Genomic DNA, 50,925 nt, shown 5'->3' on the forward strand with positions numbered 1-50,925 from the left:
TGCACCCGGCTGGTCGACGACGCGGCCCTGCTCGGGGCGATGATGCGCCGGCTGCTCAAGGTCGCCTACGAGTTCATCACCCGCGTGGTGCGCCAGCTCGTGAGCATCTACCAGGACGAACGCGACAAGTGGCTGCTCAACCGGAGTGCCGCGCGGGCGGCGAAGGTGCTGGACCTGCTGAGCGAGAACGGCGGCCCGGCCGACGTCGACGCGGCCGAGGCGGTCATCGGCTACCGGCTGCGCGGCACGCACGTCGGGATGGTCGTCTGGCACGCGTCCGAGGCGCACGACGTGCTGTCGCTGCTGGAGTCGGTCGCGGGCGCGGTGCTGGAACGCGCCGGCGGGGCGGGGCGGCCGCTGTTCGTGCCCCGCGACGAGGCCGGTGCCTGGGCGTGGCTCCCGGTCGCGGGGGTCCGCCGCGAGCACCTCGACGCGGTGCTCGCGGAGGCCGACCCCGGCGTGCGCGTGACGGTCGGCGACCCCGGCACCGGCGTCGCCGGCTTCCGCGACACCCACCAGCAGGCCCGGCGGGTGCACGCGCTGGCGCTGGCCGCCGGCGAGCACTGCGACCGCGTGCTGACCTTCCGGGAGGTCGGCACGGTGGCGCTGATGACCACCGACCTCAACGCGGCCCGGCTGTGGGTCGCGAGCACGCTCGGGCCGCTCAGCGCCGACGACGAGAACTGCGGGCGGTTGCGCGACACCCTGCGCGTGTTCCTCGCCTCCGGCGGCAGCTACACCGCGGCCGCGGGTGAGCTGACGATGCACAAGAACTCGGTGCAGTACCGCGTCCGCAAGGCGCAGGAGCTGCTGCCGCGCGAGCTCGCGGAGAGCCGCCTGGACGTCGAGCTGGCCTTGAACCTGAGCCACCGCCTGGGCGCGGCGGTGCTGTCGCCGGCCTGACTTTGGTATCCCGGACCACCGGCGGCGAAGATCGTTGGTGCGCGGGCACGAAGCCGGGATGAGCCGTTCGGCCTACCTTTCGGCTATGGGTGAGAACGGTGGGATGCTCGCAGTGGTGCGGCTACGCCGAGGCGTCGTCGGCGAGAGCAGACGCGTCTGCCACCTGATCCCCGTTCCGGCCGCCGGCCAGGTGCCCGACCGGCTGACCGCATTGTGCGGCGAAGCGATCTTCCCCGGCGACGCCGAAGTGCTCGACGGGCTGCGCGGGATGCCGTGCCACCGCTGCTTGATGGAGAGCGCGCCCGCGAGGCCGGGCCTGCTGGCGAACGCGGGCTGAGCCGCCGGGCCGCCGTGGCAAGCTGACGCGGTGATCGACGACGAGTCCCGGCCGGTGGTGGTCCTGCTGGCCCACCCCCGGCCGGGGAGCTTCAACCACGCGCTCGCCGAGCGGGTCCGCGACGCGCTGACCAGCGCCGGGCGGCCGGTGCGCTTCCACGACCTGTACGCCGAGGGCTTCGACCCGGTGCTGACCGCCGAAGAGGCCTACACCAGCGGGACCCGGGCGGAGGAGTTCCTCGCCGCCGAACCGGACCCGCTGGTGCGCCGCCACCGCGAGGAGCTGCGGGACGCGGGCGGTCTGGTCGCGATCCACCCGAACTGGTGGGGCAAGCCGCCCGCCATCCTCAGCGGCTGGCTCGACCGGATCCTCGTCCCCGGCGTGGCGTACCGCCTCGACGACGCCGGCGGCGCGCCGGAGTCGCTGCTCTCGCTGCGCCGGCTGCTCGTGGTGAACACCTCCGACACGACCGCGGAGCGCGAGCGGACGCTCTTCGGCGACCCGCTCGACGCGATCTGGAAGCGCTGTCTCGCCCCCTACCTCGGCGAGCCCGAGGTGCGCCGGCTCGTCCTGCGCGTCGTCGCGGACGCCGGCGAGCGGCAGCGGGCCGGGTGGCTCGACGACGTCGAAACCGAGGTCCGGCAGCTGTTCGGTGGTCACTGACCGGTTCCGGCCACTTCCGGTGAAGACCTTGAGCGGGCTTCGCGGCGCGTGCGTCGCTCGGCTCGACCCGGACTTCACCGAGGGGGAGCCATGAGCATGCTCGGACGGCTGGCCGAAGAACGCCGCCACCGCAAGGAAACCGCACCGGAAGCACCGGCCGGCCGGCAGTGGGGCACGTGCGTCGGGGTCCACGAAGCCGGCGACCGGCGCCGCAAGGTGGCCCGGGTGCTGCTCGCCAGCGGCATGGTGATCGCCGCCTACCTGCCGTTGAACGCCGTCGCGCCCGCGGTCGACGCGCCCGTGCTGGTGCAGACCCGCGCGATCGGCGACGAAGGCAGCGGCCGGGGCGACGTCGTCGCCTACTGACGTGCGCACCGTCTCGCTGGTCACCCTGGGCTGCGCACGCAACGAGGTCGACTCCGACGAGCTCGCCGCCCGCCTCGGCGGCTCGGGCTGGCAGCTCGCCGAACCCGGCGCCGAAGCCGACGTCGTCGTGGTGAACACCTGCGGGTTCATCGAAGCGGCGAAGAAGGAGTCGATCGACACCGTCCTCGCCGCGTCCGGCAAGGGCGCGAAAGTCGTCGCTGTCGGCTGCCTGGCCGAGCGCTACGGCCGCGAGCTCGCCGACGCGCTCCCGGAGGCCGACGCCGTCCTGTCGTTCGACGACTACCCGGAGATCGGCGACCGCATCGAGGACGTCCTGCACGGCCGGACCCGGTCCGCGCACACCCCGCGCGACCGGCGGACGCTGCTGCCGATCACGCCGGTCCAGCGGCCGTCCGCCGCCGTGGCCCACGTGCCGGGCCACGGGCCGGCGAGCGGCCCGCGGGTGCTGCGCCACCGGCTCGGCGGCGGCCCGGTCGCGCCGCTGAAACTGGCCTCGGGCTGCGACCGGCGCTGCACGTTCTGCGCGATCCCGAGCTTCCGCGGCGCGTTCGTCTCGCGGCCGCCCGCCGAGGTGCTCGCCGAAGCCGAGTGGCTGGCGAGCCACGGCGTCCGGGAACTCGTGCTGGTCAGCGAGAACTCGACGTCGTACGGCAAGGACCTCGGCGACCTGCAGGCGCTGGAGAAGCTGCTGCCGGAGCTCGCCGGCGTCGCCGACCGCGTCCGGGTCAGCTACCTGCAGCCCGCCGAACTGCGGCCGTCCCTGGTCGAGGTGATCGCCGGGACACCGGGGGTCGTGGCGTACTTCGACCTGTCGTTCCAGCACGCGAGCGGGCCGGTGCTGCGCCGGATGCGCCGGTTCGGTGACCGCGAGCGGTTCCTGCAGCTGCTCGAGCGGATCCGGGCGCTGGCGCCGGACGCGGGGGTGCGCTCGAACTTCATCGCCGGCTTCCCCGGAGAGACCGACGCGGACTTCGCCGAGCTGAAGCGGTTCCTGGAGCAGGCCCGGCTGGACGCGGCCGGGGTGTTCGGCTATTCGGACGAGGACGGCACCGAGGCCGTCGGCCTGCTGGACAAGGTGCCGGCCCCGGTGCTCGCCCAGCGCGTCGAAGAGCTGTCGCTGCTCGCCGACGAGGTGGTCTCGCGCCGTGCGGAGGAGCGGATCGGCAGCGTCGTCGAGGTGCTCGTCGGCACCGGCGGCCACGGCTGGGCGGCGCACCAGGGGCCCGAGGTCGACGGGCGCGTCATGTTCACGGAAGCGGCGCCGGAACCGGGGTCGCTCGTCCGGGCGGAGGTCGTCGGCACCCACGGCGTCGACCTGCGGGTGCGCGTCCTCACCGAAGAGCGCTGAACGCGAGTTTCGCCGCCTCGGCGATCAGCCGGTCGTCGTGGTCGGCGTGCTCGGTCTTCTTGTCGGACATCACCACCAGCACGATCGGCGCGCGCCCCGGCGGCCAGACGACGGCGATGTCGTTGCGCGTCGCGTAGTCGCCGGTGCCCGTCTTGTCGGCGACCGCCCAGCCCGTGGGCGTGCCCGCCCGGATCACCGCCGCGCCGGTCTGGTTGGCGCGCATCATGTCCGTCAGGATCTGCCGCTTCTCCGGCGGCAGGGCGTCCCCGAGGGTGAAGGCGCGCAGGCTCGTGGCCATCGCGCGCGGGGTGCTGGTGTCCCGGATGTCGCCCGGCGCTAGGTCGTTGAGGCCGGGTTCGATCCGGTCGACGTGCGTGGTCGTGTCGCCGATCCCGCGCATCGCGGCGGCGAGCCCCTGCGGTCCGCCCAGCTCGCGGAACAGCAGGTTCGCGGCGGTGTTGTCGCTGTAGCGCAGGGCCGCGTCCATCGCTTCGCGCAGGGAAATGCCGGTCTCGACGTGCTTTTCGGTGACCGGGGAGTTCTCCTGCAGGTCGCCCCGCGTGTACTTCAGCACCTTCGCCAGTCTCTCGACGCTCGTGCGCTGGAGCACGGCGGCCGACGAGAACGCCTTGTGCGTCGAGGCGTAGCCGAAGCGTTCGTCGGCGCGGTGGGCGAGTTCGCGGCCGGAGCCGGTGTCCACTGCGTACACGCCGAGGCGCGCGTCGAACTCCCGCTCCAGCGGCGCGAAGTCGGCTTGCGGGGCGGTAGCGGTGCTCGACGGCGCCGGGGCGTCCGGAGCCGGCACGGGCGCTTCGGCGGCGCAGGCGGTGAGCGAAACGAGGACCAGCGCGGCGAGCGCGGTCCGCTGGACGTGGGGCAACGGCACAGGACACCCTTTCCGATCTTGACGACCTCCGCAGTCTCACCGGCTTCGCTCATGCTGTCCAAGACGGAAACGCGCGGTTCGATGCCGGAACCGCATAGAGTGTGGTCGTGGACCTGGTCGGCGGCTGCAGGGCGTTCGTGAGCGTGAGCGAAGCGGGGAGCTTCACGGCGGGCGCGGCGGTCGCGCGCATCCCGCAGCCGGTCGCGAGCCGGCGGATCGCGGCGCTGGAACGGCACTTCGGCGAGCGGCTCTTCGACCGCTCGACCCGGCGGGCGCGGCTGACGCCGTTCGGCCGGGACGTGCTGCCGTCGGCGAAACGGCTGGTGCAGCTGGCCGACACGCTGGAACACGACGTGCGGCGCGCGCGGCTGCGGCCGGTGCGCGTGGCCGTCCCGGACACGTGCGGCGTGCGCGAACTGGCGGAGCTCGCCGCCGAGGCCCGCGCGCTGGAGGTCCACCTCGAGTTCCGCGTCGCGCCGCCGGGGGAGCGGACCGAGCTCGTCCGCACCCAGGAGGTGCGGGCGGCGCTCGTCGCGGTCCCGGCCGACGAGGGAGTGTGGTCGGTTCCGCTGGGACTGGCCGGGGTGGCCGCCCCGAAGGCGCGGGTCGTGCACCTGGAGACGTTGCGGGCCGGGCGGTCGGGCGGCCCGCGCCGGCGCGTGTGGATCCAGCCGGAGGACGACGTCCCGCACGTCCGCGATCCGCTGCTGCGGGCGCGGGACGCCGTGGGGCTACTGCCCGCCCAGGTCGAGGTGGCCGGCTCGCTGACCGCGGCGGCCGCGGCGGTGTTCGGCTCGGCGGACCTGCTGCTGTGCTCGCGGGCGCAGGCCGGGGAGCTGGGGCTGCACTGGCGGCCGGTCGGGGAGGTTGCCCTGGCGCGCGGGTTCGCCGTCGCGGCCGCGCTGGGCGAGGACGCCGGCCGGCTGCACGGCCTCGCCACCGCCGTCGGACGGTGCTTGGGAGCCGAGGCGTGAGCACGGAGGCGCTCGTCCGGCAGCTGCGAGCCGAGCTGGACGACGGCGGGCTGCGCGGGTCGTTCCTGGTCCGCGACCTGCGGTCCGGACACGAACTGGGCATCGACCCGGATCGGGTGTACCCGATCGCGTCCCTGGTCAAGGTCCCGCTGGCAGCGGCGACCCTCGAGCGCATCCGCCGCGGCGAGCTGGACGGCGCGACGCAGCTGGAAGTCGCGCCCGGCGGCGTCACCACGCCCGGGCCGATCGGGCTGACCCGGTTCCGCCACCCGGCGCGGATCGCCGTCGACGACCTGCTGTACCTGAGCACGGCGCTGAGCGACGGCGTGGCGGCCGACGTCCTCTTCGGCCTGACCCCGCCGGCCGAGGTCATGCGGACGCTGGCCGGGTGGGGGCTGTCCGGGATCGCCGTGCGGCACCTGATGGCGGACCTCGTCGACACCCCGGCTGAGCGTTTCGATGCGGGCGAGGTGGACTTGGCGCACGCGCTGGCGATCGGCGCGGGCACGGCGGGCCGGGGGCATCGGCTGGCCCAGCTGGACGTGACTCGCGCGAACGCGGCGTCGGCGCGGGCGGTGCTGGAGCTGCTGCAGGCGTTGTGGACGCCGTCCCGCATCGACCCGTCGGTGGCGTCGGGCGTGCGGGAGCTGATGGCGCACAACGTGATCCGCCACCGGCTGACCCCGGACTTCGCCTCGGACGCGGCCCGCTGGTCGTCGAAAACGGGGACGCTGCTGAACCTGCGCCACGAGGCGGGAGTGGTCGAGCACGCGGACGGAAGGGTCTTCGGCGTGGTGGCGCTGACCGAGTCGCGGGTCCCGGCGGTCCTCCAGCCGGAGGCGGACGTGCTCATGGCCCGAGTGGCCCGCGCGCTGCGAGATCACCTGCGCGGAGCATGAAATCCGGTTGGGCTTCCGGCGGGGCGGACTTAGGCTCCGCCGGTGTCCTTCACCAGACCGGAGCCGCCGTACTACGCGGTGATCATCAGCAGCAAGCTCGACGCGGGCAACCTCGACGGCTACGCGGAAATGGACGCGCGGATGGGCGAGCTCGGCCGCGTCCAGCCGGGCTACCTGGGGCGCGAGTCCCGGACGGACGCCGACGGCCGCGAGCTGACGGTCCTGTACTACCGCGACGCCGAGTCGATCTCCCGCTGGCAGCGCCACCCGGAGCACCTCGAGGCGCAGCGGCGCGGGCGCGAGCAGTGGTACGCGGATTACCACATCGAGGTGGCCAAAGTGGAGCGCGCATACGGCTTCGAGCGGCCGGCGTAGCTCGAAGCCGTACGTCCTGGGCGACCGCCGTGCCCGCCAGCTCCACGACCCGCCCGGGGATGGCCGGCCGCGTCACGCCGAGCATGGTCGTCGCCGGTGCTACCCCGGCGGCGCCGAGCCGAGCGGCCGGCACGCCGTAGTGCGGGAAGAGCCCGTCGACGTCGGTGGTGTGGACGTTGCGCCGGACGAGGTTCGCCAAGGGCGCGAGGCGAGAGCCGGGCGCTCCGGTTCGACAGGCGTCGACCACCGCCGAACGAGCCGCTCACTCAACCTCCCCGGCCCGGCCGACCTCAAGCCGAAGCCGTGACCCCGAAGTCCACCTCCGCGGTCTTCACCGTTCCCGCGGTCCGTCCCGGAGCGGTCTGGAACGACCAATACAAGTTGGTGTGAGCGATGACCTCCCCGGGAGCCGGAGCCCCATACGCGGACAGGTCCTCCGTCGTGTGCGCGTCCGTCACCAAGGTCGCGTCGTAACCCCGGGTGAACGCCCCGTGCAACGTCGACCGGATGCAAGCGTCCGTCTGCGCGCCGGCCACCACCAGCCGCCCCACGCCCAGCGAAGACAGCACCGGCTCCAAGTCCGTGTCCTCGAACGAGTCCCCGTACTCCTTGTGCACCAAGGGCTCCGCCTCGCCTCGCACCAGTTCCGGCACGTACTCCCACACCGCACTCCCGTGTGGCAGCTCGTCGCTCGTGTGCTGCACCCACACGACCGGAACCCCGCCTTCCCGCGCCTTCTCCACCAGCGCCACGATGTTCGCGAGGACCGCCGCGCGGTCGTGGGCCTCCTTCATGACGCCGTTCTGGACGTCGACCACGAGCAGGGCGGTGCGGGGGCGATCCGGCAATGTCGTCATGCGGGCCACCTTAACCGCGGGCACCGACAGTTTTCCGCACGTAGCATGACCCGCCATGGACTACGGGATGCTGCTGCTCGGGATCGTCCTGCTCGTCGCGGTCGTCGGGCTGAGCTCCTCGACGACCGAACGCAGGCTCAGCCGCCGGCTCGACCGGATGGAACGGAAGCTGGACGCCATCGTCGCTCAGCTCGGAGTGACCGTCGAAGAGCCCGGGCTCGCCGAGGTCACCGCGTTGGTGCGCGAAGGCAAGAAGATCCAGGCCATCAAGGTCTACCGCGAGAACACCGGGGCGGACCTCAAGGAAGCCCGCGACGCCGTGGAGCGGCTCGCTTAAGGCGCTCCGCCGATGTGCTTGGCCGACACCGCCTCCCACACGGCGTCGAAGTTCTCGTACCGGTCGCCTTCGGCGAGTCCGCCGAGCGAGCCGAGCACGGAGTCGCCGCCACCCGCCGCGGCCGCGCGCCGCAGGAGCTCGTCGCGGCCGCACGGGTAGTCGGTCTCGGCCAGGTGCTGTTCGAGGCTGGAACGGTCCGGTGCAGGCATGATCTCCGCGTACCCGCCTCGGACGGCCCGAAACTCAGCCCACGACGATCGTGTGGTCCCCGCGCGGCACGAGCTCCCCGATCACCGGATGGCCCGGCAGCTCCCCGGCGACCAGCAGCCCGCCGGACGTCTGCGCGTCGGCCAGCAGCAGTGCCTCGTCGGAAGAAATCCGGGACACGTCCACGTGCGGGCGCACCCAGTCGAGGTTCCGGCGGGTGCCGCCGCTGACGTACCCGTCGCGCAGGGCCTCGCGCGCGCCGTCGAGGTAGGGCACTGCCGCCGGGTCGATCCGGGCGGTCACCCCGCTGGCCCGGGCCAGCTTGTGCAGGTGGCCGAGCAGCCCGAAGCCGGTGACGTCGGTGGCGCAGACGGCCCCGGCGGCGAGCGCGGCGCGGGCCGCGGCGTCGTTCAACGTCGTCATGAGGTCGATCGCCTGCGCGAACCGTTCGCCCGTCGCCTTGTGCCGCGAGTTCAGCACGCCGACGCCGAGCGGCTTGGTCAACGTCAGCGGCACGCCCGCGCGGCCCGCGTCGTTGCGCAGCAGCCGCGAAGGATCCGCGACGCCGGTGACGGCCAGCCCGTACTTCGGCTCCGGGTCGTCGATGCTGTGCCCGCCGGCCAGGTGGCAGCCCGCCTTGCCGCAGACGTCGAGCCCGCCGCGCAGCACCTCGGCCGCGAGCTCGAACGGCAGCGTCTCCCGCGGCCAGCCGAGCAGGTTGACCGCGACCACCGGCGTGCCGCCCATGGCGTAGACGTCGGACAGGGCGTTGGCCGCGGCGATCCGCCCCCAGTCGTAGGCGTCGTCCACGACCGGGGTGAAGAAGTCCGTGGTCGCGATCAGCGCGGTCGACCCGGAGATCCGCACCGCGGCCGCGTCGTCGCCGGTGTCGAGGCCGACGAGCAGCTCGCCGGTGGGGTCGGCGGGGGAGCTCCCGGTCAGGCCGCGGACGGCCTCCTCGAGCTCGCCGGGCGGGATCTTGCACGCGCAGCCGCCCCCGTGCGCGTACTGCGTCAGCCGGTACTCCACCGGTTCATCGTGCCCGCGGGGCGCGGAGTTGGCAGGATGGGCGCCATGGTGCAGGGAGGCGTATCCGGCCTGGTGACCGGCACGGTCTTCAAAACCGTTGAGCGGCAGGTCCTGCCGCTGGCGGGTTCGATTCCCGTCCGCCTCCGCCATGCCTGACCCCCGCCGCGCGATCCCGCGGACCGACGCGGTCCTGGCCGAGCCCCGCGTCGCGAAGGCGGCGGGGACGCTCGGGCGCGACCTGGTCAAAGCGGTGGTCGCCGAAGTTCAGCAGGCCGCCCGAGAAGGCGGGGTCGCCCCGGGTGACGTCGTCGACGTCGTGCTCGCGCGGCTCCCGGCGAGCGCGGCGTCGCTGCGGCCGGTGGTCAACGCGACCGGCGTCGTCGTGCACACCAACCTCGGCCGAGCCCCACTGTCGGCCGCCGCGCTGGACGCCCTGGTGGCGGCCGGCGGTGCCACCGACGTCGAGTTCGACCTGGCGACCGGTGAGCGCGCCCGGCGTGGGCGCGGTGCCCTCGCGGCGCTCGCCGCCGCCGTCCCGGACGCCGCCGCGGTGCACGTTGTCAACAACAACGCGGCCGCCCTGCTGCTCTGCGCGCTCGCCCTCGCCCCGGGCCGCGAGATCGTCGTCAGCCGGGGCGAGCTGGTCGAGATCGGCGACGGCTTCCGCATCCCCGACCTGCTGGCCTCGACCGGCGCCCGGCTGCGCGAAGTCGGCACCACCAACCGGACGTCCGTGCGCGACTACGCCGAGGCGATCGGCCCCGACACCGGGTTCGTCCTCAAGGTGCACCCGTCGAACTACCGCGTCACCGGCTTCACGTCGGAGGTGGCGCTCGGCGAGCTGGCCGGGCTCGGCGTGCCCGTCGTCGCCGACATCGGGTCCGGCCTGCTGGCCCCGCACCCGCTGCTGCCGGACGAACCGGACGCGGCGACCGCCCTGCGCGCCGGGGCCACGGTCGTCACGGCCAGCGGCGACAAGCTGCTCGGCGGCCCGCAGGCCGGTCTCCTGTTCGGCGCCGCCGACGTCGTCGAACGGCTGCGGCGGCACCCCGCCGCGCGGGCCCTGCGCGTCGACAAGCTGACCCTGGCCGCCCTCGAAGCGACGCTGCGCGGGCCGCAGCCGCCGGTGCGCGCGGCCCTCGACGTGTCCGTCGAGAGCCTCCGGCACCGGGCGGAAGCCCTGGTCCGGGCGTGGGACGGCGTCGACGCCCGGGTGGTCCCGTCGGTCGCGGCCGTCGGCGGCGGGGGAGCGCCGGGCGTCGAGCTGCCCAGCGTCGCGGTGAGCCTGCCCGCCCGGTACGCCGTCGCGCTGCGGACCGGCGAGCCCGCGGTCGTCGGCCGCGTCGAACGCGACCGGTGCCTGCTCGACCTGCGGACCGTGCGGCCGGAAGAGGACGCGAAGCTGCGGGAAGCCGTCCGCCGATGCGCGTGATCGTCACCGCCGGGCACGTCGACCACGGCAAGTCGACGCTGGTGCGCCGCCTGACCGGGATGGAGCCGGACCGCTGGGCCGAGGAACGCCGTCGCGGCCTCACCATCGACCTCGGCTTCGCCTGGACGCGGATCGGCGACGAGGACGTCGCGTTCGTCGACGTGCCGGGCCACGAGCGGTTCGTGCCGAACATGCTCGCGGGCGCCGGGCCCGCGCCGGCCGTGCTGTTCGTCGTCGCGGCCGACGAAGGCTGGATGCCGCAGTCGGCCGAGCACCTCGCCGCGCTCGACGCGTTCGGCGTCCGGCGCGGCCTGCTCGTCGTCACGAAAGCCGACCGGGCCGACCCGGCCGCGGCAACCGCGGCGGCGCTGACCGAAATCGCGGCGACGTCGCTGGGCGCGGTGCCGAGCGTCGCCGTCAGCGGGAAGACGGGCGCGGGTTTCGCCGAGCTGCGCGCGGCGATCGGGACCCTGGCCGATGCGTTGCCGACGCCCGATCCGGACGCCGATGTCCGGTTGTGGATCGACCGGGCGTTCACCGTTTCGGGGGCCGGCACGGTCGTCACGGGCACCCTCGCGGCCGGCACGATCGCGGTCGGCGACGAGCTGGTGCTCGGGGACGCGCGGGTGAAGGTCCGCGGCCTGCAGGCACTCGGGAAGCCGCACGACCGGGTGACGGCAGTGGCCCGCGTGGCGGTGAACCTGCGCGGCACGGCCCGGACCGAAGTCCGCCGCGGCGACGTCCTGCTCACGCCGGGCCGGTGGCACGCGACGACCGAGTTCGACGTCCGGCTGCGCGGCGGGGAGGTCCACCGGAACCTGGTGCTGCACTTCGGCACGGCGGCGGTGCCGGTGCGCGTCCGTCCACTCGGGACGGACACCGCGCGGCTCACCACGGCGGCCGCGCTGCCGCTGCGGGTGGGCGACCGGGGGCTGCTGCGCGACCCCGGCGAGCACCGGATCGCCGCCGGGTTCGACGTGCTCGACGTCCGGCCGCCGTCGTTGGCCCGCCGGGGCGCGGCGCGGACCCGCGGCGAGGAGCTGGCGGACCCGGACCTGGCCGGGACCTATCTGCGCCGCAACGGTTTCGTGCCGGCGCCGGACTTCGCGGCGATGGGCCTGCCGGAGACGGGCGACCGGATGGGGGACTGGTTCGCCGACCCGGCGCGCGTCGCCGGGCTGCGCGCCGAGGCCGCGGCGATCGTCCGGGGCTGGGACGCCCTGGCCGCGGGCATGCCGGTGGAAGCGCTGCGGCAGCGGCTCGGGCTGCCCGCGCCGGAGCTGGTCGCCCCGCTGCTGGCGGGCACCGGGTTCGAGGTCACCGGCGGGCTCGTGCGCCGGCCCGGCGCGGGACTCGCCCCGGCCGTCGAGAAGGCGCTGGAGACGGTGGTGAAACGGCTCGCCGAGCACCCGTTCCGCGCCCCGGAGGCCGACGAGCTGCGCGCGCTGGGCCTGGGCCGCCGCGAGCTGGCGGCGGCGGTCCGGCTCGGCCGGCTGACGGCGGTCGCCGACGGCGTCGTGCTCGGCCCGGACGCCGAGGAGCGGGCGGTGGCCGAGCTGCGCGGGCTGCCCCGGCCGTTCACGGTTTCGGAGGCCCGCCGGGCGCTGGACAGCACGCGGCGGGTGATGATCCCGCTGCTGGAACGCCTCGACGCGGCAGCCCGGACGGAACCGCTCGGCGATGGAACCCGAAGGGTGCGCGGTTAGAGCTGCGATCCGCGGGTATCGCTACTACCGTGCGAGGTATGAGCGTGCGGAAGTGGATCGAGGGCTGGCCGGTGTACCGGCAGCTGACCGGTCCGGACCGCACCGCCCGCGCCGCGGCGGCCAAATCGGACGGTTCGGAAAAATGGCACGCCCGCACCGAAGACGCCGACAAAGTGGTCAAGTCCGTCTGCCCGTTCTGCGCCGTCGGCTGCGGCCAGAAGGTCTACGTCAAGGACGGCCGCGTCACGCAGATCGAAGGCGATCCCGACTCGCCCATCTCGCGCGGCCGGCTGTGCCCGAAGGGGTCGGCCAGCAAGCAGCTCGTGACCAGCCCGAGCCGCGTCACCGAGGTCCTCTACCGGCGCCCGTACGGCACCGACTGGGAGCGCCTGCCCCTCGACAAGGCGATGGACATGATCGCCGACCGGGTCCTGAAGACCCGCGACGAGACGTGGCAGGACGCCGACGACCAGGGTCGCAAGCTCAACCGCACGCTCGGCTTCGCCAGCCTGGGCGGCGCGACGCTGGACAACGAAGAGAACTACCTGATGAAGAAGCTGTACACCGCGCTCGGCGCGATACAGATCGAAAACCAGGCCCGTATTTGACACTCCGCCACGGTTCCCGGTCTGGGGACCTCCTTCGGTCGTGGAGGCGCCACGACGTTCCAGCAAGACCTCGCCAACGCCGACTGCATCGTCATCCAGGGCTCGAACATGGCCGAGTGCCACCCGGTCGGGTTCCAGTGGGTGATGGAGGCGAAGGCCCGCGGCGCGAAGATCATCCACGTCGACCCGCGGTTCACCCGCACCAGCGCGGTCTCGCACGTCCACGCGGCGTTGCGCGCCGGCTCGGACATCGCGTTCCTCGGCGGCCTGATCAACTACGTCCTGAGCAACGACAAGGACTTCCGGGAGTACGTGCTCGCCTACACCAACGCGGCCGCCATCCTGCGTGAGGACTTCGAGGACACCGAAGACCTCGACGGCGTCTTCTCCGGCTACGACCCCGAGAAGCGCCGGTACGACATGACGACGTGGGAGTACGAAGGCGTGCCGACCGTGCCCGCGGCCGGCTCCACCGATCCCGAGCAGCCGGGCGAGCCCGGTTCCGGGTCGCACCACAGCGGCGAAGCGCACCAGCAGTCGGCCCGGGCCGACACCTACGGCAGCGGCGGCGCGGCGATCGGCGGCAAGCCGAAGACCGACGAGACGCTGCAGCACCCGCGGTGCGTCTTCCAGGTGCTCAAGCGCCACTTCGCCCGCTACACGCCCGAGGTGGTCGCCGACGTCTGCGGCCTGCCCGTCGAGCAGTTCCGGGAGATCGCCGAGGCGGTCACCGCGAACTCCGGCCGCGACCGGACGACGGCGTGGGTGTACTCGGTCGGCTGGACGCACCACACGGTCGGCGCGCAGTACATCCGCACGGCGTCGATCCTGCAGACCCTGCTCGGCAACATCGGCCGCCCCGGCGGCGGCATCCTCGCGCTGCGAGGCCACGCCAGCATCCAAGGCTCTACCGACATCCCGACGCTGTTCAACCTGCTGCCCGGCTACATCCCGATGCCGCACGCGCACCAGCACCAGAACCTCGACGACTTCGTCGCGGCGGACGCGGGCAAGACCGGGTTCTGGGGCAACATGCGCTCCTACACCGTGAGCCTGCTCAAGTCCTACTGGGGCGATTCGGCCCAGCCGCACAACGACTTCCGCTTCGACTACCTGCCGCGCCTGACCGGCGACCACGGCACGTACGCGACCGTGCAGAAGCAGATCGAGGGGGAGTGCAAGGGCTACTTCCTGGTCGGGGAGAACCCGGCGGTCGGCTCGGCCAACGGCAAGTTCCAGCGGCTCGGCCTGGCCAACCTCGACTGGCTCGTCGTCCGCGACCTGCAGATGATCGAGAGCGCGACGTTCTGGAAGGACGGCCCCGAGGTCGAGACCGGCGAGCTGAAGCCGGAGGAGATCGGCACCGAGGTCTTCTTCCTGCCCGCCGCCGCGCACACCGAGAAGGACGGCAGCTTCACCAACACCCAGCGCTTGCTGCAGTGGCACCACAAAGCCGTCGAACCGCCCGGGGACGCCCGCAGCGACCTCTGGTTCTACTACCACCTGGGCCGGATCATCCGGGAACGCGTCGGCGACGACCCGCGCGACGCGCCGATCCGCGACCTGACCTGGAGCTACCCGGTCGAGGGACCGACGGACGACCCGAGCGCGGAGTCCGTGCTCGCCGAGATCAACGGGCACGGCCCGGACGGCCCGCTCTCGGCGTATACGCAGCTGAAGGACGACGGCTCGACCGCGTGCGGCTGCTGGATCTACTGCGGCGCCCGCGCCGGCGGGAAGAACCAGGCCGCGAACCGGCAGCCGGGCAGCGAGCAGGACTGGGTCGCCAAGGGCTGGGCCTGGGCGTGGCCGGCGAACCGCCGGATCCTCTACAACCGCGCGTCGGCCGACCCGGACGGCAAGCCGTGGAGCGAACGGAAGAAGCTGCTCAGCTGGGACGCCGAGCAGGGCAAGTGGGTCGGCCCGGACGTCCCCGACTTCGAGCCCACCAAGGCGCCGGACTACGTGCCGCCCGAGGGCGCGAAGGCGCAGGACGCGCTGGGCGGCCGCGACCCCTTCATCATGCAGACCGACGGGAAGGCCTGGCTCTACGTCCCGGCCGGCTTGGCCGACGGCCCGCTGCCCACCCACTACGAGCCGTTCGAAAGCCCGGTGGAGAACGCGCTGTACGGCCAGCAGGAGTCGCCGACGCGCCAGACCCTGGACAGCCCGTCGAACCCCTACAACCCGGCGCGCAGCACGGTCTACCCGTACGTGTTCACCACCTACCGGCTCACCGAGCACCACACGGCCGGCGGCATGAGCCGGACGCTGCCCTACCTCTCGGAGCTGCAGCCGGAGTTCTTCTGCGAAGTCTCGCCGGCGCTCGCGGCCGAACGCGGCCTCGAGAACGGCGGCTGGGCGACGATCATCTCGGCGCGCACGGCGATCGAGGCCCGCGTGCTCGTGACCGACCGCGTCAAGCCGCTGAAGGTCCGCGGCCGGACCATCCACCAGGTCGGCCTGCCCTACCACTGGGGCCCGAACGGCCTCTCCCGCGGGGACGCGGCGAACGACCTGCTGTCGGTCGTGATGGACCCGAACGTGCACATCCAGGAGTCGAAGGCGGCCACCTGTGACATCCGGCCGGGACGGCGCCCGCGCGGCGCGGCGCTGCCCGAGTTCGTGGACGAGTACCGGAGGCGAGCCGATGGCTGAGTACGGCACCCAGCCCCGGATGGGGTTCTTCACCGACACGTCGGTGTGCATCGGCTGCAAGGCCTGCGAAGTGGCGTGCAAGGAGTGGAACGGCGTACCCGACCGCGGCGAGCTCGACCTGCTCGGCTCGTCCTACGACAACACCGGCGCGCTGGGCTCGAACACCTGGCGGCACGTCGCGTTCGTCGAACAACCCAAGCCCGCCGCCCCGGCACCGTCCACTGTGGACCTCGGGATGCCGGACGTCGGCGCGCCGGGGCAGGAGGAGCCCGGTGTGCGCTGGCTGATGTCGAGCGACGTCTGCAAGCACTGCACGCACGCGGCCTGCCTCGACGTCTGCCCGACCGGCTCGCTGTTCCGCACCGAGTTCGGCACCGTCGTGGTGCAGCAGGACATCTGCAACGGCTGCGGCTACTGCGTTCCGGCGTGCCCGTACGGCGTCATCGAAAAGCGGGAGAGCGACGGCCGCGCGTTCAAGTGCACCCTCTGCTACGACCGGCTCGGCGCGGGCATGGAACCGGCCTGCGCCAAGGCGTGCCCGACCGACTCGATCCAGTTCGGCGAACTCGACGAGCTGCGCGAACGAGCCGACGAGCGCGTGCGGACGCTGCACGACTCCGGGGTGCCGGAGGCCCGGCTCTACGGCCGTGACCCGGACGACGGCGTCGGCGGCGACGGCGCGTTCTTCCTGCTGCTGGACGAACCCGAGGTGTACGGGCTGCCGCCGGACCCGGTCGTCACGACCCGGGACCTGCCGGCGATGTGGAAGCGGGCCGCGGTGACGGCGGCGGGCGTGGCCGCGGCCGTCGCGATGTCGTTCCTGGGACGGCGCCGGTGAGCCCGCGCCGCGAACCGGCGATGGTCGAGCCCGCCGAGTTCAAGTCCTACTACGGCCGGCCGATCCTGAAGGAGCCGGCCTGGAAGCAGCCGGACGTGCCGCTGTACCTGTTCCTGGGCGGGGCGGCGGGCGCGTCGGCGACGATGGCGGCCCTGGCCGACGTCACCGGACGCCCGGGCCTGGCCCGCGTGGGCCGGATCGTGGCGTCCGGCGGGTCCGTCGCGAGCGTCGTGGCGCTGGTCCACGACCTCGGCAAGCCGACGCGGTTCCTGCACATGCTGCGGGTGCTCAAGCCGACGTCACCCCTTTCGGTGGGTTCGTGGATCCTGTCCCCGTTCTCGGGGCTCGCCGCGGTGGCGGCGGCGTCCGAGGTGACCGGGAAGCTGCCGCTGATCGGCAGGCTCGCGGGGATGGGTGCGGGCGTGCTCGGCCCGGCGATGTGCACGTACACGGCGGTGCTGCTCGCCGACACGGCGACGCCGTCGTGGCACGAGGCCCACGGGACGCTCCCGGTGCTGTTCGCGGGCAGCGCGCTGACGAGCGGCGCGGGCGCGGCCCTGCTGGCGGCACCCGCCGGCGAAGTCGGCCCGGCGATCCGGGCGGGGCTGGTGGGGGCGGCCGCGGAGCTGGTGGCCGAGCACCACCTGGAGACCGGGCTGGGCCTGGTTTCCGAGCCGTACCGGACGGGCCGCGCGGGAAAGCTGCTCAAGGCGGCCAAGGCGTTGACGGCGGCGGGCGCGGGTCTTTCCCTGCTGGCGAGCCGGAACCGCGCCGCGGGCGTGCTGGCGGGTGCGGCCTACCTGGCGTCGGGACTGTGCACGCGGTTCGGCGTCTACGCGGCCGGGGTGGCGTCCACAAAGGACCCGAAGTACGTCGTGATCCCGCAGCGCGAACGGCTCGCGCGCCGGTCCGAAGAGCGCTGAAACGAGAACTGCCGCACCCCGGGAACCCGGGGTGCGGCAGCGGCAGGACCAGAGGTCAGTCCTTGTCCTTGACGCCCTTGACGGCGTCCTTGATCTTCTCGCCGGCCTGCTTGAGCGAACCCTTGGCCTGGTCGGCCTTGCCCTCGGCCTGCCACTGCTCGTTGCCCGTGGCGTCGCCGACGGCTTCCTTCGCCCGGCCCTTGAGCTCTTCGCCCTTGTTCTCGAATTTGTCGTTCATCGGGTGCACCTTCCGTCGCGGCGACATTTCCGGATCGGCCAGTCGCCAAAAGGGCCTTGTCTCCGGGTTACCCGGTGCGCGGCCGCGTACACATCAGATCCAGATGATCGCGGTGAGGACCGTCACGCCCACCAGCAGCCAGGCCACGTAGTCCCCGACGTGCCCGGAATGCGCCCGGTGCAGCGCGTCGAGCGCGGTGCGGACCGGCCGGGGCCAGGACGGGAGCCGGTGGGGCCACAGGGCCGCCGCGGCGACGCCGAGGGCCAGCAGCACGGTGATACCCCCGAACAGCAGGCCGGACGACGTCCACTCGGCCGTCACCGGCGGGAGTGACCCGGGCGAGCCGACGGCGGGCAGGACGTCGTGCAGGTACCCGGCGCGGTCCGCCTCCTGCCGCCCGGCGGTGACGGCGACGTCACGCAGCCAGGGGACCGCGAGCGCGGCGGCCAGCACCGCGACGATCGCGGCGGTCATCGTCGCGGGCGTGCGCTCGATGCGGCGGCCGGTCTCGGGCTCCTCGTCGGTGCCCGGGGTGCGGTCGCCGTCGTCGCGGCGCGGGGGCCGGCCGCGTCCGAAGTAGACACCGAGACCGGCTCGCAGCACAGCACCCGCCGTCACGGCGGTGACGAGGACGAAGACCGCCACGAGCCAGCCGTAGCCGGTCTTCTCGAGCGCGTGCTCGGTGACGTCCTTGCCGAACGCGATGCCGAACGGCGGCAGCCCGGCCAGGACCAGGCCCGCCAGCAGGAAGAGCCCGCCCTCGAGCCGGGAGTGCCCGCACTTGCCGAACAGCTCGTCCTCGTCGACGCTGCCGTAGCGGTCCTTGAGCACGCCGACGAGCAGGAACAGCGTCGCCTTGGCACCCGCGTGCCCGGCCACCGCCAGCAGGAACCCGGTGCTCGCCGCGCCGTCCGCGGCGGCCAGTCCACAGAGGAACAACCCGGTGTGCGCGATCGTCGAGTAGGCCAGCAGCCGTTTCAGGTGCCGCTGGGTGAAGCACAGGACGGCGCCGAGCACCGCGCTCGCGATCCCGAGCACCAGCAGTACCCGGGCGAACGCGCCGTCGTCGAGGACGCCACCGAACACCGTGCGCCGCACCCGCAGCACGCCGTAGGCGCCCAGCTCGACCATGACGCCGGAGAAGAGCACGCACACCGGGGTCGGCGCGACCGCGTGCGCGTCGGCGAGCCAGAAGTGGAACGGCACCGCGGCCGCCTTGACCAGCAGGCCGGTGCAGACGAGCACGAACGCGGCGAGCACCAGCGCGTCCGCGGGCTTCCCGTCGAGGGCCACGCCGAGCTGCGCCAGCCCGAGCTGCCCGCCGCGCGCGTAGAGCAGGCCGATGCCCATCAGCGTGAAGTACGCGCCGAGGGAGTTCACCACGCCGAAGTTGAGCGCGCCCTGGACCGAGTCGGCCTCCTCGACGCGGTACCCGGTCAGCGCGTAGGCGACGCCGCTCATCAGCTCGAAGAAGACGAACAGGGTGAACAGGTCCCCGGTGAGCAGGAAGCCGAGCATGCCGGTGAGGAACAGCAGCATCATCGCGTGGTAGCGGGCTTCGACCGCCTCGAAGTAGCGCCAGCTGTAGACCAGCGCGCACGTCGTCAGGAACGACGCTAGCAGCGCGAGCGTCGTGTTGAGGCCCTCGGCCGCCAGGACGATGCCCAGCGAACGGGCGCCGTCCGGCCGGTGCCCGCCCAGCCAGACCACCACCCGGCCGTGCTGGACGGCGGCGAGCAGCACCGCCGTCAGCACCGTGGCGGTCAGCGCCGCCGCGGTCGCGAGGCCGTCGGCCACCACCCGCGGCAGCTTGACGCCCAGGCCCAGCAGCACGCACGCGGCCAGCAGCGGCAGCGCGACGACGAGGGACGGGAGCGCGGACATCGCCTCAGCCGCGCAGGGCGCGCAGCTCGTCGGGATCGACCGTCCCGTGCCGCTTGGAGATCTGGATGGTCAGGCCGAGCAGCAGCGCCGTGATCGTCGCCGACACGACGATGTCGGTCAGCGTCATCGCCTGCACCATCGGGTCGACCACGGGCTGGCGCTGGTCCTGGACGACGATCGGCGCGCCGGCCTGGTCCTGGTAGCCGATGCCGAGCAGCAGCACGTACGTCCCGGCCTGCGCCACCGAGAGCGAGACGACGGTGTGCACGAGGTGCCGGCTGCGCACGATCCCGACCGCGCCGATGAGCAGCAGCCACCCGGCCACGCAGTAGCAGGCCATCCCGGCGACCCCGGTCACGAGTCCTCCTCCCGGATCAGGCCCTGGCCGAGGAACTGGGCCAGCAGCACGACGAGCCCGGCGGCCACCTCGATCCCGACCAGGACGCTCAGCACCGGCACCGTGCCCGCCGACAGCAGCGAGCCGAACTCGCCCTTGGGCAGGATGTTGGCCAGGAACGCGCCGCTGGCGACCAGGCCGGCGAGCCCGGTGACGACGTACAGGCCGGTCGACGCCGCCTCGGCGTACTCGCACCAGTCGATCGGGCGCAGCCGCGCGAGCGCCGGGTAGCTGCCGGAGATGTAGAGCAGGTGCCAGCCGGTCGCGAGCACCACGCCGCCCTGGAAGCCGCCGCCGGGGGTGAGGTGGCCGTGCGCGACGACGTCGAGGCCGAGCAGCAGGGTCACCGGCAGCAGCAGGTAGCCGGCCAGCTTGACCACCGGCATGACGTACCCGCGCTGCGGTTCGATCCGCTCCCGTTCCTCTTCGGACGGTTGCAGCAGCGACAGCGCGCCGACGACCGCGGCGGCGACGATGGTCTCCTCGCCGAGGGTGTCGAGCGCGCGCAGGTCGAAGTTGATCGACGACACGAGGTTCGGCGACATCCGCGCGATGGCCGCGGGCAGCGCGAGGTCGCGGTAGACGTGCAGGGCGCCGCCGAACGCGGGCATCCGCAGGAAGGCCGCCACGAGCAGGACGGCGACGCCGAGCGCGCCGGCCGCGCACAGCCACGTCCGGGCCCGCAGCGTCATCGCCCGCCCACCTTCCGGATGGTGAGCAGCACGAGCAGCGGCACCACGGCCGACCCGACGGCCAGTTCCGAAAGTGCGACGTCCGGCGCTTGGAGCGCCACGAACAGCAGCGTCAGGCACAGGCTGAACAGCGACAACGTGATCGCCTGCCGCCGCGGGTCCGGGGTGGCCACCACCGCGAACCCCGCGACGGCGACGAACGCGAGGGCGACGAGCAGCACGACCGTCGTCACGACGGGAGGTCCTCGTCGATCGCGCCTTGCCGCCGCGCCTCTACGCGTCCGGCGGCGGACTGCAGCACCGGTCCGGTCACCGCGAGCAGGACGACGGTGAGCAGGATGGCGCCCGACCCGAGGTTCCATCCACTGGCCAGCACCAGCCCGACGCCGACGAGCGGCGCGCCCAGCGTTGTCACCGGCGCGAGCAGGTGCAGGCGGTTGAGCAGGGTCCGGGCCCGCAGCATCGCCAGCGCCGAGACCACCACGACGGCGACCCCGGCGAAGACCAGAACCTGGGCGAGGACCGTCATTCGGTCGTCCCCAGCAGCCGGATGAACAGCAGGGTGCCCGCGAAGGCGAGGACGGTCAGCACCAGCGGCAGGATCACCGCGCTCGACGGACCGTAGGCCTGGATGAGCAGGAGCAGCGTGAGCACGGTGACCGGGCCGGCGAGCTGCAGTCCGGCGAGGCGCGCGATGGCGTCCCCGCGCGCGGCCAGCCACAGCGCCGGGCCGAGGCCGCCCGCCATGAGGACCACGGCGGCGACCAGCCAGCCGGTCACCGGCGCACCTCGTCCAGTACGCGTGAGTCCCCGTCGAGGAGCCGGTGGACGACGAGTTCGCGGTCGGCTGAGGGGTTTTCGGGAGTGGCGACGACCATCGTCCCCGGGGTGCAGCCGACGACAGCGGCCGCGAGGGCCGCCCTGGCGTCGTGGACCGCGTCGGGTTCCGCCGGCAGCCCGACCGTGTCGAACCGGCCCGCGCGCGGGTGGCGCACGACCTTGACCAGGGCGGACACCGATTCGCGGACCGCCGTGCCCGGGATCGTGAGCAGCCACCTCAGCCAGCTCGGGCGGGGCCGCCACGCTCCGCCGACGGCCTTGCGCGCCGCGCGGGCCGCGAACGCGCACGGCACCGCCGCGACGGCCGCGGCCGTGATTTCCGGCCACGACGGCGTCGACAGCGTGAGGACCCACAGGCCGGTCAGGCCGAGCCACCAGGGCAGCACCTCGCGAATCACGTCGGCCGGGTACCCCGTGGCCGCGTCCGCCAACCGGGCTCAATGAGCGGGCAGGTGGCCGCCCATCCGCTCGATCCGCTGGATGGCGGGTTCGGCGAGCACGCCGTGGACCACCACCGACACGGCGACGGCGAGCGCGCCGACCCGCCACAGGACGTCCTGGTGCGCCACCGGCAGCCGGTCGAGCGCGTAGGCGAGGTAGAAGAGCGTGCCGATGCCGCGGACGCCGAAGAACGCGATGGCCAGCGTCCCGGGCCGCCCGGCCGAGGACCCGAGCAGCGAGACCCAGCCGACGACGGGCCGCACGACCAGCACCGCGACCACGGCGAGCACGACTTCGAGGGGACGGAGGCCGCGCAGCAGCCCGTCACCGATGGCGAGACCCAGCCCGAGCAGGGCGAGCGGCACGAAGAGCCGTTCCAGCTGGTGGCCGAACGCGTGCAGGACACCGTGGTAGTCGTGCTCGCGCTCCTGCTTGCGGACCACGACCGCGGCGGTGAACACGGCGACGAACCCGTTGCCGTGGGCCAGTTCCGAGAGCGCGTACGGCAGGAAAGCGAGCGCCAGCAGGACCAGGCCGTCGCCGTACTCGGCGAGCCGCAGCCGGTCCGACGACGTGTGGAAGATCGCCCAGCCGAGCCCGCGCCCGGCCACCAGGCCGACCAGCACGCCGGTCACGACCGGCAGCAGCAGGTCGGTGAGCACCCACGACACGGCGAGGTTCGGCCTGCTGCCCGCCATCGCCAGCCCGAGCAGGACGAACGGCATGGCCAGCCCGTCGTTGAGACCCGCTTCGGTGGTCAGGGTGAAGCGGATTTCGTTGTCCCTGGCCAGTTCCGGCTCGACGTCGGGGTGCGGCACGCCGATGTCGCCCGCCAGCACCGGGTCGGTCGGTGCCAGCGCCGCGGCCAGGAGCAGGGCCACCCCCGGCGCCAGCGCGAGCCACCAGTACCCGAGCGCGGCGATCGCCAGGATCGACAGCGGCATGGTCAGGGCGAGCAGCCGCCAGGTCGAACCCCAGCGCTTCAACCCGAACGGGCGGTCCACGGACAGGCCGGTGCCGGCGAGCGCGACGAGAATACCCAGCTGGGTGAACGATTCGACGCTGTGCAGGTGGGCGGCGGGATCGCTCCAGCCGTCGCCGTACGGCGCGGGCAGCGGGAGCAGGCCGAAGACGATCCCGGCGAGCAGCATCACCAGCGGCACCGAGAACGGCCGGTCCGCGACGAGCTTCGGCACGATCGCCGCGGCGAGGGCGAGCAGCCCGGCCACCCCGAACAGCACGGTCAACGACGACAACGTTCCCTCCCTGCCCGCTCGTGCCGTGGTGCCGCCCGGGCGGGAGGTCCGTGCGCGGGTCCCGGCCGAGCGTGAGCCGGGTCCGCCGATGCCCCCGCGCGGCCGGATGCGGGTAGCGTGGCCGGGAGGTGACGTCGTGCCCCGGGTTCCCCGTGCGAGGGCGGCGAAACCGGTGAGGAGGCGGCGTGACGGCGGCGAACGGGGCCGGACGGCCCTGCCGGTTCTGCGGCTCGGTGCGCGGCCCGCGCGTCCCCGGCAGGTCCGGGCCGATCTGCGTGGAGTGCGTGCGCGCCGGGTTGAAGGTGGTGCGCGACGGCGCGGACCGCGAGACGCCGAGCGGTGACGTGCTGGCGGCGGTGACGTCGCCGCTGGCCGCCGTGTGCGAGTTCTGCGGCCGCCGGGAGCGCCGGACGTTCCTCGGCCTGCGGCGCCCGCTCCTGCGGGTCGACTGCGCCGCGCGGGACGCGGTGATCTGCGCCGACTGCCTCGACCACGCGGGCGACGTGCTGAACCTCGCCCTGCGCCACTGATCGCGTTTCCGGTCGGTCCACTCGGGTAACCGGGCGACATGACGTCCACCCCCTTGACCCGGCCGGTGACCGCGTCGGTCACCGAAACCCTGCGCGTCGCGGCCGAAGTGGCGTTGCCCACGCTCGCGGGCGGGGTGATCAAACGGCGGCCCATCGCTATGGGCTTGGGGGGCAAGCTGCAGGTCGACCGCCCGGCCGTCAAGCTCCTGTCCCGGCTGCGGGACCGGTACGACGGACGGCCGCTGAAGCTGCGTGTACCCGGCCGGTCGGTGGCGCTGGTCCTTTCCGCCGAGGACGTCGGCACGCTGCTGGCCGGCGCGCCGACGCCGTTCAGTCCGTCCACAGTGGAAAAGCGCGCCGCGCTGGGCCACTTCCAGCCCCACGGCGTGCTGATCTCCTCCGCCGAACACCACCGTCCGCGCCGCCGCTTCACCGAAGCCGTGCTCGAGCCGGGCCGCTCGCTGCACGAGCTCGCGGCGCCGTTCGCCCGCGCGACCGCCGACGAAGCCGCCGTCCTGCTGAGGGAGGCCGGCCGAGAGCTGACCTGGGAGACCTTCAATGTCGCGTGGTGGCGGCTGGTGCGCACGGTCGTGCTCGGCCCGGGCGCCCGCGACGACGAAACGCTCACCAACCTGCTCGAACGCCTGCGGCTCGACGCGAACTGGGCGTACTTGCACCCGCGTCGCAAGCAGCTGCGCGAGCGCTTCCACGCGCGGCTGGCCGAGCACCTCGGCCGCGCCGAGCCCGGCAGCCTGGCGGCGTCGGCTTCGGCCCGGGACGACGGCACGGCGACGGACCAGGTGGCGCACTGGCTGTTCGCCTTCGACGCGGCGGGCATGGTGACGTTCCGGACCCTGGCCCTGCTGGCCACCCACCCGGCGGCGCTCGAGCGGGCCCGCGCGGAGCTGCCGGACGCCGACCCGGCGCAGCCGCAGCAGCTGAGCTACCTGCGAGCGTGCGTGCTCGAAGCGGTCCGGCTGTGGCCGACGACGCCGATGATCCTGCGCGAAACGACGGAGGAGACGGCGTGGGGCCCGGCGGGCACGACGGTCGTGGTCTTCACGCCGTTCTTCCACCGCGACACCGAGCTGCCCTACGCGGACCGCTTCGAGCCGGACCTCTGGCTCGACGGCCGAGCGGAGGCCAACCCGGCGCTGGTGCCGTTCAGCGCGGGCCCCGCGATCTGCCCGGGCCGCGACCTGGTCCAGTTCTGCACGAGCACCCTGCTGGCGAACCTGCTGCGCGACCACGACTTCGAGCAGCGGACGGGTCCGGTACTGGCTCCCGACCGCCCGCTCCCGGCGACCCTGGACAACTTCCACCTGGAGTTCGGAGTGCGGCCGGTGCCGTCACGGGTGAGGTGACGGCACCGGCCTGCGTCACGCCGAAGCCGTGAACACGTACGAACCCGCGGGCACGAAGTACGACCCCGCCGAGGACGGGACCGCTTCCGGCGGCGCGCCCACCGAACCCGGCTGCGACGTCGGCACCTTGACCGTCGCCGACGAGCCCACCGGAACCGTCACCCGCAGCGTCAGCTTGCCGCCGGAGATCGACCAGTCGCTGACCGCCGTTCCGTACGGCGTCTCGTACGCCGACTTCGCCGACGTCAGACCGCCGCCCGGCCGCGGCGCCACCAGCAGCGACGCGTACCCCGGCGTGGCCGGTGAGAGGCCGCCGACCGAGCGGTACAGGAAGTCGCCCACCGAGCCGAGGCCGTAGTGGTTGAACGAGTTCATGCCCGGGTCGTTGAACGAACCGTCCGGCTTGATGCCGTCCCAGCGCTCCCACACGGTCGTCGCGCCGTGGCCGATCATGTAGCCCCAGCCGGGGAAGTCCGGCTGCAGCAGCACCTGGTACGCGACGTCCGCGTGGCCGTGCGCGGCCAGCACCGGCAACAGGTTCTCCACGCCGAGGAACCCGACGCTCAGGTGCCCACCGGCCGCCGCCACCCGCGCGGCCAGCTTGTCCGCCGCCGGCTGGACGCGGTCGGCCGGCAGCAACCCGAACGCGAGCGCCAGGACATACCCCGTCTGGGAGCCGGAGCCCACCGTGCCGTCGGCCGCGACGAACTTGTTCGTGAACGCCGCCCCGATCTGGTCGGCCAGCGTCCCGTACTTGGTCGCTTCGGCGGTGTGCCCGGTGGCCGCGGCCATCCGTGAGACCAGCCGGGACGACCACGCGAAGAACGCCGTCGAGATGAGGTCCTGCGCGGTGTTGTCGTTGACGTTGAGCCAGTCCCCGTACGTCTGGTGGTCGCGGATCAGGTCGGCCCCGGACGTCGAGCGCAGGTACTCCACCCACTTCACCATCGCGGCGAAGTGCTCGTCGATGACGCCGGTGTCGCCGTAGCGCTGCCACAGGGTGTAGGGCACGATGACGCCCGCGTCGCCCCAGCCCGCCGTGCCCGAGCCGCTCAGCACGCCCGGCGCGACGTCGGTGAACGACCCGTCGTCGTGCTGCGCGTCGACCAGGTCGTCGCTGAACTTGCCGAGGAAGTTGGCGACGTCGAGGTTGAACGTCGAGGTGCCGGCGAAGATCCCGATGTCACCGGTCCAGCCGAGCCGCTCGTCGCGCTGCGGGCAGTCGCTCGGCACGGACAGCATGTTCGAGCGCTCACCCCAGAGGATGTTGTGCTGCAGCTGGTTCACCAGCGCGTTCGACGAGGTGAACGTGCCGGTCTGCGTGCCGGACGTCCACATCGCCCGGCTGGTCAGCGTCGCCGCCGTCGGGGCGGACGGCAGCCCGGTCAGTTCGACGTACCGGTAGCCGTGCACCGTGAACCGCGGCTCGTACGTCTCGACGCTCCCGGTGCCCGCCAGGGTGAACCGGTCGGTCGCCTGGGCCGCGCGCAGGTTCGTCGTGTAGATCGTGCCGTCGGGGTTGAGCACTTCGGCGTGGCGCAGGGTGACCGTGGTGCCGGCCGGGCCGGTCACTGACAGCCGGTCGACGCCGCTGAAGTTCTGGCCGAGGTCGGCCACCCAGACCCCCGGCTTCGGCTGGGTCCACGCGACGGGCTTGAACTCCTGCTGCACGGTGACGCCGTTGTCCACTTGGGACACCAGGTTCGGCTTCGCGCCGGTCTTGACGCGGGGTGCCGCCCAGCCGCGGTCGTCGAAACCGGGCCGGTCCCAGCCGGTGGCGAGCCGCGCGTCGTAGGTTTCGCCCTGGTAGAGGTCGTCGGCGCGGATCGCGCCGTCACCGGCCTTCCAGGTGCCGTCGGTCGCGACGGACGTGCTCGTGCCGTCGGTGAACGTCAGCTTCAGCTGCGCCGAGTACCACGGCTCGGTGCCGTACTTCTGGCTGCCGGCGATGCCGATGCTGCCGGAGTACCAGCCGTTGCCGACCAGCGCGCCGAGAACGTTCTCGCCGGTGCGGATCTGCTTGGTGACGTCGGAAACGCGGTACTGCAGGCGTTTCGTGTAGTCGGTCCACCCGGGGGCCAGGGCTTCGTCGCCGACCTTCGCGCCGTTGAGGTGGGTCTCCTGCAGGCCGAGCGCGGTGGTCAGCAGCCGCGCGCTCGCGACCGGCTTCGAGACGGTGAAGCTCTTGCGCAGCAGGGGAGCGGGGGCGCTCACGGCGACGTTCGCGCTCCACGGGCCGGTGCCGTACGCGGTCAGCGCCCGCGCCGCCGGCCAGGAGCTGTCGTCGAAGCCGCGCTGCTGCCAGCCGTCGGGGCCGGTCTGGCTCGCTTTCCACGAACCGTCGGTCACGACGGTCGGTCCATTCGGGACGGTCAGCTTGGCGACCATCCCGGCCGGGCTCTGGGTCGTGTTCTCGGTGCTGACCGCGATCGTGTTCGCCCCCGCGGTCAGCAGGCTGCCGACGTCGAGGACGGCGGCGGTCTTCCAGGAGTCGGTGACCCGCGGGGAGTCGCTGACCTGGGTGCCGTTGACCCAGACGGTCGCGGTGTCGTCCCCGGTGATCACCAGCGTGGCCTTCGCGGGGGCGGCGGCCAGGTCCACGGTCTTGCGGAAGTACCGGGTGGCCGGGGGCACGCCGCCGATCGGGTCGCCTTCCGGGTACCAGACCCAGTTCGCCCCGGCGAGGTCCGGGCCGGCCGTCGCGCGCCCGAGGAACGCGCCGGTCCATTCGGCCGCCGGGTCGCGCAACGCCGTTTCGAAGCGCTGCACCGGGCTCCAGCCGCTCATCCGGCCTTGGCCGTCCCAGACGCGGACCTTCCAGGTGTACGCGGTCAGCGAGCCGAGCGCGGGACCGCCGTAGGCGACGTCGGCCTGCTGCGCCGAGGTGACGCGGCCGCTGTCCCAGACGTCCTTTCCGCCTGTGGACACCAGGATCTCGTACGCGGACTGCCGTTGTCCCGCCGCCGTCGAGGCGAGCTTCCAGCCGAACCGCGGCTGGTCGACGCCGATCGGGTTCACGCGCTGCCCGACCGTCGCGCTCGCGATCGAAAGCGGCGTCTGCTCCGAGGCGCTCGGCGTGCTCACGCGGGTGCCCCACGGGCCGGTGCCGTAGGCGCCGAGGTCCTTGGCCGCGGCCCAGGTCCCGTCGGCGAACCCGGGTTGTTCCCAGCCGTCGGGCGCGGTCGTCGCGCTCTTCCAGCCGGCGCCGGTGGTGAGGTCGGTGGTGCCCGACGCGGTCGTCACGCGCAGCCGCCCGAGCAGGCCGGCCGCGCCGCCGGAGTTGCGGACGGCGACGGCGAGCGTGTTGGTGCCGGGGGTCAGCGCGGATGCGAGGTCGACCGACAGCGCCGACCGCCACGAGTCCGCGGTGCGGGCGGAGGAGGCCAGGGGCCTGCCGTTGAGCCAGACGTCGGCGGTGTCGTCGCCGGTGACGACGAACCGGGCGTCGCTGACCGCGCCGGCGGGGGCGGTGAACGTGGTGCGGAAGTACCGGGTCGCGGCCGGCGCGGAGTTCGCGGGGTCGCCTTCCGGGTACCAGATCCAGTGCGCGCCGGTCAGCTCGACCGGGGGCGCGGCGCCGGCCGGGGGGACCGACGCGGCGGAGAGGACGAGGATCGCGGCGAGCGTGGTGGTGGTCGCGCGCCAGAGCTTCGAGGGCAGCATGCGGGCTCCCTTGGGGCGGGGATGGGGCGGCGATATTTAAAACGTTTCAAATCAGCGTGATACGTGACTGTAATCACGAACTCACACGTTGGCAATACTCCACCGGGACGTACGGCCGGTGAATCGCTTCGACAGTGCCGGGAATCCTAAATCGTTTTATGTCGCGCCGGACGGCCGTTTCGGGCAAATCGGAGCGTTGACGAACGGCGGGGCCGAGCTGCATAGTGCTCGCTGGTAACGCTCACATCATTTGGTCCCGCTCTGGAGGCTTTTGTGTCTCAACGTCGAGACGGCAAGAATGTTAGCGCTAACAATCGGACGCGGATCCTGCGGGTACTGGCGGGGGTCGTCGCGCTCGTGGCCGCGAGCCTCACGACGGCGTCGACGGCTTCGGCCGCGGCCTCGCTGCCGTGTGACATCTACGGGGCCGCGGGTACGCCGTGCGTAGCGGCGCACAGCACCACCCGGGCCCTCTACGGCACCTACAACGGCGCGCTGTACCAGGTCCAGCGCGCCTCCGACGGCGCGAAGACCAACATCGGCCTGCTGGCGGCGGGCGGGTACGCCAACGCCGCGGCCCAGGACTCCTTCTGCGCCGGGACGACTTGCCTGATCACCGTGATCTACGACCAGTCCCCGCGGCACAACGACCTGACGATCGAGGGCCCCGGCGGCGCGGGCGGCCAGGACACCGGCGTCCCCGCGGACGCCCTGCCGGTGACCGCGGGCGGCCACCAGGTCTACGGGGCCTCGTTCTCCGGCCGGATGGGCTACCGCGACAACAGCACCTCCGGCGTCGCGAAGAACGGCCAGCCCGAGGGCATGTACATGATCACCTCCGGCACGCACGTCAACGGCGCCTGCTGCTTCGACTACGGCAACGCCGAGACGAACAACCAGGACACCGGCAACGGCCACATGGACGCGCTCAACTTCGGCACCGAGTGCTGGTTCCAGCCGTGCTACGGCGCCGGTCCGTGGGTGCAGGCGGACCTGGAGAACGGGTTGTTCCAGTCCGGTGCCGGCGGCAGCCAGAACACCGCGAACACCGGGATCACCGCGCCGTTCGTCACCGCGCTGCTGAAGAACAACGGCCAGAACTTCTTCGCGCTCAAGGACGGCAACGCCCAGTCCGGCGGCCTGCGGACGACGTACTCCGGCTCCGAACCGACGCGTGCGGGCTATTCGCCGATGCACCAGGAGGGCGCGATCGTCCTCGGCACCGGCGGGGACAACAGCAACGGCTCGATCGGCTCGTTCTTCGAGGGCGTGATGACCGCCGGGCTGCCGACCGACGCGGCGGACAACGCGGTCCAGGCGAACGTCGTCTCGGTCGGCTACGGCGGCGCGACCGGGTCCGCCGGCACGCTGAACCCCGGTTCGGAGATCTCGCTGCGCGCGACCACCGCGTGCTGCACGAACGACTACATCCGCCACCAGAACGACAACGCGGTGATCTCGCCCGTCAGCTCCACTTTGGACAAGAACGACGCCACCTGGATCGTCCGGCGCGGGCTCGCCAGTTCGTCCTGCGTGTCGTTCGAGTCCCGCAACTACCCCGGGGACTTCCTGCGCCACTTCAACTTCCAGGTCTACCGGCAGCCGATGGACGGCAGCGCGGCCTTCCGCGCCGACGCCACGTTCTGCCCGGTCGCCGGGAAGAACGGGCAGGGCTCGTCGTTCCGCTCGTACAACTACTCCGGCAAGTACTTGCGGCACTACAACAACACCCTCTACATCGCCGACACCAGCGGCGCCCACGCGTGGGACGCCGCCGGGTCGTACAACGACGACGTCAGCTGGGTCGTCGCGCAGCCCTGGGCGCCCTGACCCGGCGCACCACGACGACGGCGGCCGCGCCCAGCAGGACCAGGGTGACGGGTAACGCCGTCGGCAGCCACGGCCAGGCCCGGCCTTCGAAGCCGACGCCGTCGGTGGGCAGCTCCAGGACCTTCGCGGTCCACCGCGCGGTAGCGACGTCCGTGCGGCGGGAGAGCGCGCTCACCGCGGTGTCGTAGGCGAAGCCGGGCCGGTCGTGGACGTACTCGGGAACGGGGCCCCCGGTGACCCCGCGCGTCGCCCCGGGCACGATCAGCCGGTCGAGGTCCGCGCCGGCCAGCGCCGCCCGGGGCAGGAACGTCAGGCCGTGCCGGGACCGGATCGGGGCGCCGTCCACGCTCACGGCGAGCGTGCGGGAGGACAGCGACTGGCCTTCGGTGTCGAACACCGACGCCAGCTCGATCTCGCCGACGCCGTTCGCGAGCAGAACGCCGATCTCGTCCGGGTTCCAACGGAAGGCGGCGTTGACTATCGCCGCCGCGTCCGGCATCGACGCCGGTGCGTGGACGGGGACCGCGGTGCCGTACCGCGACCAGCCGATCGCCTTCGCGGCGCCGGCCGCCACTTCGCGGCCGGCGAGCCGTTCGACCCAGTGCAGCGTCCCGTCGACGCCGGACAGGATCCCGGCGGTGGTGACGACGTCGCCGTCGTCGACGAACCGCTGCCCGCGCACCCAGTGCACGGCCGGGTAGTCGCTCGAGAAGGCGTCGAGCTTCAGCCAGTGCGCGGTCGCCGGGCGGCCGTCGAGCAGGCCGGCGGAGGCGAGGACACCGCCGCCGTTGCAGACGCTCAGCAGCTTCGCGCCGTGAGCGGCCTGCGCCCGCAGCCACTGCGTCACGGGTTCCGCGCTCGGTTCGCCGACGTCCGGCAGCGCCGGGACGACGACGAGGTCCGGCGCCTTCGGGCCGAGCCGCGCGGCGAGGTCGGCGAAGCTCAGGTCGGGAACGAGGTCGAGGCCGCCGGTCAGCGGCTTCGGCTCGCGCTTCGGCGCGACGGTGTAGACGTTGAACCGGCCGGTGGCGGCGAGGATCTCGTACGGCGCCAGTGCGTCGGAGACGACGGCCCCGCGGTCGCCGACGACGACCACGGCGGTCGGCTTGGCCGGGTCGTGCACCGGCGGGGCCGCGGCGGGCAGCGGGCGGTCCGGGCCGGGGGAGTACAGGGCGCTGAAGGCCGAGAGCGCGGAAACGGTCGCGCCCACGGCGGGGACGGCGAGCACCGCGACGACCGCGGCGAACCACTTGAGGACGGTCCGCATGTCAGTGCCAGTACTCGGTGCGGCGCCACACCATGACGGCCAGCATCAGCGGGAACATGACGACGTGCCCGGCGATCATCAGGGTGCCGCCGGAGATCGCGCCGAGCCAGAACGGCACGAGCAGCGCGACGAACGGCAGGTACATCGCGGCGGCCATCTCGGCGATCCGCGGCCAGGTGTGTCGGCGCAGCAGCATGGCGGCGGTCATCGCGATCGTCATGTCCGTCGCCATCACGAGCGCGGCGGCGTCCGGGCGCTCCAGCCAGGCCGCCGGCCACAGCGGGTGCAGCGCGACCATGCCGATGAGCATGGCGGCGACCATTTCGGCGTAGTGGCCGGTGAACCGGGTGAGCTTGCGGGTCGGTGCGGTGGTGGTCACGGTTCCCTCCAGGTGTGGTCCTGGACGAGAATCCCGGGTGCCGGGCCGCCCGGGACGTGCCGGAAGTCATGACCCGGGTCATGTGACCGCGCCTCAGAGCAGGCCGAGGTCCCGGGCCCGCAGGGCGGCTTGGGTGCGGTCGCGGGCGCCGAGCTTGCCGAGCAGGTTCGTCACGTGGTTCTTGACCGTGCCTTCGGCGAGGAACAGCTTCGCGGCGATCTCCCGGTTGCTGCGGCCGTCCGCGAGCAGGCGCAGCACGTCCAGTTCCCGCTCGGACAGCGGCGCCACCAGCGGCTGGGGCCGCGGCTCGGGGAGCTCCGCGAACCGCGCGACGACCTTCGCGGCCACCGACGGCTGCAGCACGGACTCGCCGCGCGCGGCCGCCAGCACCGCTTCGATCAGCCGGGCCGAGGAAACGTCTTTGAGGAGGTACCCGACCGCGCCCGCGCGCAAGGCCGCGAAGACGTCTTCGTCGTCGTCGAACGTGGTCAGCGCGATGACCTGGACGTCCGGGTGGTCGCCGCGCAACCGCCGGGTCGCGCCGACACCGTCGAGGACCGGCATGCGCAGGTCCATCAGGACGACGTCCGGTTCGACCGCATCGATCTGGCTCAGCGCTTCTTCGCCGTTGCCCGCTTCGCCGACGACGTCGATGCCGTCGTGGGTCGCGAGGAGCGTGGCGAGGGCTTCGCGGAACAGGGCCTGGTCGTCGACGAGCAGGACGCGGACCGGCGTCATCCCGGGACCTCCATGCTCAGCGCGCTGCCCTCGCCGGGCGCCGAGGTGAAGGCGAGCTTGCCACCCAGCTGGTCGGCGCGCTCGCGCAGCCCCACGAGCCCGAAACCGGCCGGCTCTTCCCCGTCGGTGCCGACGCCGTCGTCGCGCACGGAGACTCGCACGGACGCGTCGGCGTAGTCGAGAACCAGGTCCACGTGCGCGGCTTCCGCGTGCTTGCGGACGTTCGTCAGCCCCTCCTGCGCCGTCCGGAACAGGGCTTCGCGCTGCTCGTCCGGCAGCGGCCGTTCGGCGCCGGAGACCGTCAGCTCGGCCGGGACGCCCGCTTCCGAGACCAGCGCCCGCAAGGCGTCCGGCAACGGCGTCGACCGCGGTTCGCGCAACGCTTTCACCGAGCGACGTACTTCGGAAAGGGCGTTCTCCGCCTGTTCCTGCGCCTTCGCGAGGACCTCGTCGGCCTTGCCCGGGTCGGTCGGCAGCACCGCCCGCGCGGCCTTGACCTGCATCTGGACGACGGTGAGCGAGTGCCCGAGCCCGTCGTGGATGTCGCGGGCGACCCGGTTGCGTTCCTGCGCCGTCGCCAGCCGCTCGGCCTGCGTCGCGTAGTCGCGCAGCTTCTCGTGTGCTTCGGCGAGTTCGCCGCGCGAACGTTGTTCGCGCACCAGCAGTTCGGTGATGACGGCCGCGAACAGCACCGAAACCAGCGTTCCCAGGCCTTCCCGGAGGCCTTCGCCCAGCGACATGCCGAGGTGCACGAGCGGCACGACGGCGATGACCAGCGTGACCACCGGCAGTGGCAGCCGCAGCAGCACGCACTGGCTGACCAGCACGACGAGGAACAGCGTCGTCCCGACCCCGGCGTTGATCGTGAACGTCACGAAGGCCAGCGGCAGCTGGACTCCGACGTACGCGGCCGACCACGTCGTGCGGCCCTGGGTGCGCACCCAGCCGAAGCCCGCGGTGGCGAGCACGGCGAACACCGCGCCCAGCACAAGCGAAAGCACGGGCTCCCCGGACCCGAAGACCCCGAGCACGATCGAGAGGAAGGCGCCGCAGGTCAGCACCCCGAGGGCCCGGTTCATGGAGCCACTCTGGGGCGTGGGTGCGTCGCGGTCAACCACCGCGCTGCGGGGAAAGCGCTCTCTGCTCACGCGGCCACTCGCCGCCACAACCCGTAGGCTGGGAGTGACGGCGAAGCCGAGACGGGAGTCCGACATCGATGTCAGTCCTCTGGGGCGTGTCCTTCGACGCCACCGCGCTGTCCGGGGTCGTGGTCGAGTTCCTCAAGACGGCGCGCCGGTTCGCCGGGCACCACGTCCACCTCGACCTCGGCTACGACATCCGCCCCGACAAAGGGGCGTTCTTCCGGCCCTACCGCGACGAAGCCGGGCTGCTGCCGGAGTGGGTCACGCTCGACCGCGTCGACGGCGTCGGCGAGATCCGCGGCTACGACCGGGAGTTCGTCGAGCGAGTGCTCAGGGAGGTCGTCCAGAACGAGGACGACACCCTGCGCCCGGAGATCGACCGGATCGCCGGCGAACTGGCCGAGCGCATCGTGGCGACCTGGGAACGTCTCGGCGTCACGATGGTGATGGTCGAGAACGGGACGCTGCCGGAGAACGTCACGTACACCGAAGCCCTCTACCGGGCGATCGACCGCTACGGCAGCCGCCACCGCCTGGGCCGGTTCGTGTTCTGGCGCGACCACGACCTGATGTGGCAGAGCGAACCGGGCATCGCCAAGTACGGCCGGTTCCCGTACCCCGGCGTCCCCGCGCCGCGGAATTCGCCGCACATCCACTACTTCGCCCTGCACGAGCAGGCTTTGGCGAAGACCCTGGAGTGGGTTCCGGGCCTGCGGGCCATCGACGTCCTGCCCAACGCGTTCACCATCGCGCCCGCGCGGATCGACGAACGCACCGCCGGCTTCCGGCGTGACCACGGCATTCCCGACGACGTCCCGCTGCTGGCGCGGATCACGCGGATCATCCCGCAGAAGCGCATCGACCGGGACCTGCACCTGCTCGTCCTGCTGCCGGACGCGTGGCTGTTCGTCGCCGGCGACGTCGAAGAGGCGCCCGCCGAGCACAGCCGGCTGGTAAGGCTGGCCGACAACCTCGGCGTGCGCGACCGGGTCGTGTTCGGCGGCTGGCTGACGCCGTACGACACGAGCGTCCCCGGCCGCTACTCGGTGCGGGACCTCCTGGCGCACGCGACCGTCGTGTCGTTCCTGACCTCCTACGACTACGAGAGCTACGGCAACCCGATCAGTGAGGCGATCGCCTCCGGGACGCCGTACATCACCAGCGGGTACGAGCTGTACGACGTCGTCTACGGCCGCAAGGGGTTCCGGGCGCCGGTGCTGGACATCCGGGCCCGCGACCTGCCGGACGCGGCGTTCGCCCGCGAAGTGGCCGAGCTGATCACCGACGAAGGGAAACGGGCGGACGTGGTGCGGGCGAACTCCGAACTCGGGCAGGCGCACTTCGGCACGGAGGTCGTCGACGACCTCGTCGACCGGCTCTACCCGCCGCCGATGGGAGCCGGGACACGGCTGTCCGTCGTGCTGCCGGTGTACAACGAAGCCGCGAACCTCCCCGAGGTCCTGCGGACGCTGCACGACCAGCGCGACGGCGACGGCCCGCTGGACAAGAGCCGGTACGAGGTCGTGCTGGTGGACAACAACTCGACCGACGACACCGTGGCCGTCGCGCGCGCCTTCGCGGCCGCGCACCCGGACCTGGCCCTGCACGTCATCCGCGAGCCCGAGCAGGGGGTGTCGTGCGCGCGCCGGGCGGGCATGGACTTCGCTCTCGCACGCAGCCGCAATCGGCCCGACGCCGATCCGGCCGAGCGGTTCTACCTCGTCTCGGCCGACGCGGACTGCCGCGTCGACCCGCACTGGCTGAGTGAGCTGTTCACCGCGATGGAGGAGAGCAAGGCGGCCATCGGCGTCTGCGACTACTACTACAACGCGGCGCACTTCACCGGGCGGCCGCGGCTGTGGGACGCGATCCAGCGGACACTGCGGTGCCGCGCGGTCACGTTTTCGCTGTTCGGCGGCTTCCCGGACGGCAAGGGCTTCGCCGTCGAGCGCGACGCCTACGAGCGCGCCGGCGGCATCGAGATCTTCTACCAGCTGCAGGACGGCGAGTTCGTCAGCCACCTGTCCGACGACTGGGACTTCGGGATCAAGGTGGCCAGCGGCGGCGACGCGATCACGTACGCGCCGCGCTCGCGCGTCGAGATCAACCCCCGCCGCGTCGACCACGCCATCGACGAGGTCATCGCCGGCCGCGCCTACGGCTCCGACGGCATCATCGTCATGCGCGACATCCGGCCGTCAGCGCCCGCCGTCGCCTCGGACCTGACCGAGGCCGAGGCGTTGCAGGCGTGGGAGTTCTCGATCAAGGACTTCACGCCGAAGAACACCATCCTGCCGGTGCTGCTGACGCCCGCGCTGCTGGAGGACGACGCCGTCATCGCGTTCTTCGGCGCCGATCTGGCCGCCCGGCTGGCGCGCCGGATCGCCGAGATCCGCGACGAGATGCGTGTCGTCGACTTCACGCCGATCCACGCGTACAAGACGCCGTCGTACCGGCTGTACTTCGAGTTCGCCGACGAGCTGTTCGCCTGCCTGCGCCGGCACGTCGGTGAGGACATCGGCCACCCACCGCCGCTTCCGCCGTGCCTGGCGGACGTCCCGGCCGCGCGCTTCGCGGAGTTCGTCCACTACTACTGCGAAGACCGGGAATCGGGAGAAGCCCACAACTACTTCGGCAACGGAGGGGTGTTCTGATGACCCTCGCCTACGAAGAGGCGATCGGCTCGCTGCACGCGCTCGACCCCGCGTGGCCGCGGCCCGCGGTGCTCGACGTCCTCGAGGCGCCGGAGAACCGGCACCTGCTGGACTTCGTGCAGGAGGACCCGTTCGGGGCGCACGTGTTCCCGGGCAACGTCCCCGGCTCGCCGGCGGACTTCCTGCGCGACCTGGATCTCCAGCTGGCGTCCTCGGGGCCGATCCACCTGTGGTCGTACATCCCCACGTGTGCTTACCGCTGCCGGTTCTGCCAGTACCCGGTGGTGCTGGTCAAGGGCAAACCCGAAGTGCAGTACGAGAAGGCGAAGCACTGGGTCGACCTCAACATCGCCGAAGCCCGGCTGTGGCTCGACGCCGTGCCGAGCCTGCGCGGCGCGGAGGTGGGGGAGTTCAACGTCTTCGGCGGCACGCCGTCGCTGCTGCCGGAGCCGGAGATCCGCCGCCTGCTGGAGTTCTACCGCTCGGAGTTCGGCTTCACCGGCGACACGACGATCCGGTTCGAGGGCGACCCCAGCACGTTCACCCCGGCCAAGCTCGAGCTGCTGCGGGAACTGGGCTGCACCAAGCTGTCCAGCGGCGTCCAGTCGTTCGACGACCACGTCCTGGAGCTGTGCGGCCGCGAACACAGCGCCGAAATGTGCGTCGACTTCGTTCGCAACGCGCGTTCGCTCGACTTCGAGTGGGTCAGCATCGACCTGATGTACGGCCTGCTGGACCAAACCCTCGACAGCGTCCGCCGCGACCTCGACGTCGTGCTGGAGAACGAAGTCACGGCGGTGGTCTGCACGAAGCTGCACCTGGCGTCCTACAGCGACACCCGCACCGGCGTCACCGGCGAGAAGCCGGCAGCGTGGCAGCTGCCGGCGTACCGGGACAAGCTGGTGCGCGACGGCCACCGCTGGCCGACGCTCGGCGAGCAGTACCAGATGCGCGAGCTGCTCACCGACGGCCTGCGCGCGGCGGGCTACACCGAGCACCCGACGATGTACTTCGCGCGCGCCGGCCTCGGGCCCGAGAAGTGGAAGTCCATCATGGTCGACCAGGACAAGCAGGAAGCCGAGGTGGCGATCGGGCTGGGCGGGTCGTCGAGCTGCCGCGCGTCCGAGGCGATCACCGACGTCAACTCCCGCCGCTACATCGAAACCGTGTCGGACGGCCGCATTCCGCTGGGCTCGGCAACGCGGTTCACGCCGGAAGCCCAGGAGGCGCGGGCGGTGAAGATGGCGCTGACGACGTTGCAGCCGTTGCGGGATTCCGTGCACGCGGCCCGGTTCCCGGGTCGCTCGCTGTTCGCGGAACCGTGGCTGGGCAAGTTCCGGTCGCTGGCCGCGCGAGGCCTCGTCGAGCTGCGCCCGCACGACGGCGTCGTCGAACTCACCCCGGTGGGGGAGGTCTTGGTCGAGGCGATCATCACCACCGAGCTATAGATCACTACATCGAGTGACACACCGCTCGCGCGGAGCGACACGGGCAGGCAGCATGGGCTTCGGACGTGCCAGTACCGAGATCGGAGCCCCGATGAGCCGAACCGTTGCCGGACACGACGAACAGCGGTGGCGGCCCCGGCTCGCCGCAGCGGGCGCCTTGGCCGCGCTCGCTTCGGTGGTCGTGGCCGTCCCCGCTGAAGCCGCGCCGGACTACTCACTCGCGGACACGAACTTCGCGGGCACGCAGATCGCGTTGCACGAAGGGGTGGTGCCGGGCTCCGCGCGAGCCGACACGACCGACCAGACGCTCGGCCACGACGTGAGCGGGCACCAGGGCCCGGTCGATTGGGGTGCCGCGGCGGCCGGCGGCGCGAAGTTCACCTACGTCAAGGCGACCGAGGGCACTGGCTTCGTCAACCCGCAGTACGGCCAGCAGTACGACGGCGCGCACGCGGCGGGCCTGATCCGCGGCGCGTACCACTTCGGCCGCCCGGACGTCTCGGGCGGCGCGGAGCAGGCGGAGTACTTCATCGCCCACGGCGGCGGCTGGCGCTCCGACGGCAAGACGCTCCCGGGCGCGCTGGACATCGAGTACAACCCGTACGGCGATGTCTGCTACGGCAAGAACCCGGCCGACATGACGGCGTGGATCACCGACTTCACGCGCACGTACCTGGCGAAGGTCAAGCGCAGCGCGCTGATCTACACGAGCACGGCGTGGTGGAAGCAGTGCACGGGTAACGCGTCCGGGTTCGGGAACACGAACCCGCTGTGGCTCGCGCGCTACGGCCCGGACGTCGGCGAGCTCCCGGCGGGCTGGGACAAGCAGAGCATCTGGCAGTTCGCCCGCGACGGCGGCCTGCCGGGGGACCAGAACTACTACAACGGGCCGTTCGGCCGGGTCGTGGCGCTGGCCGGCGGCGCGGCTTAGTGTTGCCAGCGTCCCGACAGGTCCGGCCACGGCGGGCGTCGCAGCACGGCGAGCGTGCCGAGGGTGGCGGCGACCAGCCCGGTGCCGATGGCGAGCAGGGCGACGCGCGTCGCGTCGACGGCCGGCTCGAACTTGGCCTGGCCGTCGCGGATGGCGAACACCCCGGGCGGGCTGGTCACGGTGATCACCGTCGTGCCGTCGGGCGTCTCGTGCGGTTCGCCGAAGATCCGGGGTTCGGAGCCACCCGGTCGCGGCAGGCCTCGTAGCGTCATACCCGCCGATCGAACCCGGAAACGGCGGCGCTGACAACATCGGACAAGCTGCTTGCCGGTCTCGTGATCGGCTCCCTACCATCGATCGGGTGCGAGCAGCCCATCGGATCGCTGTCCTGGCCACGATTTCCGCGGTGGTCGTCGCCTCGGCCCCGAGCGCGGACGGGGCGGGGCACGCCTGGTTCACGTCGTGGGCGCAGTCGCAAGACGGCCACGCCGACGCGCCGGTGTCCGGCCAGTCCCTGCGGATGATCACCCACCTGAGCCAGGGCGGGGACGCGGTGCGCGTTCGGCTGCAGAACACGTTCGGCACCGGCCCGCTGACCATCGACCACGCGACGGCCGGCCTGAGCACGAGCGGCGCCGACGTCTCGGGAACGCGCGACCTGACGTTCGCCGGCCGGGTGGCGGTCACGATCCCGGCGGGCGGCGAGGTCTGGAGCGACGAGACCCGGCTCGCGACCCGTCCGGACACGAACCTCGCGGTGAGCATGTTCGTCTCGGGCACGGCGGTCGTCGGGCGGCACGGCGCCGGACTGCGGGACAACTACTTGACCGCTGCCGGCGCGGGCGACCACACGGCCGACGCGTCGGGCGCGGCCTTCACGTCGACGGTCGGTTCGACGTACGTGGTGAGCGCGGTCGACGTGCACAACGCGTCGTTGAAGGGCACGGTGGTCCCGTTCGGCAGCTCGGTGGTCGACGGGATCGGCAGCACGAACTGCGGCCCGGGCTGCACGCAGCTCGGCGCGGACCGCCGGTGGACCGACGACCTGGCACGGCGGATCGTCGCCGCGTCGACGCCGCTGGCGGTCGCCAACGCGGGCGTGTCGGGCACGACGAGCGCGCCGTCCTGCCCGGGGATGCCGCCGTCGGTGGCGGGCCTGGACGCGGGGAGCCGCCTCGATCGCGACGTGCTGGCCCTGCACGGCGTCACGGCGGTGATCTACTACTACGGAACGAACGACCTGGCGTACGGCTGCGACGCGGCGACGATCCTGGCGAGCTACCGATCGGTGTTCGAGCGGTTGCGAGCGGCGGGGATCGCGGTGTACGTCACCCCGAGCACGCCGCGGCCGGGCTACAACGACCAGGCGAACCTGGCGCGTCACGAGATCGGTCTGTTCGTGTCCCGCTGGTCGTCGTGCGGCGGCACGTGTTCGGGCGTGGTGGACTTCGACATGGTGCTGAAGGACCCGCTGAAGCCGAACAGCATCCTGCCGGCGTACGACAACGGCGACGGAATCCACGCGAACGCGGCGGGCCAGCAAGCCTTGGCGGACTTCATCTCGCTCCCGATGCTCGCCGGTTCCGCGCGCCGCTAAGGTGGGTCGAGCCGACTCGAGGGGGACCGCCATGACCGATCAGGAAGGCGCCGACTGGATTCCGCCGGGCGCGGATCTTTCCCGGCCCAGCGCCGCGCGGATCTACGACTATCTGCTCGGTGGCGCCCACAACCTCGCCGCGGATCGGGCCGTCGCCCAGAAGCTCGAGGCCATCCAGCCGCAGGTCGCGAGTGTGGCTCGCCGCAACCGCGCCTTCCTGCGGCGTGCGGTGCGGTTCATGCTCGACCAGGGTGTCCGGCAGTTCCTCGACCTCGGCTCCGGCATCCCGACCGTCGGCAACGTGCACGAAGTCGCGCAGGCCGTCGATCCCGCGTCGAAGGTGGTCTACGTCGACTACGAACCCGTCGCGGTCGCGCACAGTCTCATGCTGCTCAAGGACAACGCCAACGCCGCGGCCATCGAGGCCGACGCCACGGACACCGAAGCCGTGCTCAGGTCCGAACCCGTGAAGCGCCTGCTCGATCTCGGCGAACCCGTCGGCCTGCTCGCGATCACCCTCGGGCACTACCTGCCGGAGGTCGAGGGCGTCTTCGGTGCCTATCGAGACGCGCTCGCCCCCGGCAGCCACTTCGCGCTGACGCATCTCACCAACGACTTCGCCGTCCTGCGCGACCCCAAGATCGCCGAGACGATGCGCTCGACGCAGGACCACATCTACCCGCGCTCGCGCGCCGAGGTGCTCGCCCTCTTCGACGGCTTCGAGCTCGTCGAGCCGGGGCTGACGACCTCCGCGAACTGGCGGCCGGACCGCGTCGCGGCAGTGGTGGATCCCGAAGAGGACGGCCTGTACGCCGGCGTGGGCGTCAAGCTTTAGGGCTCGTTGGAGAAGCGTTCCCACGCGGACTGCCGGGTCATCCCCAGCGCTTCGCCGATCTGCGACCAGGTGCCACCCAGTTCGCGCGCCTTGCCCACCCAAGCCGCGAGGTTCTCCTGAACCTGCGCGGTGGCGGCCGCGATCGGCCGAAGGTTCTGCAGAACGTGTTCGAGCGGCAGATCGTGTCCCCAGGGCGCGATGTGCGGCGCGTCGGCGGGCTGGCCTTCGATCACGGAGACGCACAGCTGCACGCACCCGTCACAGATGAAGACGCCCGGCCCGCCGACGAGCGTCTCGACTTCGGTGTTCGGCTTGGCGCAGAACGAACAGCGCGCGATCACCCCAGTGGCCATCGTGACCTCCTTGTCAGGATGGACCTTACAGCCGTAAGGCGGAGCCTGACAAGCTCAGGAAGTTCGAGGTCCATTCGGCGAGTTCGGTGAGCCGGCCGGTCAGCTCTTCGATCTCGGCCCAGCGCCGGTGTTCCCGTTCCAGGTCCGGCACAAGGAAGTCCTCGACGAGGAGCAAGAGCGTCGAGATCTCATAGGCGACATCGGCAAGCTGCAGGAAGGGCCGGAACTCGGCCTCTTCACCAGTCCCGTTCCGAGCGGCCCACTCACGAGCCCCAAGCCCGGCGACGCGACAGATGGACTCGACCGAGCGTCGAATCGCCCCACGTCGGGAGTCAGGCTGCCCGTCGGTCAACGGGGCGACGTTCCAGGCCACGGACAGCAGACAGCACCCGGCGTCATCCATTGAGTTGTGCTTCACGGAGGTACTCTGCGGACTGCGGGTGGCCGCCCAGCCGTTCCGACGCGCGGACCAACCTGATCGTGTAAGAAATCCGCCCCGATCGAGAAGGGGCGAGAACGTGACCTGCCGCCAGGTCCGAGGCTCTTACACTCGGGGCTATGGGGTGGTGGTGGGTGGTCCTAGGCATCTTGCTGTTCGCCCTGTACGGCGTCGTCATGCTCCGGATCGCTGTATTGAGCCTCGCGATGGACGGCGCACGAGAGAAGCCGCCGACGCGCTGGACGTTGCTCCGTGCGTGGCTGATCGTGATGTCGATCCCGGTGTGGGCTCCGGTCGTGTGGCTGGCGAGCAAGCTCGGCCTCGCGAGCACCCGCACCGACGGCGCCAAGAAGTAAGAAAGCCGCTTGGCCCGGGTTCATCACCCAAGCCGAGCGGCTCCTGTGTCCGTCGGGCAGACAGGATTTGAACCTGCGACCCAGTCGCGCTCACTGCCGAGCCGTGGACCTACATGTCCGTCCGGGTCTCAGCGTTGTGCAGGCAAGATCCGGGTGCTTTGGTCATGATCACTCATAGTCGCCTGCCGGTGCCATGTGGGCAGCCCGCCCGCTGCAGAACTGACAGCGGTCATCACTAGTATCCCGTCATGGATGGACTCGCGACGACCGGCCTCGTCACCTGGCTTAACTCGCTGCAGCCACAGGTCGAAGCTGCGGTAATCTCGGCCGTAGCCACGGCCGTAGGCATCATCGGTACAACCGTCGTGGGCCTCGCCGGATTCAGGCATGCGCGGCGGGTGGCTAATGCCACGCTAGAAGGGCAGCGTCAAACGAGCATCGATGAGAGACGGTTTGCCGTCTACGAGGATGCGGTGAAGTACCTCTTGCGACTTACAGAGCTCCGGCCTGAGTTCTACGCATTTTGGCCGGAGATAAATGACTCATCACCTGATTTCAAAGCTTCTCCACCTGACCATGGGGCTCCTCTGGGGCAGGGCGCAGACATCGACGCGCGGATAGTGGCCTGGGCATCGAATGAAATCAGAAGCCTATGGCAACAGATGCGAGATGCCGATGATCAAGTGGACGTCGGGCGAATGCAATTGCGGTTTCGGAGTGGTCAGACCGATTTTGTGCCTGCGCACCCGATTGCTACTCCGGAAGAGCTCCAGGCAGTGAAGGGTCTGATCAACGACAGCACCCAAGCCGCGCACCACCGGCGACAGGGAGTAATCGAAGCCATTCGTAAGGATTTGGTCGGCACAAAGGCCCTGAAATAACCTAGAAGTGGTGACCCCTTCGGCATCTCGTTGACTTGGCGCCACACGGCGACTTCGTCCTCGCAGGACTGGCACTGCTCCGGGACGGCGGGAAGCTGGGCATCGTCCGCATGGGACGCCTTCGACCAGGTCGCCGGGCGATCGGCGGCCGGCCGGATGACGCGCTCGTCTTCACGACCGCGAGAGTGGTTCGCTGCGTTCGCACAACTGACGGACCCGGGAGGTCAACCCGGCGGTGGAAGCTGCTGCGCTCAAGATCGCCGAGCTGGCGCCGACGTGAAGGTCATTCAGCAGATACTCGGGCACTCCGACGCCGCGATGACGCTCAACATCTACGGGCACCTGTTCCCGGACCGCCTCGACGAGGTGGCCGACGTGCTCGATGCCCGGCGAACCGCCGCGCTGGCAGGGATGGCCGCCTGATCCGGACCCCGGGAGCGTGTGACACGTATGTGACATGCCCCGGGGTTCTTGGCGTCCGAACGGACCCCAGAGACGACGAAAGCCACGTCTACCTGCGTAGACGTGGCTTGTCCGTCGGGGTGACAGGACACTTCTTGAACCCCAAGCTGTATGAGTTCGTGCGCCGTACGCTGGACCTATAGCAGATTGTAACAGGTTCTGTAACGCAGAGTAGCCCGGCCGTGATGGCCGGGCTACTCTCGTTTTGCGTGTCAGCTACGCGGAAGCGGCCGGAATGCCTCGCGCCGTGTCGTACAGCCACTGTCGGAAGTCCGGCGAGCTGGTGTAGATGGTCGGCCCTTCACCGGGGTACTGCTTGGCTCCTCGGCTGCCCGTACCGACGAGCTGCGGCACGCCGTTGACCAACTCGACAGCCGGGCTGCCGGAGTCACCCGGACCGGGGCCGTCCGTGCCGTGCGGGTTGCTGGTGCAGATTTCGCCGGTGGACTGGCCGGCGTCGGCGCACTTGGCAGCCGGGAGCACCCGCGTGCTGAGCTGCTGGAGCTGCGTCGGCAGGTTCGCCGAACAGTCCGGCTGGTCCACACCCCACCCGTACAGGGTGATGCGCTTGCCGGGCTGCGCTGCTCGTCCGGCGAGCTGGATGGGCTGCTGGTTGACCGAGTGGTCCAGCTTGAGCATGGCGATGTCGTCGGTCGGGGCGGTCATGCCCCAGTGCCAGCCGGGATGCACGACGATGCTCACCACGTTGGCCAGCTCGCCGCCGGTCGTCCGGTCCTTGGAGCCGACACGCACGCGGAACTGCTTGGCCTTCGTGGGGATGGGCTGGCCACCCTCGCACGCGTTTGCGGACAGGCTCTTGGCCTTCAGGAGTTCCGGCGGCATGTCCGTCACGCAGTGGGCGTTGGTGACCACCCACGAGCGGAACAGCAGCGCCCCGCCACAGGTGTGGTAGTCGAACCGGTTGTAGTCCGGCGCGTCGTACTGGAGCGAGGCGGCCCACGACGTGTTGCCGGTGGCAGCGCTGCCGCCGACGATGTTCGGCTGTACGGCGGCCGTGGCCGGAGCCGCTCCGAACAGGTTGGCCAAGCCGCTGAGGGCGGCGACGGACGCTATTACGGTCTTTCTCAAAACGTGCCTTTCTCGTGTGCGGGTGTGCTTCTACTGCCTCCGGCATGTCGGGTGCTGGAGGAGATTAGGGATTCGGGCTACAGTTCGCGCCCGTGCTCGGCGCGATACGCCGCCAGTTCGGTTTCGTCGGGCGGGTCGCAACCGTCGTTGTAACAAAGTGTCAGGTGATGCACTTCGGGCGTGCCATCTGGCTCGTCTTCTACCTGGACTTCGACCGCAACGGCGTGAATGTTCACGCTACGTTGCGCGGAATCCCGCAGCCAGCGTGCGGCTTGCAGGAAGCAGTCAGCAATATGTTCGTTGGAAAACATAATTACGTAGGCCACGGGCTGACGTCCGTTCGATGGGGACTATTCAAGGTGTTTCAGGCCGTACAGGATGCGCTGCATTACTTCTCTGTCGGGTTCGCTGGCGTACCGTTGGCGCGGCCACGGTGTCGGCCGCGGCTCGACATCGGGCCGTTTGCGCTGCGGCAGTGGAACGTACGCCGGGAGCGGTTGTGTTGGCACGTTGTCCGGCGATATTGCCGGGAGTACCTGCGTATCCGCGTTGGCGATGCGCTCAACTTCCCGTTCGTGCTGTACCCGCGCGATGATGACCGCTGGTGAACGGTCGTCGTTGTCAGGTTCGCGTTCAAGAAGTCGAGCGACTGCTAAGACCCCCAGGCTTAGCAGGAATAGGCCACCGCCGACAATGACGACGTACAGCCCGACGATATTCACGAGTCCGGCGGTTCACGAACGACATGCCGGCCGCCTGGTTCTTCGTCCGGCATCTTGTCGGCGTACAAGCTGAGCACATCGGCGAGTGCGGTAAGTAAGCCGCTGGCGTCTTGTAATTCGCGCCCGGTCGCCATCCCGTGTTTCAGGCGTTCGGTAACAATCCGCAAGTTAGTCACGGCGGTTTCCATGCGGCCGACGACGCTCGCGCGTTGCTCACTCACTCGTGGCCGGCCCTTCTTCGCGGTCGGCGTGCTTGCGGAGCAAATCGCCAAGGCCGGTCAGCATCTGGGCGTATTCACGTTGTTTGGCGGGCGAAATGTTGCCGAGCATGAGGGCGTTGGCCACGGGCTCGGCGTGACGGCTGACGGCCTGGAGCGATTCAATGAGGGCTTTGGTTTGATCATCCATGGCGAGTTCTCTCTAAACAGAAGTAAGGGGACGAGTTCAGGCGGCGAACCGTCGCGGCTCTGTCAACATCCGGTATCGCGGGCACGGCCACGAACACCCGCACAGCTCGCACAGCCGGCCGGTCTCCTCGGGCTCGTGCAACCACCAGGCCAGATGTGCCAGCGGTGCCCAAAGGTTGGCCGTTGACACTGCATGTTGGGGACTCGTGGCCAGCCCCGAGCTGCTCACTCGATCTCCGTCCGGTAGGCCATGGCCAGGACGTCGGCCTGGGCCTCCCGCTGGAGCTGCTCGCAGAGGGCAAGTTGCAGCAACCGGCTGTGCGCCAGGTGCCGGAGGCTCGGCACAACGACATGGCGGGCATCAGCTCGCTTGAGCTCGGTCACCAGCTCGTCGAACCCCTCGCGCGAGCCGCAAGAGAACTCGAAGAAGAAGCTGACGAAGTACAGTCCGTGTCGAGTGGCGAACTCCCGAAGCTGCCGCTCCAGGCGGTGCACTTTCTTATCGGGCACGTCGGCCGGGACCCGCATGTAGCCGTAGGCCAGCGGCCCGAGCGTCGCGAGGCGCGGTTCCTCATCCAAGAGTGCAGTCATCGCCCCAACTTTCTTGCTGGTGGTCCGCCCAGTAGCGGCGTCGGGGACCGCTGCGCTACTGGGCGAACGTTCGAGGGGGGTAGCTGTTCCGTTGCTCCCTGTGGCGAGTCAAGCACCGCGAACCTCGAATATGCAAGACTTCACTTTGAAGGCTCGCTTGGAAGTACCCGAACTTGTGGATCGCATTTCAAGTTGTGCGACGGGATGCTTTCAAATCGGGTGTAAGGTGGCCCCGGAATGAGAGGTAGGGACGTTGGCTGACAAGGAGTCAGGCTCGACGGTGCCGCGCCGACAGCTCGGCCGGTACCTGAAGGACGCTCGCGGACATGCCCGGCTGACGGTCAAGGCGGCCGCTGAAGCCCTGGAGTGGTCCGAGGCCAAAATCTGGCGCATCGAGACCGGTCAGACCAGTCTCCGCAGCCTGGACGTTGAGGCCATGTGCCGGGTCTACGGCGTGGACGCCGAGATGACCGAAGCGCTCAAGGGGTTGGCCAAAGAGACGAAGACCAAGGGCTGGTGGCACGCCTACGGCGACGTCATCCCCGGTGGCTTCGACGTCTACATCGGTCTGGAGGGTGCCGCCTCTAGCTTCCAGTGGTACGAGTCCGACTTGGTGCCCGGCCTGTTCCAGACTGCCGACTACGCCCGCACCCTGATCGAGGCCGACAACCAGGACGTTGACGCCGAGGAGATCGAGCGCCGGGTCAACCTGCGGATGGAGCGGCAGACGCTCCTTACCCGGGTCACGGCCGCGCCGGACTTCCGGGTGGTGCTCGACGAGGCGATCTTGCGGCGGCCGATTGGCGGCCACGAGGTGATGGCCGGCCAGCTCGCCCGGCTGGTCCAGGTCGCCGAGCTGCCGAACGTCTCGCTGCGGGTGGCGCACTTCGCGGCCGGGCTGCACCACGGCGTCATGTCCGGGCCGTTCGTCACGCTGCGTTTCCCGACCAACGGTGACGGCAAGGAGACCGAGCCGCCTACCGTCTACGTGGACGGCTTCACCGGCGCGCTCTACCTCGACAAGCCGCACGAGATCGACCGTTACGACGGGGCGTTTCGCCGCATCTGGGACGCCTCGCTCCCGGAGACGGACAGCAAGCACATGCTGGCGACAGCAGCAAGGGAGTACAAGACATGATGAGTGCTGAGCTGGCTGGTGCTCAGTGGTTCAAGAGCAGCCGCAGCAACGGCCAGGCCAACTGCGTTGAGGTCGCCTTCTTGGATGACGGCCGGGTCGCTATGCGCGACAGCAAGCAACAGGGCAAGGGTCCGGCGCTGGTCTTCACAGCGAGCGAGTGGGACGCGTTCATGGGCGGCGTGGCGGACGGGGAGTTTCAACGACCGTGAGGCAAAATGCTAGTGGACCTGCTCTAAGGGGCAGGTCCTCTACTCTTTGCACGCGGAGGTACACGAGTGAACACACCGCAGGATGCGATCAAGCAGCTTGATACTTTGTTGGAGGAGTATCACCGTGTCGAGGCTATGGCGGCCGGATTTGGCGAGCTAAAATCTAATGCGCTCGTTACTCGTATGCACTCGGCAATTCAACGACTAACTATACCTGCGAGCGCGTATCGGGTGGAGGCTACCGAGCTGCGGCAGAGATTCATGCCCGACTACCAGTTGTCCAGACTAGCGGCCATCGTTCAGGCGCTCAGGGACGACTTGCAAGCTGGCTGGCTTGAATCCATCGTTGAGCTAGTGCATGCCGATACCCATAAGGGCTACCTGGAGATGGCCGAAGAGTTACTGGATAAGAATTACAAAGACGCTGCTGCTGTCATCGCCGGTTCGTCTCTGGAAGTTCATATACGGGCTTTGTGTGTGAAGCATGGCGTTGCGACAAATGACGGCGGCAAGCCGAAGAAGGCCGACACCATGAACGCCGATCTCAAGAGGGAATCTGTCTACGGTGGTCTTGAGCAGAAGCAAGTCACATCGTGGCTGGCTTTGCGTAACTTGGCGGCTCACGGACAATACGGCGACTATGTCGAAAGCGATGTTCGCGGCCTCATTGATGGCATCCAAGCATTTGCGATCAAATACCCAGCGTGACGATCAAGCGTCGGGTGCGCTGCCCTGCTACTGGAGACGTTCATGCTCGCTTTTCAAAAGCGTGTGCATCGTGGTGTTGTTCTTAAAGAAATCTTGGATTTGCCTGACTTCTTTAGGCTTGACCTTACCGTGTTTTTCATTGATCAGCTCAAGTGTGTAGACATGAAAACGTGCATCCAGGTTGCGCTGCTTCGACCGAACGTGAAAGTGCGGCGGGTCATGGTCTTTGGGATAGACGTTGATTTCGAGGTCGCGAATGGTCGCAACCCGCTGCTTGATGAGATACACACTGCCGTCGGGTGCAATCGTCGTAGAGTCCAGGTGCAGTTCTAGCTGTCCGGCGAGAGTCGGCGGGTATGGTTCCGACTTTGGGCGCTTCTTACTAGCGGCAGTGCTCAACAGCATTGGCACTTGAGCCTCTACATCATCTAATACCGCCTCGTAGTCCGCCCAGGCGGTGTTCGGCGCTCCCGTAGGATAGGTAGCGAACTCGCTCGTGTCACTGAAGATGCCCGACACCACGATCATGGCGTATTCACCGTCTTCAAGCTTGACGACCCGCGCGTTCAGGTTCACGCCGATGTGCTGCTCCCAGTCATGGTTGATCAGGAGCGGTATGTACTTCGCCCGCAGTTGCTCGGCGGCACCGTCAAGTGCGCTCTTGGTCATCCGGTGACCATGAGCGTCCACGTGGGTTGTGCTCGCGATGCCGCCTCGTAGTCGCATAAGTACATATTATGAGCTACGGCGGAAGTGAGCAACGAAGTTAGTACTGCACGATGAGGCTACCTTCGGGCATGTACCGGGAAATCTCTTCAAGCACCTCGGGGGGCAAGCTCACCGTGACATAGAGCGTGTGACATATCGGCGGCTCTGCCAGTAGTCCGCTCACGTCAGCAAATCGCATCCCAATATCGCTAGAGGGCACTTCGTAAGGTGATTTGGTTGTCATGCACAAGCCGAGCATCCGGGATATGTCGTTTGTCAGTTCGTGGATCTTAGTTGCATCTAACGTGCTACTCCGCTCGCGTTGTACCTGGCGAATGACCTTAAGCCACTGCTTCCTCACGGCCGGATAGAGAACGTTTGGCACGTCGGTCACGACTACAGCCGTGCGCTGGTGCCTAGTGTAGAAGTGGTGAGCGATATCCCAAGATAAGATCGTGTTGCCGTGTAACGTCCGATGCTCAACCCAGTGGCTGCGCATCACAATCCTCCCCCCAAGGTAACAATATTTCGGCGACTCGGCGGGTGCGTTCTTCGGCAATAAAGCTGGCCCAGCCAGTGTATCGCCGGCCGCCGTCCCAAAAGTGACCATTGCACGCGAACGCTTGTTGGCCATCTGGCCGAAGTAGGCCGGCCGATACGTCATCGTAGGTGCGTTCTCGCTTGCAGATGGCACAGGTGACAGTCGTAGATAGTTGCAAGTTCGCAGGAGCACTGACGATACTCATTTGGATAGCGCCTTGTCTGCTGCACTGGCGAACCGCACGGTGATGACGTGCGTAAGCTGGCTGTAGCTCTGGAAGTTCCGGTAAATGGTAAAGGTGCCGTCGGTGTGAGAAACGGCGGAGTCGTGATACGTGACGACGTTCGGATTCTCGATATCGTGCACGTGGTAACGCACGCGGAACTCTGGCATGGGGTCGTTACGGCTGAAGCGGCCAAGGATGGCCTTGTGCATCTTCGTTGGCTTGATCTCGAACGTTTCTATATCGAGCGGGTTGTGTGTTTTTGGTTGCTTGGCAAGTGTGGAGGACATAAGCAAGTCTCCTGTTAGGGTTAGTTTGCGCGGATAGGTGAGGTGAAAATCGCAAAATAATCTTCTTCAAGCCCCATCTTGAAACCTAACCACAGACTGACCGCACCCCCGTTTTAACTTCGCGGGGGGGGGGGGGGGGGGGGAACCTCGTTGTGTTTGGGGTGGGGGGGGGGGGTTGGCTTCGGGGGGGGGGGGGCGGGGGTGTGGGGGGTGGGCGGGGGGGGGGGCCCGCGGGTGCCGGGCCCCGGCCCGCACAGCGGCGACATCAACACCCACCGCCTCGACGCCCCGGTGGAGTCGCTCGCCCAGGTCCAC

At 70.6% G+C, this 50,925-nt stretch carries 57 protein-coding genes, 1 tRNA gene and 1 pseudogene (1 of these 59 only partly in view); 30 read left to right on the forward strand and 29 right to left on the reverse strand.

Features of this window, described 5'->3' with window-relative positions; genetic code table 11:
* From ACIRSS_RS49815 to rimO, 5 genes are all read left to right on the forward strand, one after another.
* Positions 1 to 903, forward strand: the 3' portion of a protein-coding gene (locus tag ACIRSS_RS49815; RefSeq protein WP_400909413.1) for a PucR family transcriptional regulator. 348 nt of this gene lie to the left of the window's left edge; the window shows 903 of its 1,251 coding nt (coding positions 349–1,251); the start codon falls outside the window, past its left edge; its stop codon occupies positions 901 to 903.
* A gap of 85 nt (positions 904 to 988) precedes the next feature.
* A complete protein-coding gene (locus tag ACIRSS_RS49820; protein ID WP_400909415.1) occupies positions 989 to 1,240 on the forward strand; it encodes a hypothetical protein in 252 nt (83 codons plus the stop codon).
* A 30-nt stretch (positions 1,241 to 1,270) separates the two neighbouring features.
* Positions 1,271 to 1,903 (forward strand): NAD(P)H-dependent oxidoreductase, encoded by a 633-nt coding sequence (locus tag ACIRSS_RS49825; protein ID WP_400909417.1) that lies wholly within the window; start codon positions 1,271 to 1,273, stop codon positions 1,901 to 1,903.
* A 90-nt stretch (positions 1,904 to 1,993) separates the two neighbouring features.
* On the forward strand, positions 1,994 to 2,269 hold the full coding sequence (locus tag ACIRSS_RS49830; RefSeq protein WP_400909419.1) for a hypothetical protein: 276 nt from the start codon (positions 1,994 to 1,996) through the stop codon (positions 2,267 to 2,269).
* 1 nt (position 2,270) lies between these two features.
* Complete coding sequence (gene rimO, locus ACIRSS_RS49835; RefSeq protein WP_400909421.1) at positions 2,271 to 3,638, forward strand: 30S ribosomal protein S12 methylthiotransferase RimO; 1,368 nt, start codon at positions 2,271 to 2,273, stop codon at positions 3,636 to 3,638.
* Here rimO and bla read toward each other — a convergent pair.
* The gene (bla, locus tag ACIRSS_RS49840; RefSeq protein WP_400909423.1) at positions 3,622 to 4,524 is read right to left on the reverse strand and encodes a class A beta-lactamase; all 903 of its coding nucleotides are present in this window, start codon (positions 4,522 to 4,524) and stop codon (positions 3,622 to 3,624) included. The two genes, rimO and bla, sit on opposite strands and share 17 nt — an antisense overlap.
* A gap of 101 nt (positions 4,525 to 4,625) precedes the next feature.
* Here bla and ACIRSS_RS49845 point away from each other — a divergent pair, with 101 nt between their 5' ends.
* The 3 genes from ACIRSS_RS49845 to ACIRSS_RS49855 are packed head-to-tail and all read left to right on the forward strand — an operon-like array spanning position 4,626 to position 6,772.
* Complete coding sequence (locus tag ACIRSS_RS49845; RefSeq protein WP_400909425.1) at positions 4,626 to 5,498, forward strand: LysR family transcriptional regulator; 873 nt, start codon at positions 4,626 to 4,628, stop codon at positions 5,496 to 5,498.
* A complete protein-coding gene (locus ACIRSS_RS49850; RefSeq protein ID WP_400909427.1) occupies positions 5,495 to 6,397 on the forward strand; it encodes a serine hydrolase in 903 nt (300 codons plus the stop codon). Before ACIRSS_RS49845 ends, ACIRSS_RS49850 begins: the two co-directional genes overlap by 4 nt.
* Before the next feature lie 42 nt (positions 6,398 to 6,439).
* Positions 6,440 to 6,772: an antibiotic biosynthesis monooxygenase family protein gene (locus ACIRSS_RS49855; RefSeq protein WP_400909429.1), complete on the forward strand. Its 333-nt coding sequence runs from the start codon at positions 6,440 to 6,442 to the stop codon at positions 6,770 to 6,772.
* 19 nt (positions 6,773 to 6,791) lie between these two features.
* Here ACIRSS_RS49855 and ACIRSS_RS49860 read toward each other — a convergent pair.
* Together ACIRSS_RS49860 and ACIRSS_RS49865 are read right to left on the reverse strand one after the other, a co-directional pair.
* Positions 6,792 to 6,971, reverse strand: a pseudogene (locus ACIRSS_RS49860) (RidA family protein); the annotation flags it as partial.
* A 91-nt stretch (positions 6,972 to 7,062) separates the two neighbouring features.
* Positions 7,063 to 7,629 (reverse strand): isochorismatase family protein, encoded by a 567-nt coding sequence (locus ACIRSS_RS49865; protein ID WP_400909431.1) that lies wholly within the window; start codon positions 7,627 to 7,629, stop codon positions 7,063 to 7,065.
* A gap of 55 nt (positions 7,630 to 7,684) precedes the next feature.
* Here ACIRSS_RS49865 and ACIRSS_RS49870 point away from each other — a divergent pair, with 55 nt between their 5' ends.
* Positions 7,685 to 7,966, forward strand: coding sequence for a hypothetical protein (locus tag ACIRSS_RS49870; protein ID WP_400909433.1), 282 nt, complete (start codon positions 7,685 to 7,687; stop codon positions 7,964 to 7,966).
* On the opposite strand, the gene ACIRSS_RS49875 is transcribed toward ACIRSS_RS49870, so the two are convergent.
* Together ACIRSS_RS49875 and selD are read right to left on the reverse strand one after the other, a co-directional pair.
* Positions 7,963 to 8,175: a DUF2795 domain-containing protein gene (locus ACIRSS_RS49875; protein WP_400909435.1), complete on the reverse strand. Its 213-nt coding sequence runs from the start codon at positions 8,173 to 8,175 to the stop codon at positions 7,963 to 7,965. The two genes, ACIRSS_RS49870 and ACIRSS_RS49875, sit on opposite strands and share 4 nt — an antisense overlap.
* A 34-nt stretch (positions 8,176 to 8,209) precedes the next feature.
* Complete coding sequence (gene selD / locus ACIRSS_RS49880) at positions 8,210 to 9,202, reverse strand: selenide, water dikinase SelD (RefSeq protein WP_400909437.1); 993 nt, start codon at positions 9,200 to 9,202, stop codon at positions 8,210 to 8,212.
* A gap of 54 nt (positions 9,203 to 9,256) precedes the next feature.
* Here selD and ACIRSS_RS49885 point away from each other — a divergent pair.
* The 6 genes from ACIRSS_RS49885 to nrfD all read left to right on the forward strand — a co-directional run bounded on the left by ACIRSS_RS49885 (position 9,257) and on the right by nrfD (position 17,367).
* Positions 9,257 to 9,351, forward strand: a tRNA-Sec gene (locus ACIRSS_RS49885).
* On the forward strand, positions 9,351 to 10,634 hold the full coding sequence (gene selA / locus ACIRSS_RS49890) for an L-seryl-tRNA(Sec) selenium transferase (RefSeq protein ID WP_400909439.1): 1,284 nt from the start codon (positions 9,351 to 9,353) through the stop codon (positions 10,632 to 10,634). The genes ACIRSS_RS49885 and selA overlap by 1 nt, the downstream gene beginning before the upstream one ends.
* Positions 10,625 to 12,340 carry a selenocysteine-specific translation elongation factor gene (gene selB, locus ACIRSS_RS49895; protein ID WP_400909441.1) on the forward strand — a complete coding sequence of 572 codons (1,716 nt, stop codon included), beginning with the start codon at positions 10,625 to 10,627 and terminating at the stop codon, positions 12,338 to 12,340. Before selA ends, selB begins: the two co-directional genes overlap by 10 nt.
* A 38-nt stretch (positions 12,341 to 12,378) precedes the next feature.
* The gene (gene fdh / locus ACIRSS_RS49900) at positions 12,379 to 15,606 is read left to right on the forward strand and encodes a formate dehydrogenase (RefSeq protein WP_400909443.1); all 3,228 of its coding nucleotides are present in this window, start codon (positions 12,379 to 12,381) and stop codon (positions 15,604 to 15,606) included.
* A complete protein-coding gene (locus ACIRSS_RS49905; protein ID WP_400909445.1) occupies positions 15,599 to 16,444 on the forward strand; it encodes a 4Fe-4S dicluster domain-containing protein in 846 nt (281 codons plus the stop codon). The genes fdh and ACIRSS_RS49905 overlap by 8 nt, the downstream gene beginning before the upstream one ends.
* Complete coding sequence (nrfD, locus tag ACIRSS_RS49910) at positions 16,441 to 17,367, forward strand: NrfD/PsrC family molybdoenzyme membrane anchor subunit (RefSeq protein WP_400909447.1); 927 nt, start codon at positions 16,441 to 16,443, stop codon at positions 17,365 to 17,367. Before ACIRSS_RS49905 ends, nrfD begins: the two co-directional genes overlap by 4 nt.
* 55 nt (positions 17,368 to 17,422) lie before the next feature.
* On the opposite strand, the gene ACIRSS_RS49915 is transcribed toward nrfD, so the two are convergent.
* The 9 genes from ACIRSS_RS49915 to ACIRSS_RS49955 form a co-directional block, all read right to left on the reverse strand.
* Positions 17,423 to 17,605, reverse strand: coding sequence for a CsbD family protein (locus ACIRSS_RS49915; protein ID WP_086675473.1), 183 nt, complete (start codon positions 17,603 to 17,605; stop codon positions 17,423 to 17,425).
* A gap of 93 nt (positions 17,606 to 17,698) precedes the next feature.
* Positions 17,699 to 19,489 (reverse strand): complex I subunit 5 family protein, encoded by a 1,791-nt coding sequence (locus ACIRSS_RS49920; protein WP_400909449.1) that lies wholly within the window; start codon positions 19,487 to 19,489, stop codon positions 17,699 to 17,701.
* A gap of 4 nt (positions 19,490 to 19,493) precedes the next feature.
* Complete coding sequence (locus ACIRSS_RS49925) at positions 19,494 to 19,847, reverse strand: sodium:proton antiporter (RefSeq protein ID WP_400909451.1); 354 nt, start codon at positions 19,845 to 19,847, stop codon at positions 19,494 to 19,496.
* Entirely contained in the window at positions 19,844 to 20,578 is a 735-nt protein-coding gene (locus tag ACIRSS_RS49930; protein WP_400909453.1) for an MnhB domain-containing protein, read from the reverse strand. Before ACIRSS_RS49930 ends, ACIRSS_RS49925 begins: the two co-directional genes overlap by 4 nt.
* Entirely contained in the window at positions 20,575 to 20,811 is a 237-nt protein-coding gene (locus ACIRSS_RS49935) for a Na(+)/H(+) antiporter subunit B (RefSeq protein WP_400909455.1), read from the reverse strand. Before ACIRSS_RS49935 ends, ACIRSS_RS49930 begins: the two co-directional genes overlap by 4 nt.
* Positions 20,808 to 21,107 (reverse strand): monovalent cation/H(+) antiporter subunit G, encoded by a 300-nt coding sequence (locus ACIRSS_RS49940; protein ID WP_400909457.1) that lies wholly within the window; start codon positions 21,105 to 21,107, stop codon positions 20,808 to 20,810. The genes ACIRSS_RS49935 and ACIRSS_RS49940 overlap by 4 nt, the downstream gene beginning before the upstream one ends.
* Positions 21,104 to 21,358, reverse strand: coding sequence for a hypothetical protein (locus ACIRSS_RS49945; protein WP_400909458.1), 255 nt, complete (start codon positions 21,356 to 21,358; stop codon positions 21,104 to 21,106). The genes ACIRSS_RS49940 and ACIRSS_RS49945 overlap by 4 nt, the downstream gene beginning before the upstream one ends.
* A complete protein-coding gene (locus ACIRSS_RS49950) occupies positions 21,355 to 21,816 on the reverse strand; it encodes a Na+/H+ antiporter subunit E (RefSeq protein WP_400909460.1) in 462 nt (153 codons plus the stop codon). The genes ACIRSS_RS49945 and ACIRSS_RS49950 overlap by 4 nt, the downstream gene beginning before the upstream one ends.
* Before the next feature lie 39 nt (positions 21,817 to 21,855).
* A complete protein-coding gene (locus ACIRSS_RS49955; protein WP_400909462.1) occupies positions 21,856 to 23,115 on the reverse strand; it encodes a cation:proton antiporter in 1,260 nt (419 codons plus the stop codon).
* Positions 23,116 to 23,300: 185 nt separating this feature from the next.
* On the opposite strand from ACIRSS_RS49955, the gene ACIRSS_RS49960 reads away from it, so the two are divergent.
* Positions 23,301 to 23,645: a hypothetical protein gene (locus tag ACIRSS_RS49960; RefSeq protein WP_400909464.1), complete on the forward strand. Its 345-nt coding sequence runs from the start codon at positions 23,301 to 23,303 to the stop codon at positions 23,643 to 23,645.
* Positions 23,646 to 23,683: 38 nt separating this feature from the next.
* On the forward strand, positions 23,684 to 25,009 hold the full coding sequence (locus ACIRSS_RS49965; RefSeq protein ID WP_400909466.1) for a cytochrome P450: 1,326 nt from the start codon (positions 23,684 to 23,686) through the stop codon (positions 25,007 to 25,009).
* Positions 25,010 to 25,024: 15 nt separating this feature from the next.
* Here ACIRSS_RS49965 and ACIRSS_RS49970 read toward each other — a convergent pair whose 3' ends face one another.
* The gene (locus ACIRSS_RS49970; protein ID WP_400909468.1) at positions 25,025 to 28,672 is read right to left on the reverse strand and encodes a family 78 glycoside hydrolase catalytic domain; all 3,648 of its coding nucleotides are present in this window, start codon (positions 28,670 to 28,672) and stop codon (positions 25,025 to 25,027) included.
* A gap of 357 nt (positions 28,673 to 29,029) precedes the next feature.
* Between ACIRSS_RS49970 and ACIRSS_RS49975 the strand changes: the two genes are divergently transcribed.
* Positions 29,030 to 30,502, forward strand: coding sequence for an alpha-L-arabinofuranosidase B (locus ACIRSS_RS49975; RefSeq protein ID WP_400909470.1), 1,473 nt, complete (start codon positions 29,030 to 29,032; stop codon positions 30,500 to 30,502).
* Here the strand turns inward: ACIRSS_RS49975 and ACIRSS_RS49980 are convergent.
* From ACIRSS_RS49980 to ACIRSS_RS49995, 4 genes are all read right to left on the reverse strand, one after another.
* Complete coding sequence (locus tag ACIRSS_RS49980; protein WP_400909472.1) at positions 30,468 to 31,769, reverse strand: DJ-1/PfpI family protein; 1,302 nt, start codon at positions 31,767 to 31,769, stop codon at positions 30,468 to 30,470. The two genes, ACIRSS_RS49975 and ACIRSS_RS49980, sit on opposite strands and share 35 nt — an antisense overlap.
* 1 nt (position 31,770) lies before the next feature.
* Positions 31,771 to 32,148, reverse strand: coding sequence for a hypothetical protein (locus tag ACIRSS_RS49985; RefSeq protein ID WP_400909474.1), 378 nt, complete (start codon positions 32,146 to 32,148; stop codon positions 31,771 to 31,773).
* Positions 32,149 to 32,241: 93 nt separating this feature from the next.
* Positions 32,242 to 32,886 (reverse strand): response regulator, encoded by a 645-nt coding sequence (locus tag ACIRSS_RS49990; protein WP_400909476.1) that lies wholly within the window; start codon positions 32,884 to 32,886, stop codon positions 32,242 to 32,244.
* On the reverse strand, positions 32,883 to 33,965 hold the full coding sequence (locus ACIRSS_RS49995) for a sensor histidine kinase (protein WP_400909478.1): 1,083 nt from the start codon (positions 33,963 to 33,965) through the stop codon (positions 32,883 to 32,885). Before ACIRSS_RS49995 ends, ACIRSS_RS49990 begins: the two co-directional genes overlap by 4 nt.
* A 137-nt stretch (positions 33,966 to 34,102) precedes the next feature.
* Here ACIRSS_RS49995 and ACIRSS_RS50000 point away from each other — a divergent pair, with 137 nt between their 5' ends.
* The 3 genes from ACIRSS_RS50000 to ACIRSS_RS50010 all read left to right on the forward strand — a co-directional run bounded on the left by ACIRSS_RS50000 (position 34,103) and on the right by ACIRSS_RS50010 (position 39,061).
* Positions 34,103 to 36,682 (forward strand): glycosyltransferase, encoded by a 2,580-nt coding sequence (locus ACIRSS_RS50000; protein WP_400909480.1) that lies wholly within the window; start codon positions 34,103 to 34,105, stop codon positions 36,680 to 36,682.
* Positions 36,682 to 38,130, forward strand: a complete 1,449-nt coding sequence (locus ACIRSS_RS50005; protein ID WP_400909482.1) for a radical SAM protein — start codon at positions 36,682 to 36,684, stop codon at positions 38,128 to 38,130. The genes ACIRSS_RS50000 and ACIRSS_RS50005 overlap by 1 nt, the downstream gene beginning before the upstream one ends.
* A 91-nt stretch (positions 38,131 to 38,221) precedes the next feature.
* Complete coding sequence (locus ACIRSS_RS50010; protein ID WP_400909484.1) at positions 38,222 to 39,061, forward strand: GH25 family lysozyme; 840 nt, start codon at positions 38,222 to 38,224, stop codon at positions 39,059 to 39,061.
* Here the strand turns inward: ACIRSS_RS50010 and ACIRSS_RS50015 are convergent.
* Entirely contained in the window at positions 39,058 to 39,333 is a 276-nt protein-coding gene (locus ACIRSS_RS50015) for a hypothetical protein (RefSeq protein WP_400909486.1), read from the reverse strand. The genes ACIRSS_RS50010 and ACIRSS_RS50015 overlap by 4 nt on opposite strands.
* A gap of 89 nt (positions 39,334 to 39,422) precedes the next feature.
* Between ACIRSS_RS50015 and ACIRSS_RS50020 the strand changes: the two genes are divergently transcribed.
* Positions 39,423 to 40,658 carry a GDSL-type esterase/lipase family protein gene (locus ACIRSS_RS50020; protein ID WP_400909488.1) on the forward strand — a complete coding sequence of 412 codons (1,236 nt, stop codon included), beginning with the start codon at positions 39,423 to 39,425 and terminating at the stop codon, positions 40,656 to 40,658.
* Between the two features lie 31 nt (positions 40,659 to 40,689).
* Positions 40,690 to 41,493, forward strand: coding sequence for an SAM-dependent methyltransferase (locus ACIRSS_RS50025; RefSeq protein ID WP_400909490.1), 804 nt, complete (start codon positions 40,690 to 40,692; stop codon positions 41,491 to 41,493).
* On the opposite strand, the gene ACIRSS_RS50030 is transcribed toward ACIRSS_RS50025, so the two are convergent.
* Together ACIRSS_RS50030 and ACIRSS_RS50035 are read right to left on the reverse strand one after the other, a co-directional pair.
* Positions 41,490 to 41,846: a ClpX C4-type zinc finger protein gene (locus ACIRSS_RS50030; RefSeq protein WP_400909492.1), complete on the reverse strand. Its 357-nt coding sequence runs from the start codon at positions 41,844 to 41,846 to the stop codon at positions 41,490 to 41,492. The genes ACIRSS_RS50025 and ACIRSS_RS50030 overlap by 4 nt on opposite strands.
* Positions 41,847 to 41,871: 25 nt before the next feature.
* Positions 41,872 to 42,264 carry a hypothetical protein gene (locus tag ACIRSS_RS50035; RefSeq protein WP_400909494.1) on the reverse strand — a complete coding sequence of 131 codons (393 nt, stop codon included), beginning with the start codon at positions 42,262 to 42,264 and terminating at the stop codon, positions 41,872 to 41,874.
* Positions 42,265 to 42,404: 140 nt separating this feature from the next.
* On the opposite strand from ACIRSS_RS50035, the gene ACIRSS_RS50040 reads away from it, so the two are divergent.
* From ACIRSS_RS50040 to ACIRSS_RS50050, 3 genes are all read left to right on the forward strand, one after another.
* On the forward strand, positions 42,405 to 42,641 hold the full coding sequence (locus ACIRSS_RS50040; RefSeq protein ID WP_400909496.1) for a hypothetical protein: 237 nt from the start codon (positions 42,405 to 42,407) through the stop codon (positions 42,639 to 42,641).
* Positions 42,642 to 42,889: 248 nt separating this feature from the next.
* On the forward strand, positions 42,890 to 43,522 hold the full coding sequence (locus ACIRSS_RS50045) for a hypothetical protein (protein WP_400909498.1): 633 nt from the start codon (positions 42,890 to 42,892) through the stop codon (positions 43,520 to 43,522).
* Between the two features lie 276 nt (positions 43,523 to 43,798).
* Positions 43,799 to 43,945 carry a hypothetical protein gene (locus ACIRSS_RS50050; protein ID WP_400909499.1) on the forward strand — a complete coding sequence of 49 codons (147 nt, stop codon included), beginning with the start codon at positions 43,799 to 43,801 and terminating at the stop codon, positions 43,943 to 43,945.
* Positions 43,946 to 44,200: 255 nt separating this feature from the next.
* On the opposite strand, the gene ACIRSS_RS50055 is transcribed toward ACIRSS_RS50050, so the two are convergent.
* Positions 44,201 to 45,031, reverse strand: coding sequence for a S1 family peptidase (locus ACIRSS_RS50055; protein ID WP_400909500.1), 831 nt, complete (start codon positions 45,029 to 45,031; stop codon positions 44,201 to 44,203).
* Between the two features lie 134 nt (positions 45,032 to 45,165).
* Here ACIRSS_RS50055 and ACIRSS_RS50060 point away from each other — a divergent pair, with 134 nt between their 5' ends.
* A complete protein-coding gene (locus tag ACIRSS_RS50060; RefSeq protein ID WP_400909502.1) occupies positions 45,166 to 45,681 on the forward strand; it encodes a hypothetical protein in 516 nt (171 codons plus the stop codon).
* A gap of 110 nt (positions 45,682 to 45,791) precedes the next feature.
* Here the strand turns inward: ACIRSS_RS50060 and ACIRSS_RS50065 are convergent, their stop codons facing one another.
* The 3 genes from ACIRSS_RS50065 to ACIRSS_RS50075 all read right to left on the reverse strand — a co-directional run bounded on the left by ACIRSS_RS50065 (position 45,792) and on the right by ACIRSS_RS50075 (position 46,793).
* On the reverse strand, positions 45,792 to 45,983 hold the full coding sequence (locus tag ACIRSS_RS50065) for a hypothetical protein (protein ID WP_400909504.1): 192 nt from the start codon (positions 45,981 to 45,983) through the stop codon (positions 45,792 to 45,794).
* A gap of 25 nt (positions 45,984 to 46,008) precedes the next feature.
* Positions 46,009 to 46,203 (reverse strand): hypothetical protein, encoded by a 195-nt coding sequence (locus ACIRSS_RS50070; protein ID WP_400909506.1) that lies wholly within the window; start codon positions 46,201 to 46,203, stop codon positions 46,009 to 46,011.
* Between the two features lie 224 nt (positions 46,204 to 46,427).
* Positions 46,428 to 46,793 carry a recombinase family protein gene (locus tag ACIRSS_RS50075; protein WP_400909508.1) on the reverse strand — a complete coding sequence of 122 codons (366 nt, stop codon included), beginning with the start codon at positions 46,791 to 46,793 and terminating at the stop codon, positions 46,428 to 46,430.
* A 253-nt stretch (positions 46,794 to 47,046) separates the two neighbouring features.
* On the opposite strand from ACIRSS_RS50075, the gene ACIRSS_RS50080 reads away from it, so the two are divergent.
* The 3 genes from ACIRSS_RS50080 to ACIRSS_RS50090 all read left to right on the forward strand — a co-directional run bounded on the left by ACIRSS_RS50080 (position 47,047) and on the right by ACIRSS_RS50090 (position 48,848).
* Positions 47,047 to 47,931: a helix-turn-helix domain-containing protein gene (locus tag ACIRSS_RS50080; protein WP_400909510.1), complete on the forward strand. Its 885-nt coding sequence runs from the start codon at positions 47,047 to 47,049 to the stop codon at positions 47,929 to 47,931.
* A complete protein-coding gene (locus ACIRSS_RS50085; RefSeq protein WP_400909512.1) occupies positions 47,931 to 48,140 on the forward strand; it encodes a DUF397 domain-containing protein in 210 nt (69 codons plus the stop codon). Before ACIRSS_RS50080 ends, ACIRSS_RS50085 begins: the two co-directional genes overlap by 1 nt.
* Positions 48,141 to 48,206: 66 nt before the next feature.
* Positions 48,207 to 48,848 (forward strand): hypothetical protein, encoded by a 642-nt coding sequence (locus ACIRSS_RS50090; RefSeq protein WP_400909514.1) that lies wholly within the window; start codon positions 48,207 to 48,209, stop codon positions 48,846 to 48,848.
* A 27-nt stretch (positions 48,849 to 48,875) separates the two neighbouring features.
* Here ACIRSS_RS50090 and ACIRSS_RS50095 read toward each other — a convergent pair whose 3' ends face one another.
* From ACIRSS_RS50095 to ACIRSS_RS50105, 3 genes are all read right to left on the reverse strand, one after another.
* Positions 48,876 to 49,517, reverse strand: a complete 642-nt coding sequence (locus ACIRSS_RS50095; RefSeq protein ID WP_400909516.1) for a DUF4160 domain-containing protein — start codon at positions 49,515 to 49,517, stop codon at positions 48,876 to 48,878.
* Positions 49,518 to 49,614: 97 nt separating this feature from the next.
* Positions 49,615 to 50,220 (reverse strand): hypothetical protein, encoded by a 606-nt coding sequence (locus ACIRSS_RS50100; RefSeq protein WP_400909518.1) that lies wholly within the window; start codon positions 50,218 to 50,220, stop codon positions 49,615 to 49,617.
* 78 nt (positions 50,221 to 50,298) lie between these two features.
* Positions 50,299 to 50,610: a hypothetical protein gene (locus ACIRSS_RS50105; RefSeq protein ID WP_400909520.1), complete on the reverse strand. Its 312-nt coding sequence runs from the start codon at positions 50,608 to 50,610 to the stop codon at positions 50,299 to 50,301.
* Positions 50,611 to 50,925 lie beyond the last annotated feature (315 nt).

Source organism: Amycolatopsis sp. NPDC101161 (assembly GCF_044768185.1).
Taxonomy (GTDB): domain Bacteria; phylum Actinomycetota; class Actinomycetes; order Mycobacteriales; family Pseudonocardiaceae; genus Amycolatopsis.

Bases quoted from the DNA above. Each gene is read 5' to 3' on its own strand.
- ACIRSS_RS49990 (WP_400909476.1), bottom strand. From the start codon at position 32,886: ATGACGCCGGTCCGCGTCCTGCTCGTCGACGACCAGGCCCTGTTCCGC.
- ACIRSS_RS49940 (WP_400909457.1), bottom strand. From the start codon at position 21,107: ATGACGGTCCTCGCCCAGGTTCTGGTCTTCGCCGGGGTCGCCGTCGTG.
- ACIRSS_RS49980 (WP_400909472.1), bottom strand. From the start codon at position 31,769: ATGCGGACCGTCCTCAAGTGGTTCGCCGCGGTCGTCGCGGTGCTCGCC.
- ACIRSS_RS49830 (WP_400909419.1), top strand. From the start codon at position 1,994: ATGAGCATGCTCGGACGGCTGGCCGAAGAACGCCGCCACCGCAAGGAA.
- selB (WP_400909441.1), top strand. From the start codon at position 10,625: ATGCGCGTGATCGTCACCGCCGGGCACGTCGACCACGGCAAGTCGACG.
- ACIRSS_RS50010 (WP_400909484.1), top strand. From the start codon at position 38,222: ATGAGCCGAACCGTTGCCGGACACGACGAACAGCGGTGGCGGCCCCGG.
- ACIRSS_RS50065 (WP_400909504.1), bottom strand. From the start codon at position 45,983: ATGGAAACCGCCGTGACTAACTTGCGGATTGTTACCGAACGCCTGAAA.
- ACIRSS_RS49965 (WP_400909466.1), top strand. From the start codon at position 23,684: ATGACGTCCACCCCCTTGACCCGGCCGGTGACCGCGTCGGTCACCGAA.
- ACIRSS_RS49915 (WP_086675473.1), bottom strand. From the start codon at position 17,605: ATGAACGACAAATTCGAGAACAAGGGCGAAGAGCTCAAGGGCCGGGCG.
- ACIRSS_RS50015 (WP_400909486.1), bottom strand. From the start codon at position 39,333: ATGACGCTACGAGGCCTGCCGCGACCGGGTGGCTCCGAACCCCGGATC.
- ACIRSS_RS50040 (WP_400909496.1), top strand. From the start codon at position 42,405: ATGGGGTGGTGGTGGGTGGTCCTAGGCATCTTGCTGTTCGCCCTGTAC.
- ACIRSS_RS49995 (WP_400909478.1), bottom strand. From the start codon at position 33,965: ATGAACCGGGCCCTCGGGGTGCTGACCTGCGGCGCCTTCCTCTCGATC.
- ACIRSS_RS49930 (WP_400909453.1), bottom strand. From the start codon at position 20,578: ATGACGCTGCGGGCCCGGACGTGGCTGTGCGCGGCCGGCGCGCTCGGC.
- ACIRSS_RS50100 (WP_400909518.1), bottom strand. From the start codon at position 50,220: ATGACGTATCGGCCGGCCTACTTCGGCCAGATGGCCAACAAGCGTTCG.
- ACIRSS_RS49875 (WP_400909435.1), bottom strand. From the start codon at position 8,175: ATGCCTGCACCGGACCGTTCCAGCCTCGAACAGCACCTGGCCGAGACC.
- ACIRSS_RS50105 (WP_400909520.1), bottom strand. From the start codon at position 50,610: ATGTCCTCCACACTTGCCAAGCAACCAAAAACACACAACCCGCTCGAT.
- ACIRSS_RS49905 (WP_400909445.1), top strand. From the start codon at position 15,599: ATGGCTGAGTACGGCACCCAGCCCCGGATGGGGTTCTTCACCGACACG.
- ACIRSS_RS49920 (WP_400909449.1), bottom strand. From the start codon at position 19,489: ATGTCCGCGCTCCCGTCCCTCGTCGTCGCGCTGCCGCTGCTGGCCGCG.
- ACIRSS_RS50000 (WP_400909480.1), top strand. From the start codon at position 34,103: ATGTCAGTCCTCTGGGGCGTGTCCTTCGACGCCACCGCGCTGTCCGGG.
- ACIRSS_RS50025 (WP_400909490.1), top strand. From the start codon at position 40,690: ATGACCGATCAGGAAGGCGCCGACTGGATTCCGCCGGGCGCGGATCTT.
- ACIRSS_RS49820 (WP_400909415.1), top strand. From the start codon at position 989: ATGGGTGAGAACGGTGGGATGCTCGCAGTGGTGCGGCTACGCCGAGGC.
- ACIRSS_RS49865 (WP_400909431.1), bottom strand. From the start codon at position 7,629: ATGACGACATTGCCGGATCGCCCCCGCACCGCCCTGCTCGTGGTCGAC.
- ACIRSS_RS50030 (WP_400909492.1), bottom strand. From the start codon at position 41,846: ATGGCCACTGGGGTGATCGCGCGCTGTTCGTTCTGCGCCAAGCCGAAC.
- ACIRSS_RS49970 (WP_400909468.1), bottom strand. From the start codon at position 28,672: ATGCTGCCCTCGAAGCTCTGGCGCGCGACCACCACCACGCTCGCCGCG.
- selA (WP_400909439.1), top strand. From the start codon at position 9,351: ATGCCTGACCCCCGCCGCGCGATCCCGCGGACCGACGCGGTCCTGGCC.
- ACIRSS_RS49870 (WP_400909433.1), top strand. From the start codon at position 7,685: ATGGACTACGGGATGCTGCTGCTCGGGATCGTCCTGCTCGTCGCGGTC.
- ACIRSS_RS50085 (WP_400909512.1), top strand. From the start codon at position 47,931: ATGAGTGCTGAGCTGGCTGGTGCTCAGTGGTTCAAGAGCAGCCGCAGC.
- ACIRSS_RS50070 (WP_400909506.1), bottom strand. From the start codon at position 46,203: ATGGATGATCAAACCAAAGCCCTCATTGAATCGCTCCAGGCCGTCAGC.
- ACIRSS_RS50095 (WP_400909516.1), bottom strand. From the start codon at position 49,517: ATGACCAAGAGCGCACTTGACGGTGCCGCCGAGCAACTGCGGGCGAAG.
- ACIRSS_RS50005 (WP_400909482.1), top strand. From the start codon at position 36,682: ATGACCCTCGCCTACGAAGAGGCGATCGGCTCGCTGCACGCGCTCGAC.
- ACIRSS_RS50075 (WP_400909508.1), bottom strand. From the start codon at position 46,793: ATGACTGCACTCTTGGATGAGGAACCGCGCCTCGCGACGCTCGGGCCG.
- ACIRSS_RS50045 (WP_400909498.1), top strand. From the start codon at position 42,890: ATGGATGGACTCGCGACGACCGGCCTCGTCACCTGGCTTAACTCGCTG.